Here is a 56,147-nt window from a genome sequence, read left to right as displayed (position 1 = left end):
GGAACGACCCATGCTGCCCCGCCTCTTGCTCTGCACTCTGCTCGGCCTCAGTGCCCCCGCCCTCAGCTTCGCCCAGGACCCGACCTCCCATCTGGACCGGGTGCTCGAACGTGGCCACCTCACGGTCTGCACCACCGGCGACTACAAGCCCTACAGCTACCTGCGCGACGATGGCCACTACGAAGGCATCGACATCGACATGGCCGAATCCCTGGCGAAAAGCCTCGGGGTCCGGGTGAAGTGGATCAATACCACCTGGAAGACCCTGATGGCGGACTTCCAGAGCCAGCAATGCGATATCGCCGTCGGGGGTATTTCCGTTTCTCTGGAGCGGCAGAAAAAAGCCTTCTTCAGCCAGCCCCTGGGGATTGACGGCAAGATTCCCCTGGTTCGCTGCCAGGACCTCAAGCGCTATGCAACCCTGGAGCAGATCAACCAGCCCTCGGTGCGCCTGATCGAACCACCGGGTGGCACCAACGAAGTCTTCGCCCGGGCCCATGTGCCCAAGGCCGAGCTGATCCTGTTCGCCGACAACGTGAAAATCTTCGATCAGTTGCTGACCAAGCAGGCCGACGTGATGATCACCGACGCCTCGGAGGCGCGCTTCCAGCAGAAGCACAAGCCGGGGCTGTGCGCGGTCAACCCCGAGCGCTACCTGCAATACAGCGAGAAGGCCTTTCTCCTGCCTCGGGATGACATGGCCTGGAAAAGCTATGTCGACCAGTGGCTGCACCTGAGCAAGGCCACCGGCGCCTATGAGCAGGTGGTGAATCAGTGGCTGGCGGCGCCGTAGTCCTGGTCCAGCAGCATCTGCCGAAAGGCCTGGCAAGCGGCGCTGCGATAGGCGCCCCGACGTTCCAGCAGCACCACGCTGCGGGGCGCCGGGGGTGATTGCAAGGCCAATGCCCGCAAGCCCGGCTGCTCGCGGGCGATGGCACTCGGAAGCAGGGTCGCCAACGGCCCGCGCCGCACGATCTCGACAATCCCACTCACCGAATTGGCCTCGATGGAGATACGCGGCGCAATGCCCTGTTGCCGGCAATACAGGTCGATATGCTGGCGCGTGGCAAAGTCGGCGCTGAGCAGCACCAGGGAATGACGAGCCAGGGCCGAGGCACTCAAGGGTTGCTGGCCCTGCTGCGGATAGTGCAGGCCGACCATCAGGCTCAGGGTTTCGGTGAACAGCGGCTGGCTGTGGATGTCCGCCAGGTGCTCGCCGGCAAAGGCGATCCCCAGGTCCAGGCGATCCTCGGCCAGGGCTGCTTCCAGGCGATCCTGGGTCATTTCCTCAAGGCTCAGGTCGATCCCCGGGTACTGCTGGTTGAAGCGGCTGAGCAAGGGGCCGGTGAGGTAGGCAGTGAACGTCGGGGTCAGCGCCAGGCGCAATGAACCGCGACTCAGGTCCTGCACATCATGGATCGCCCGCTTGGCCGCCTGCAGGTCCTGCAGGGCGCGGCGCGCATAGACGACATAGGCCTGACCGGCATCGGTGAGACGCACGCTGCGTCCGGAGCGGTCGAACAACGGCGTGCCCAGGGACTCCTCCAACTGTTTGATCTGTTGCGACAAGGTCGGCTGGGAAACATGCAGCGCCTCGGCGGCACGGGTGAAATTGCAATGCTCGGCCACGGCCAGCAGGTAACGGATATGACGCAAGAGCATGACGGCTCCAACTATAGGCAAGACTTATGGAAAGCATAATAAACCGGTCTTGGACGCTATAGCCGAACACTTCCATCCTTGCCCCATCAGCGACGCAAGGAGACTCCCATGCAGAACATCATCGACGGCTTCCTCAAGTTCCAGCGCGAGGCCTTTGTGCAACGCAGCGAGCTGTTCAGGCAGTTGGCCAACAAGCAGAGCCCCGGCACCCTGTTCGTCACCTGCTCCGACAGTCGGGTCGTTCCCGAGCTGCTGACCCAGCAGGAGCCCGGCGACCTGTTCGTGATTCGCAACGCCGGCAACATCGTCCCCAGCTACGGCCCGGAACCCGGCGGTGTGTCGGCCACCGTGGAATACGCGGTAGCAGTGCTGGGGGTGAGTGACATCGTCATCTGCGGCCATTCCGACTGCGGCGCAATGACCGCCATTTCCACCTGCAAATGCCTCGATCACCTGCCCGCCGTGGCCAACTGGCTGCGCCACGCCGAGTCGGCCAAGGTGATCAACGCCGCCCGCCAGCATGCCTCCCCCGCCGAGCACCTGGACGCCCTGGTGCGTGACAACGTGATCGCCCAGTTGGCGAACCTCAAGACTCATCCTTCGGTGGCCCTGGCCCTGGAACAGGGCCGGCTGAACCTGCATGGCTGGGTGTATGACATCGAGCGCGGCGCCATCGCCGCCCTCGACGGCACCAGCCAGCGCTTTGTCTCCCTGACCGAACACCCGCAGACCTGCGCCCTGGCCAACCAAGCTTCAACCGCTGCCTGAACAACCCCTTTCATCCCCCCAAGAGGAACAGACCCATGCTGCAATCTCAATTCGCCCAAGCTCCACGCCTGGCCCTGGCCGACACCATCATCGACGCCAAGGCGCGCAAGAACCTGTCGTGGCAGGACCTTGCCGACGGTACCGGGCTGAGCCTGGCCTTCGTCACCGCCGCTCTGCTGGGCCAGCATGCCCTGCCCGCTGCTGCTGCCGATCAGGTATGCGAAAAACTCGGCCTGGACCAGGACGCCAGCCGCCTGCTGCAGAGCATTCCCCTGCGGGGTAGCATCGCCGGCGGCATCCCCACCGACCCGACCGTCTACCGTTTCTATGAAATGCTCCAGGTCTACGGCTCGACCCTCAAGGCCCTGGTGCACGAGCAGTTCGGCGACGGCATCATCAGCGCCATCAACTTCAAGCTGGACATCAAGAAAGTCGAGGACCCGGAAGGTGGTTCCCGTGCGGTAATCACCCTGGACGGCAAGTACCTGCCAACCAAACCGTTCTGATCCACCCTGCCTAGTCGCCGCCGCTGCAGGCGGCGCCGGGTCGCAACGAGGCACCGGGCCTTACCGATAAACCGCGGCGCCCGGTTTGCCCCGTCCTGTGCACCGAATCGCAGCCTATGGCAGCGGTTACAGGTCCGCAGTGATATTTAGTTTTTAAATAACACTGCGGACTTTCTGATTTGCCCCTACTGTCCCCCTCGCCGCCTAATCAGCCCCTGTTCCTTGAAGGTCTGGTTATGGAAAACGTTCGTGCAAGTTCCCGTCCCGCGCTCTGGCTGATGGTCAGCGTGGTCCTGGTGGCCCTCAACCTGCGGCCGTCGATGGCCGCCGTAGGCCCTCTGCTGTCGGGCATCCGTGGCGATGTCCCCCTGAGTTTCAGCCTGGCGTCGCTGCTGACCATGTTGCCGGTCATGGCCATGGGCCTGGCGATGTTCTTCGGCATGGCCATCAGTCAGCGCCTGGGCGAACACCGCACGGTGGTCCTGTCCTTGCTGATCATCGGGCTGGCCACGGTCTCGCGGTTGTTCATGGACTCGGCGGCGGAGCTGATTCTCAGCGCCGTGCTGGCCGGTGTCGGCATCGCCCTGATCCAGGCGCTGATGCCGGCCCTGATCAAGTCGCGTTTTGCCGATAACGTCTCGCTGTTCATGGGCCTGTATGTCACCTCGATCATGGGCGGCGCGGCCATCGCGGCGTCCTTCGCCCCACTGGTGATGAACCACAGCGGCAGCTGGCGCCTGGCCCTGGCGATCTGGGCCGGCCTGGCCCTGCTGGCCCTGGTGTTCTGGTCCGCCCAGCGCCGTTCACTGCCTAGCCTGCCGGCCGCCGGCGGCAGGCGTGAGTCCTTCAGCGGCAATCGCCGGGCCTGGCTGCTGGCGGTGTTCTTCGGTCTTGGCACCGCGTCCTACACCTGCGTGCTGGCGTGGCTGGCGCCCTACTACGTGGAGAACGGCTGGAGCGAACAGAACGCCGGCCTGCTGCTGGGCTTTCTCACCGCCATGGAAGTGATTTCCGGGCTGGTCACCCCGGCCATCGCCAACCGCAGCCAGGATCGGCGCCGAGTGCTGGTGGCCCTGCTGGTGCTGATCATCGCCGGCTTTTGCGGCCTGATCCTCAGCCCGCAACACCTGAGCCTGCTCTGGCCGTGCCTGCTGGGCCTGGGCATTGGCGGACTGTTTCCCATGAGCCTGATCGTGTCCCTGGACCACTTGCCCGACCCGCGCCGGGCCGGCGGCCTGACCGCGTTCGTGCAGGGTATCGGTTACCTGATCGCCGGCCTGTCACCGCTGCTGGCGGGGATGATCCGCGACCAGTTGGGCAGTTTCGAATGGGCCTGGTGGTCACTGACGGCAGTGATGGGGGTGATGATCCTCATGGTGCTGCGCTTCGACCCTCGGCATTACGCCCGGCACATCCGCTGAGCATCGGCCCGGGAGGCCTGCATGAACCCTGTGAGTTTCACCCAAGCCAACCTCGGCATGCTGCTCTGGGCAGCGCTGATCGCCGCCTCGTTCTTCGCGGCCGCCCAGGTCAGCCAGGCCATCGATCCGGTGCTGCTGACAGCCCTGCGCCTGTTGTTCTCGGCACTGATGTTCGTGCCCCTGCTGTGGTTTAAGGGCGCTGCGGCGCCGACCCGGGCCGGATTGGGAGCCCACGCGGTACTGGGCCTGCTGCTGGCGCTGTACTTTGGCTCGCTGTTCGAAGCCCTGCGCTACACCTCGGCGGTCAACACCGGGACTCTGTTCACCCTGGTGCCACTGCTGACCCTGGCGTTCGAAGGCTGGCTGCTGCCCGGCGGCAGCCAGCAACGCCGCCTGCTGCCGATGCTGGTGGCCGGCGCCGGGGCCTTGCTGTTGGTGCTCAAGGGGGGCGCGCCGGGGCAGTTGCCCTCCCTGTATGCCATGGCGGTCTATGCCCTGGGCTGCCTGGCCATGGCGGCCTATTCGCCCCTCAGCCAGCGCTTCAAGGCCCGCAGCCTGCAAGGCCGCAGCCCGGCCGCCATGACGTTCTGGAACATGCTCTTCGGTGCGCTGTTCCTGTTTGCCGCCAGCCTGGTCAGCGGCGGCTGGCGCAGCGCCGCCCTGCTCGGCAGCCACGACCTGCTGTGGCTGCTGTACCTGGCCCTGTTCGCCACCCTGGCGACCTTCTGGTTGTTGCACCGGGCCATTGGCGTCATCGCCCCGTCCACGGTGATTTCCTACATCTACCTGAGCACCCTGTTCCTCACCCTGTTCCACTGGTTGTGGCTGGGCCAGCGTCCGCTCCTGGGAGAAGGGCTCGGTGCTCTGCTGGTGGCCCTGGGCATGTTCGGTCTGGTGCGCGGCAGCCGTCACGGGGCGGCCATGGCCTGAAATGACCCTGAGACAGGGGACATTATTCTGCGAGAAACTGCGCAGGTCGTGTTATCGGAATTTAATGTCCGGATGCTGTCCGCGAATCCCCACACCGGGCATTTGATTAGGACGATCGTTCCGCTAGCATCGACCCGGTTTGTGCGCCACCGGCGCCAGGTGCTCAGCGGGATGGAACAGATGCTCATCAGCAACGTGCTCAGAAAACTCGACATGCAGGACCTGATGGTCTTTATCGCGGTGTACGAGCAAAGCAGTGTCACCGGGGTATCGGAAACCCTGTGCGTCAGTCAGTCGACTGTCAGCTACTGCCTGAAGAAACTGCGCAACGGCTTCGAGGACGAGCTGTTCATCAATACCCGCACCGGCATGCGCCCGACCTACAAGGCCACCAGCATGTACAGCCACGTGCTGAAGATCCTGGAAAGCATCAACCTGTGCCACAGCGGCGTACCGGCCTTCGATCCGACCCGCCAGGCCGTGACCTTCAACCTCTGCGCCCCGGAATACTTCGAGCTGCTGATCCTGCCGCGCCTGCTCAAGGGGTTCGACTACGCCGACCTGCCGGTGACGGTCAATGTGCAGAAGCTTGAGAGCGACATTCCTGCCGAGGAGCTGCGTGACGGCAGCATTGACCTGGTGATCTGCTTTGGTCCGAACTTCCATCGCAGCCATGCCGACTTCAAGTCGCAGATGCTGCTGGAGGACGACCTGGTGTGCGTCTTCGACAAGCGCGCCACGCCGCCCAGGGAGCCGCGTTTCAGCCTGCAATCGTTCATCGAACGGCGCCACGTTTTTCCTACGCCCTGGACGTCGGACAGCAACATGGTGGATGGCTGGCTGGCCCGCCAGGCGCACAAGCGGCAGATCGTCGCCCGCTCCAACAGCTACAGCGCAGCGCTGAAAATGATCACCGGCACCGACTTCATCCTGACCCTGCCCCGACGCATCCAGGCCTTGCTGGCCAACGAAGCGGTGTTCAACCATTGCGAGGCCCCCAGCGGCCTGCCGGGGTTCACCCTGGACATGCAATGGAACCAGAACACCGATCAGGACAGCGCGCAGACCTGGTTCCGCGAACAAGTGGTCAAGGTCTGCGCCGAACCGGGCCTGCTTTAGGCCCAGCCCCCATCAGAGACCGACAGCCGCCTTGCTGTAGGACGCGCGGTCGATGTCGATGATCTCCACGCACAACTGCACCGCCAGCTCAGCCGGCCAGGGCGCCAGGTCCTGCAGCAGGGCCAGCAGGCTCTCGGACAATTGCTTCTTGATCTCCGGCGAGCGGCCGCTGAGCAGGGCCAACTTGACGTGGACAAAGGCCCGCTCCCCCAGACCGGTACCAACCCGGAACGACTCGACCTTCACTGCCCGGCTCTTGATATCGAACTCATCGGCAAACTGCCCGGAGGCCACCAGCCCGTGATTGAGCCGCAGCAGCGCCTTGTCGACGTCCAGCTGGGGCAGGTTGGCGGTGTATTCCATATGCAGGTGCGGCATGGCAGAACTCCTGGTCTGTCAGGGGGAAAAGGCGCTCCATACTACACAAGCCCCGCCCCCGCGCCTGCATTATCCGCCGGCCTCATTGCCCCGCTGTCGCTGTCCGCTCGCGCAGGGCCAGGGTTTCCCAGGCGGCCACGAGCACCATCACCAAGGTGGTCAGGCTGCCCAGGGCCAGAGCGGAAAACAGCTGATTCCAGGCGGCCGGCAACAACAGCAACAGCACCGCGAGCCCGGCCAGGTGCGACAGCGGCGGTAACGGCCGATCGTTCATCACCCACTTGAACAGGGCGCAGCCCAAGAGGAACAGCCAGGGACCACCGACTATCACCAGCACCCCGGCCTGGCTGGCGTGTTCCGGATGCATCAGCACCAGCTCATCGGCCACGGCACTGACAATGATCCCGGCCACGATCAGCAGATGCAGATAGGTGTAGGCGATGCGCGCCTGACGCCCCGGGTCGTCGGAATGAGCGATACGGTGGTGGGCACGCTCGGCGCCACTGTCGAAATACACCCACCACATGGCGATACTGCCCAGCACCGCCACCACGAACCCCAGCAGACCCTGGGCGCTGGTGGTCAGCTCGGCGAAGGTGGCACCGGTCACCAGCAGCGATTCTCCCAGGGCGATGATCACGAACAGGCCGCAGCGTTCGGCCATGTGATTGCCTTCCACATCCCAGTCGGCCAGGGTCGAACGCCCCAGCCCCGGCACCCAGAAATACAGCGACGGCGACAGCACTTCGATAGCCAGGGCCAGCCCCCACAAGGCCAGCCGCTGCGGGCCCTCCAGCAGGCCGCCGGTGATCCAGAAAACCCCCGAGAACGTCAGCCACAACAGGATGCGCTGGAAGTTGCGGGTCATGTTCACCGGCTCGCCGCGCACTGCCCAAAGGGCATAGGCGGTGCGGCCCACCTGCATGAACACATAGGCACCGGCGAACAGCAGGCCGCGCTCACCGAAGGCCTGGGGAATCGACGACGACAGCAGCAACCCCGCCACCATCAGCACGAACAACCCGAGGCGAATCGGCAGGGTTTCCGGGTCCAGCCAGTTGGTGATCCACGACGTGAAGATCCACACCCACCACACCGCCACCATCAGCAACGCCACCTGCAGCGCCCCGCCCAGCGACAGATGGGCCAGCAGGGAATGGGACAACTGGGTCACAGCGAACACGAACACCAGGTCGAAGAACAGCTCGACCATGCCAACCTTGCCGCTGTCGTGGCTGCCACGCCCACGCAACAGGGAACGGGAACGACTCATGGGCACACTCCACCGATCAATGTTTCACCCGAAGACCTACACAGCAAAGCAGCCGCCCGCGCCAATGCCAAGCGGGCGGCCTCCGTTCACTGCGCCGCTGTAGCCGCTGCCGCAGGCTGCGACCCAGTCCGCAGGACGGGCAAGGCCGCCCCCCGATCCGCCAGGCAGACCGCATGGGCCGGTTTCGGGCCCGCTGCGCGGTCCATCGCAGCCCGCGGCAGCGGCTACAAAACACGATTAGCTCGCGAGGGGCGCCCGCTCGCTCATGAAGGCTTCCAGCCGTGAACGCAGCCAGCGCTCGGCGGGGTCGGTGTCGACATGGCTGAGCCAGACCATGGACAGGTCCAGGGTTGGGGTCTTGAACGGAAACGGCTCGCAGTACAGCTGCCCCGAGGCGGCCATGGCGGCGGCGGCATAGTCCGGCAGGCTGGCAATCAGCTTGGTCCCGGCCAGCAGGGCCGGCAGCGAGCTGTACTGGGGCACCGACAGCACGACCTGGCGGGTACGGCCGATCTCCGCCAGCCACTCATCGGCGAAGCCTGCGACATTGGCGGTGTGTGACACCAGCACATGCGGCCGCGCGCAGTACTCATCGAGGGTCAGCGGCGTGTCGCTGGCGTCGGCCCGCAGCAAGCAGGGCTGAATGTGCCGCAACAGCTTGCGCTTGGCATTGGCCGGCAGGCCCCGGGTCTGGCTGATGCCCACGGTGATATCGCCGGACGCCAGCAGGTCGGGAATCCGCCAGTAGTCCACGTGCTGCACCACGACCACCACCTGCGGTGCTTCCTGGCGCAGGGCTCGCAGCAAGGGCGGCAGCAAGCCGAACTCGACGTCGTCGGACAGGCCGATACGGAAGGTCATGGTGCTGCTGGCGGGATCGAAATCGTGGGTCAGGCTCAGGGCCGAGGACAGCGCGTCAAGGGCCGGCGACAGGTGCTGGATAAGCTGCTCGGCCCGCGCCGTGGGTTCCATGCGATGGCCGACGCGGATGAACAGCGGATCGTTGAACATCGCCCGCAAACGGTTGAGGGCGGAACTGATGGTGGGCTGGCCGAGAAACAGCTTCTCCGCTACCCGGGTGACATTGCGTTCCAGCATCAACGCCTCGAACACCACCATCAGGTTGATGTCGGCCTTGCGCAGTTCATTGCGATTCATCGGTGTGCCCCCGGTCCCCAGACGGCGGTCAGTGTAGAAAGGCCGGGGGGCTGGCGTCCAGGTAAACACCCGTGGCCAGCGCCGGTGTTTCAGTCGAAGGTGAAGTTGAACTGGGCGCTGCTGTTGGCTGCCCCCTCGGTGATGGGACCGGTGCGAATGTACTGGGCGCGAAAGCTGAAGCTGGCGCTATCGCTGCCCAACAGGCGCTCCATGGCATATGGGGTGCCATTGCAATGAATACGCGGAATCTGCTCGTTGAACATGACGATACCAACGCCCTTGGCGACGGACCGCCCCTGATCCTGAGCCGATTGAGTCAGCCCCAGGATCCCTGTCGGGTCGCAGCGCGAGGCGGGTTCGGCGCTGAACGAGACCTTCGGCAGGCTGTTGAACGAGCAGTCGTTGACCTCAAGCCTGGCCACGGCCGAGGGCGGCGAGGTCGAGCCCAGCGTGGGAAAGTCATGGGCCGAGGGACTGCCCAGGCGCAGCGTAACGTTGCGGGTGACCACCTGGCACTGGGCGGTGAACTTGACGCCTTCGGAACCAAGCAGGTCGTGCTCGTTGAGCAGCAGTTGTTTCGAACACCGCTCTCTATTGTCGTGTTGCGGCAGCTCCTGCAAATGTTGCCCGACCGTCACCACCCCCTGGTCCAGATCCAGCGCGTATAGCGCCACCTGGGCACCGCTCAAGCTGTTGACCACCAGCGCACCCTTGGGCAACTCGTCAGCGGGTCGGGTCAGGATCAGCGAATACACGTAGGCCGTGACTACCTTTTTCAACGCGTCGTTTGCGTGCTCCACGCCGTACTTTTCCAGTACCCGGGGATAGAAATTGCCCGTGAGGATATGAGGGCCCGCGCCGGTAGGATAGGCCGTCACCTGGAAGCTGATGCCATCGATATTGGTCGGAATGATGCCGTCGGGAAATCTCACCCCGGGCAAATGCGCGGCGGACACCAACTCATGCTGCTCCTGGGTAGCAGATTCCTCGGTGGTGTATTCGATCACCGGGTTCACGTGACGCTGCTGCAATACCGAACCCACCGGCGTGCTCCGGGTCAATGGCGTGATTTCCAACCAGTCCTGGGCAGTGCTGCCATAACTACTGAACACGCACCCCTTGGCCTTGCCCTCGATAGCCGCGTACACCGGTGCGCCCCCTTGCACGCACAACAGCATCAAGATGATCGCGCGCATCAATAGACCGGGCCGTCGTCCATCGCTGAGGAGCCTGAGCCATGGATCTCTCATCGGTCATTGCCTCCTTTTCCAAGCCGGCCCCGGGTGCACGCTGCGGCGCCCCGGGAGCCGGTCAATCGATAGTGAACAGGTTGCAAGTGCCCGGCGTGCCAGGGACAGTCCCTGGCAGCCGGGCCGAGGTCTTGCCGACGCGCCTTAGTCCATCAGGCCGCTGGACACCCGGGCCGACGAGTAGGAGCCGTGGTTGATGCCGATCTGGTCACCATACGTCTGGAAGTAGGCCCAGACGGTATCGACCTTGCCGGTGGATTTCGAGCCTTGGATCTGCCCCTCGTTCACGCCCACCAGCCCACCCAGGGTGGTACGCCAGCCGCCACTGACGCGGCCACGGGACTCGGAGTTGACGATCCGCGACTGGTTATCGCCGACCAGGCCCCCGACCTTGCTGTGCCAGGTTCCATGGACATTGCCAGTCGCCACGGCACGCTCGATGACGTGGTTGGAGTAGTTGGAGTTGAAGCCCACCAGTCCGCCCACCGAGCTGTAGGTATCGCCAAATACCTTGCCATGGGCCTCGACCGAGACCAGGTCGCCATCGTTGTAGCCCACCAGCCCGCCAATATTACTGCTGGCATAGCCCTCCACCGCGCCCAGCGCCTTGGCATCGTAGATCAGGCCACCAATGTTGCTGCCGACCAGACCGCCGACGTTGGCCTTCGCCCCTCCCTTGACCTGTCCCTTGGCCTCGATGTAGCCGCTGATGGTGCTGTCGTCACTTTTTCCAACCAGCCCGCCCAGATTCATGCCGGCCAGGTCAATGACATTCCCGGTGGCCTGGACGTTGCTGACCACGCTCTGGTTCTGCTGCGAGCCGATCAGCCCCCCAGCGGCCTCGCTGCCCACCCCGTAGACGTTACCGCTGGCACTGGACCCGCGGATGATGCCTGAGCGGTTGAACCCGACCAGGCCGCCAATATGACTACCCAGCGCGCCGTACACGGTCATCGAGGAACGGGAGCCGGTAATGGTGCCGTCCTGGTTATTACCCACCAGCCCGCCCAGGTTCAGTCCCTTGTAGAGCGGATTGTAAGTACCGATGGTGCCCTTGCTCGACGAGTCGGCAATCACGGCGCCCTTGTTGACCCCAACCAGTCCTCCGGCGCCGCCCATGGCCTGTTTGAACATCTTGGTGGTGATATCGACATGACTGGAACTGCCGCTGATGAGACCGGCCCTGACACTGCCGAAGCGGTTTTCCCCGGCCACGCCGCCGATGGCCGTGGTATGGGCGCCGCCGTACAGCGAACCCGCTATCGAAGAGTCCTTGATCGACCCACCGTAGTTGACCCCCACCAAGCCGCCGACCTTGTTGCGCTGGTCGCTATTAGCGGAGACCTGCATATCGCTGGCACTGACCCGTTCGATGCTGCCGCTGTTGCGCCCCACCAGACCGCCAATTTCACTGAAGCCGTTGCGGCTGTTTTGTCCGTTTACGGTGATCGAGGCCAGCTTCAGATCGCTGATGCTGCCGGAGGACTGGCCGAACAATCCGGCATACAGGCCCGAGCTGTTGATGGTGAAGCCACTGATGGTATTGCCCAGACCGTTCAAGGAACCGGTGAACACCTGGTCGCCGCCAATCGAGTTGATGCTCCCCGAGCCCTTGATCTGATTGCCCAGCACATAGTGGTCATCGAGCTTGTTGCCGATGGCCTGCAACTGCTGGCTGTTCTGGATCACTTTGTGCTGCTTGCCATTGGCGTCAAACCCGGCGTCGCCTCCGGACAAGGTCACCAGTCCCTTGTCGCCCACGATCAGTTGCTCGCCATGATTGACCCCCAGACTGTTGCTGGTGCCGGTGAGGCTCACGTGACTGTCGAGCCGGACCGACTTGGCGGCGTTCAGTTCCAGACGCGAGTTGGTCCCCGTGGCGCTGATCCGTTGATTGACCTTGACGTCCTTGGCAGAGGTCAGGGCCAGTTGGTTGCCGCTTTTCCACTCGACCGCAGCGGCCACCGCTACATCGCCATCGCGGCTACGCAGATCAACGTTGGTGTTGTTCAGGTTCTGGGAGAGCGTGCTTTCGACCAGGGTCGGGTTGCCGGGCTCACCCGTGGAACCCACCTTGACCTCATTGGACTCGACGATCCAGGTGCCGGTACGACCGTTCCTGGAGCGGGTATCGACCTCGGCGTTGAGTTCGACCCGGGTGACCGCGCCCGAGGTTTGAACTGTACCGCCGTTGCCGTCGGTGGCTAAGGCGTTGGCCGTCAATTTGCCCCCCACATTGACCACGCCACGCTCGCCGCCATCCAGAACGATGCGTCCATCCTTGTTGGACAGGGTATTGGCCTCGATCACGCCCTGGTTGTTGACCACCGCCTGAGTCAGCGCATTGGAGTTCTTGGCCAGCATCAGCACCTGGCCGCCATCGGCCTTGAGCAACGACGTGTTCTGCGCCAACGCATCCGCGGCGGCACCGTTGATCTGCAAGCTGATCAGATTGTCGTTACCCAGGCTCAGGGTGAAATCGTTGCCGGCCCCCAGGGCCACGGCGCCCTGATTGGCGACGATTTCGCCGTTGTTGCGCACCCGCGCGCCCAGCAGCGCCACGTAGCCGCCATCGGCAGCAGTGATCTTGCCGTCGTTGATCACTTCGACCGCCGACTTTCCGGTGAACTGGTAGCGACCGTTATTGAAGTCATCGTCACTGATGCCACGGGTCGAGGCCACCAGGCCGCCGACGTTGACCTGGGCGCCCTGGCCGATCAACACCCCGTTGGGGTTGATCAGAAACACCTGGCCGTTGGCGTTCAGCGCGCCCTGAATGTTGCTGGCCTTGAAGCCGGTCACCCGGTTCAGGGCGATGGACTCGCGTCCCGGCTGGTTGAAGGTCACCGATTGATTGGCGGCGATGTTGAACTCGTTCCAATTGGTGATCAGCTTGTCGGTCTTTTGATTGATCACCAGGTTGTTGCCATTGACGTCGTAATTGGCACTGCCGGAAACCAGCGTGCCGCCTTCGGGCAGCGCCATTGCCGGCGTCAGTCCTCCCAGGGCCAGCAAGCCGGCTGCCATCACCAGCAACCCCTTGCGCCCACCACTGCGACGCCGGCGCCGCGCGCCCTCGCAGGTTACGCTCCAGCGACCTTGGGCCTGGTTCCATACCAACGCATAAATCTTGTTCACAATGACTCCTTATTGACGTTTAAACGCCCTGCTGTTTTTCGCAGAACGGCACTACTTCCAAAGCACACGCAGGCCTTTAGAAAAACTGTGTCGCGCTCACCCATATCCGCGGGGTGCGCTCGGGACCGTCCCCGGCCTTCTGGTTATCCAGGGGCCAGGCACTGCTCAGGTTGAGTTGCCGCCGCTCGCCGCTCCAGCGCGCCCCCAGGCCCGCCGATTGCAGGCGCTGGGTGTTGATCTCGTTTGTCCAGGGCAGGCGGTTGACCTGCACGTAGCCCTTGTCGGCAAACAGGCTCAATTGCCAGCCGGGTGCCAGGGCGTAGCCCAGCTCCAGGCCGGCCTGCCAGCCCTGGTCGCCAATGCCGGCGCTCAGGGGATAGGCGCGCACCCCATAGGGGCCGCCCAGCCCCATCTTTTCCGAGCTGTCGAGGTTGGCCGAGGTCCACTGGGCATTGACCTGGGCATAGAGCTGGAAGCGGTCGCCCAGGCGCTGCAGGCGCGCAACCTGCAGGTTGGTCTTGGCGAAGCCGCCGCCGGTGGCGGCGGTATAGCGATCCAGGCGCTGCTCAAAGGCGTCATCGAAGGTCAGGCGACCCGAGCCGTAGGACAGGCTGAACTGGTTGTAGCCACCGCCGAGAAACCGGTCCTGGCGGTTGCCGCCCAGGCTCAGGGTCCACAACTCGATGTGCTTGCGCTTGCTCAGCTCGAACAGGTCGATGTCATCGCGCAGCTGCTTGTTCTCGTACTGCAGTTGCGCACTCAGGTCGAAGGTCCGTCCCCGCAGAATCGGCTGGGCGAGGAAGACACTCTGGACACTGGCCTGGCCGTTCATCTCCAGCTTCTTCACGCGTTTTCTGTTGAGCTCGTAGCTCATGTGCGAATAGGCCGCACCGACCCGGGTCGACCAGGGCCCCACGGGCAGTTGATAGGCGCCGCGCCAGTAGCGCTGGTCCCGATCGCTGCCCAGCAGGCGCAAGTTGATCTGGTCCCCCAGGCCCAGGGGGTTGTTGAGGTTGAAGCTGCCCCCCAGGCGGAACTCGCCGGTGTGGTAGCCGCCGAAGTTGTCGGCCTCCAGGCTGCCACTGGCCCAGGGACCGGGCTGTGCCTCCACCAGCAGATCGCTGGTGCCGGGGGCCTGTCCCGCACGCAACGTGCCCTTGACCCGGACCCCGGGCAGATCGTTAAGCAGCAGCAGGCTGCGCTCAAGGTCCGCGCTGTTGACCGCCGCGCCATCGTCCAGTGCGGCCAGCGGCCCACGCAGTACGCCATCCCGGGCACGGGACTGGTTGCTCAGCTCGACCCGGCCATAGCGACCTTCCATGACCTCGATGCGCACCACGCCGCCATCGACTTCCTGGGCCGGCAAGAAGGCCCGGGCCAGCAGATAGCCCTGTTGCTGGTAATGGGCGGTGATGCGCTGCGCTGCGTCACGCAAACCGCCCAGGTCCAGTTCTTGACCGCGCAAATCGTCCAGCAGCGGCTGCAGGTCCTGATCGCTGAACACCTGATTGCCCTCGATGACGAAGGCCTTGACCTGCAAGCGCACACCCGAAGTGTCCGGGGCCGGCGTCGAACGCTCGGCCTTGGGCACATCCAGTTGCACCTCATCGGAGGGCCGCGGCAGCGCTGGCTGGGTGGCTTCGATATCCCGTATGGCCTGTCCGACGCTGGGCACCTGGACCCGCATCTGGGCCTGCGCCAGCACGGGCAGCAACAGCGCCAGCAACATCCCCGGTCGCAGCGCCGACGGCACTCGCAACCGCTCCGCATCTCGCTCTTTGCATCCACCGGCCGGCAGCCCGGCTGCCGTACCACTACAGGTGTATTTGCACACTTCCACTCAGCGTCTCCCCGCTGTCTAAAACCACTTGGTATCGAATTTCCGCCGCGCCGCCGCTCAACACCGGCGCGGCGGACAACGGCAGGCGCGCCGAGCCGAACGGCTCGACGGTGATGCCCTGCACAGTCATGGGTTGGCGCGGGTCGCCCACATCCACCCGAGCCAGGGACACGTAGTACGGCGTCGGATTGCTCACGCTGAGCGCCGCCTGCTCTGCCTTCTGCAGGCTCCAGCGCAGCTGGCGCGCCGCCTCGTCGGCGCGACCCGGCAGGCCCTTGGGGCGATACAGCAGCTTCATGCGCAGGCGGTAACTCAGGCTCAGTTGGTTGCTGCTCAAAGGCCGCAGGGACGGCACTTCCAGAAAGTTGAGCCAGAACACCGACTCGCGATCGACAGGCAGCGGTTCACCGCTGTAACGCAGCGACAGGACGGAGCTCTGCTGCGGATCAAGCCGCGAAAGCGGGGGCGAAAGCACGAATGGCACCGCCAGCCGGCTCGGATCGACCGAGGCATCGCCCTTGTCCAGCCAGGTCTGCAGCAGCAGCGGCGCCGTCCCGAGATTGCCGACCCGGATGCTCAAGGCCGCCAGCCCCTGGGGATAGATAAAGCGCGTGCCGACAATCGACAGATCGGCGCGCACGCCCTGGCTGAACAGCAGCACCGCCGCCAACAGGCACACGCAACGCACCACACAAGCAAGACTGCTACTCAAGATGCAGGCTCCGTGGTGATGGCGCTCTGCTGCGCCCAGCGGTGACACGGCAAGTCGAGCAGAAGCGAATCGTTGCCCGGCTGCGCCGCGGGCGCCGGCAATACATAGTCGATCAGGCACTGCTCGCCAGGTCCTTCGCCCCACTGCACACGGATGCGGCCCCGGTCCTTCTCACTGCGCAGCACCAGGCGACTGCCCTGCCCCACCGCCCCCAGCTCCTCGCCGCTGTCGGCGTCCAGGGCACTGGCGGCAAAGGGCAGCGGCGCACCATCGGCCTGCCGGCTGTCGATCAGAAACGCCCGGGCCTTGCGGGTCGGGTAGGACAGCCTGACCACGGCCCCCGCCCGGGGCGCGACATTGCGCGAACTGACCTGCAGCTCGACATCCTCATCCATGCCGCTGGGGTCCAGGTCCACGGTATTGAGCTGATAGGGCGCCAGGCTCGGCAGCACCGCATAACCTTGTCCGTCCACCTGCGTACCGGCGTAGCCGACACTGGCGCCCCTGGCATGGGGGGCATGCACCAGGGCTGCGGTTTCACTCAGGGTCTGGGACAGGGTCAGGCCCCCGGAATGCAGGAGCATGCCGCCGGAGGCACCCAGCGACTGGGCCCGATAGTCACGCCCCTGGGACAGGCTCGAACTCAGGGTCACCTGCGGCAGGTAGTAGCTCAGGTTGGCGTTGGTCGAGGTTTCCCGCGGCTGGGCATCATGGGACACCGAGACGCCATAGGACGCCGTGTCGTGCTCGCCCAGTGAACCGGAAATGCCGCTGGAGTAACGGGCACCGGAATTCCGGTCGTGACTGGCAAAGGCATTGGCCAGGGTGGAACGCCCGGCGACGCCCCCCAGGGGCAGCGACAGACTGAGGCTCCACAAGGTGTTCTCACTGCGGGTGCGACGCCCCGAGAACTGGCTCGAACCCTGGGTACGCTGGACGCTCAGGGCATAGCTGAGGCCGCGCCACTGATGGTTGTAGCCCATGGCGTAGTTGCGGGCCTGACCGCGGCTGTTCCAGTAGTTGAGGGAGGAGCCGTTGAGGTAAAAGTCACCGCCGAGGCCATCCACCCGCTGGTTGATCGTCACATCCAGCCGATCGCGGACCCGGGCGAAGTCTTCGAAGCGCGCGCCTCGGTTGACGAAGTCCTCAAGGTCGATGGCGTCCCGCAGGCTCAGGTAGCCCCGGGTGGAATAGCGATAGGCCAGCAACGAGAACTGGGTGCCGCTGTCATGCAGGTTCTTGCTGTAGGAAAGACGCAGGCTGGTGCCCTGCAGGTTGCCATTGCGCGGCACCTGGCTGCGGGACTGGGTCAGGTCGAGACCGAAACCTCCGAGCTCGGTGTTCAGCGCTGCGCCGATCAGGCCGGCCATGTAGCTGCCGGTGAGCGAGGCACCGGCATAACCGGTGACCTGGTTGTCCAGCCCGCGTTGCAGGGTGCCCTGGGCCACATACTGGTGCAGGCCACGCCCTCCGGCCCTGATCACTTGACCGCCGGTCAGGCTGTAGCGGGTGACGCCGGGACGCAGATGGCGGGCCATGGTGGCAAAGGGCACGGTAAAACGCTGGGTACGGCCATCGGCCTCGGTGACCGTCACCTCCAGGTCACCGCCAAAGCTGGCGGCCTGCAGGTCGGCAATCTCGAAGGGGCCTGGGGCAACGGTGGTTTCATACACCAGGTAACCACGCTGCTGCACCGTGACCTTGGCGTTGGTATTGGCCGTGCCGCGCACCACCGGGGCGAAATAGCGCTGAGTGGTGGGCAGCATGCGTTCATCGCTGAACAACTTGACCCCGCGAAACGACACCGAATCGAACAGCTCGGAATCGGTCACGCTCTCCCCCACCAGTAATTGCGAACGCCAGTCGGTCAGGTCGGTCTGGCCGTAGATATAGCCCCGCTGATAATCGCTGCCGCTGTCGGGCGACCAGGACAAGGTGCCGCTGTGACGCAGGCGCAGGTTTCCCAGGTTCAGGCCCATGCTCAATCCGGCATAACCGTTGGTACTGCGCTGGCCACGGCTCTGGGTGCTGAACAGGTTGGTGCTGTAGTTCAGCCGGGCAGCGTTGATGCCCGAGTCCCAACTGGCCGGATCGACATAGCTGGAGGCAACTTCAGGCAGCACGAACAGCTGTGGAACCGAGAGTTCAAGCTGCTGTTCGGCCATGTTGACCCTGGTGGTGACGTGGGGGATGTAACTGGCAAGGTCCCCGCAGAACAGGCCATCGCCTTGCAGCGGATGGCTGGCAGGCGCCAACGCGGCGTCGGCTTTGTGCAGGTCGATGCCCAATTGCGTGAGCAACTCGCGGTCGTAGCAGGGCTGGCTGCCCTGGGGGTCAGCGCTTTCGCGCAATTCGATCTCGATCAGCCCGCGCCAGGCGCCACTGACCCGCACATCCAGCAGGTACTTGCCCGGCGCCACGTAACCCGCGCGCTCGAAGCGCTGCGTGTCGATGAGGGTTCCCGGCCCCTTGAACAGCATCTGGGTATCGAAGAACACCGGACTGTTCTGCGACGTGTCGCCGGACACCTCCGATAGCACGGTTTGATCAGCGGTCGTCGGCTGGGCAGCCACAGGAGCCGCCAGCCCCAGCAGCCCGGCCAGCACCGACAGTGCTCGCAAGAGCCGGGCCGGAGCATCGCCAGGACAGACTCGCGCAAGCACAGGAAAACCCAGCCAGAAGGGCTGCACACTGAACATAATCGATACCAATGCACTCAGCGTTCAATAACCAGGGCCAAGAGCGGAGTTGAATTAACAGGGCAACTAGAGAAGGTTCTTTTCAAGCGGCACCCGGCCACCGAAGTCATTGACCACTTCAAAGCGCACAGCCGCATTGCGTGGCGCTCTTTCAGCGCTTGCCGGCCAGGCGAAGGACTCCCGACCAAAAGGCGCGACCATCCCGGTCCCCAGGTCGACGGTGCGTCCTTGCACTTGCACCTCGACCTTGCTGAAAGACAGGTAGTAAGGCGTTGGATTGGATACCTGGATGACCGGACCTGCGGCCTGGTCTTTGGCCACTCCCGCGGGCTCAAACTTCCAACTGAGTTTTTCCACCGCCGAGTTGACATCGACCTTCAAGTCCGCAGGACGAAAGAACAACTTGATCCGATGACGGAAGGTAAAGGCCAATCGGTTTTCATCCTGTTTCTGTTGGGGCGGAACTTCCAGAATGTTCAGCCAGTACAGTGACTCACGATCAGCGGGCAACGGTTCTTTCGAATAACCAATACGCAGTACCGCCGCGGCATTGGGCTCCAGGCGACTGAGTGCCGGTGTAAGTTGAAAGGGCACTTTCATTTCTTCCGGCGCCTTACTGGCATCACCATCATCAATCCAGGCCTGAACCAATATCGGCATGCTGCCTGGGTTATTCATTCTCAGTGTCACATCACGCGCACTCGCCGGATAAACCACACGAGTGCCATGAATGACTATTTCCGCATTGACTACCGAAGAGAACAAACTCAGGAAGAAGGCGCCGATAACGAACGTTTTAAACACATGCGCTTTCGGCGCCATGAGCAACTCCTTATGTAACTGACAGCTGTCAGTTGTACGTCACATCGAAGTTGATATTGGAGTCGGCACGACCTTCAACGATTGTGTCGCTGACCGCCACATAAGAGGCCTTGAACTTCAGCACGGCCTTGTTACCGATAACTTCGGCAACCTGCTGATTGTTGTTTTCCGACAGGTCGATTTTCCCCGGCGTGGCGCCGTTGTTGTGAATCTGGATCTGCACGCCCGAGGCCGAACCAGAACCGCTGTCGATCAGACGCAGGTTGCCGGTGGCGTTATCAATGAAACCATCCTTGTGGAAGCTGACGGCGGCTTTGGAGCCGTCGGTGCAGCCGCCGCCACTGAGGTTGATGTTGAATTCCTTGAATTCGGAAGCCGTGCCGATGCCACCGGCGAAAACCGAAGGCAGGACGTTGCCGAACTTGACCGTGCCGGTGTTCGCTCCGGATTCGTTGGCATCGACCTGAACCTTGCAACTGACACTGGAGATCAGGCCTTCGAACTTCACGTTGCCGGAGTTGACACCGGTTTCTGCGTAGCTCAATGCCGGAGTCAGTGCCGCAAGCAGCAACCCGGAGGTCGCCATGGATGCAAAAGATTTAAGTTTCATCTGATTCCCTATTATTAAAAACCGTCTAAGAGCACAGTATTCAAAACAACTTCGCCCTCCCGAGACGTACAGCCTTGCTGAACTTCGAGCCAACGAGACATGAGTTGAACACCACAACAACCTCGATCAACCGCTCTCGCCCATAATAAAATGCATATTGACAACAGGCTTCTGCATTCCATCCGGAGCGGACATTACGATACCGACTGCCCTCTTCTTTTAGAATAACGACCAATCTTCATGTAACAAGGAGCACTCTCTAAATGAACAAGATTTTTCTCGGAAACTTGTACTACTTAAAAACCACTAAACACACTAAAAACAGCCAATAAATAAGACACTTCTTATATAGAGCCCCATAGACTGCAAACACGCGATATACGACAGAGATTCAGCGCTGTAACCAACTGATCAAGTGACGGTCGGCCGCTTCCGGACCTAAGTGCTGGGCAAGCCCCGAACGTCCGCCCAACGAAAAACGCCCGGTGCATTGCACCGGGCGTTTGGCCAGAGTTCTCGACAACGCAGCCTGTGCTGCAAGCGCTCACAACGCGTTTGAGCGCCCCGAAACAGGGTGCGCAACTGCGGCCATGGGGCGCACCGGACGCGGGTCTTCCTGGCCCTGACGCAAGCGCAAGGCCGCCAGCGCCGCCACCAACAGCACCAGGGCAATGGCCTTGAGGCCGTTCATGGCATCGCCGGTGCTCATTTCGATCGCCCCCATCACCGAGGGGCCGACAAAACCGCCCAACAGTCCGCAGGAGTTCACAAAGCCCAGGCCTCCCGCCAGGGCCGCACCTTTGAGCCGTGACGCCGGGTACAGGAAGATGATCGACTGCACCACAAAGAACATCAGCGCCGCCACACAGAACCCCAGCAGGCTGAACACCGGCCCGGAAAAGGCCGCAATCAGCAGCCCGGCCGCCATCGTCAGCAAGCCGCAGACCAGCAGTCGCCGTGCCCGCTGCGCGCTGGTGGCCAGCCGTGGCAGGCTGATCGCCCCCAGCGCCGCGACGATCCACGGCAAGGAGGTCAGCAGGCCGACGCTCATCAGGCTCAGACTGCCGTACTTGCCGATGATGCTGGGGAGGAAAAAGATCACGGTGTAGATGGTGATCTGGTGGCAGAAGTAGACAAAGATCGCCAGCAGGATCTGCGGCGTAAAGCACTGCCGGAACGAATGCCCGCCCTGCCCTGCCCCCTCATCGGCTTCGTCGGCCAGGCGCTGCTCGATGCCCCGGGCCTCCTCGGCGCTCAACCAGGGTGCGCGGCTTGGACGGTCCGGCAGGCGCCGCCAGACCACCCAGGCGAAGAACACCGCCGGCAGCCCTTCGAGCAGGAACATCCACTGCCAACCATGCCAGCCCAGCAAGCCGTCCATCTTCATCAGCGCGGCGCCCAGCGGACCGCCGATGATATTGGCCAGGCACACCCCCAGCAGGAAATAGCCGGTAGCCCGGGCCCGTTGCCGGCGGTCGAACCAGTAGGTCAGGTACAGCATGACCCCGGGAAACAGGCCGGCTTCGGCGATGCCCAGCAGCAGGCGCAGTACATAGAAGGAGGTCTCGCCCTGGACGAAGGCCATGGCGGCGGAGATCAGCCCCCACGTGACCATGATCCGGGCAATCCAGAAGCGCGCGCCGACCTTGTGCATGATCAGGTTGCTGGGCACCTCGGACAGCGCATAGGTGAGGAAGAACAACCCGGCACCCAGGCCATAGGCGGCAGCGGAAATACCCAGGTCCACATCCAGTTGGTGCTTGGCCAGGGCGATGTTGGTGCGGTCGAGAAAGCTCAGGACATAGGCCGCGATCAACAGCGGCATGAGTTTGAGAAACATCAGGCGGGTCACCTGTTGCGGGTCCCGGGGCGCTGCTGTGGTTGCAGTGTTCATGGGGCATATCCCTTTGTAGTTGTTATGCGGGATCGTCAGCGGGCCTGGAGCCAGGGCCGCTGACACGGACCTTCAAGGGTCAGAACGCGACGTGCTCACGCCCCTTGAGCCCGAGCAGGGCCCGGGCTTCATCCGGGGTCGCCACACGACCGCCCAGGGCTTCGATGACCGTGCGAATGCGCCGCACCTGATCGGCGTTGCTGGCCGCCAGTTTGCCGGGGCCATCCCACAGCGAGTCCTCCAGGCCGACCCGGGCATGGCTGCCCATGGCCAGGCCCATGGTGGCCAGGGGAATCTGATTGCGCCCGGCGCCGAGGATCGACCAGTGATAGGCATCGCCAAACAGCCGGTCGGCGGTACGGCGCATGTGCGCCAGATCCTCGGGATGACCACCGATGCCGCCCCGCAGGCCGAACACCGACTGGATGAACAGCGGCGCCTTGAGCAGGCCGCGCTCAAGGAAATGCGCCGCGGTATACAGGTGGCCGATGTCGTAGCACTCAATCTCGAAGCGGGTGCGATTCTCGGCACAGGCGCTGAGGATATGGGCAATATCGCGGAAGGTATTGCGGAAGATCCGGTCGTCGCTCTCCTCCAGGTACGGCCGCTCCCAGTCGTGCTTGAACTCGGTGAAGCGGTTGAGCATTTCGTACAGACCGAAGTTCATCGAGCCCATGTTCAGCGAGGCCAGCTCCGGCTTGAACTCCAGCACCGGCTGCAGGCGCTCCTCGACGCCCATGGTGGGGGCGCCACCGGTGGTGAGGTTGATCACCACGTCGCAGGCCTCCTTGATCTGCGGCAGGAAGCGCCGGAACAGTTCGGGGTCCTGGCTCGGCCGCCCGTCCTCCGGGTCTCGGGCATGCAGGTGCACGATGGCCGCACCGGCTTGGGCCGCAGCGATGGCCTCGGCGGCGATTTCTGCGGCGGTGATCGGCAGGTGCGGCGACATGGACGGGGTATGAATCGCCCCGGTGACAGCGCAAGTGATGATGACAGGCGTTTTTCCAGACATGACGGTACTCCGACTTTTATTCTTGATGAAAAAAATCCCTGGGTGTCGCTGATGGAATTCACCGCTGACGACCTTCAGCGGTGCGGATCGCGGGCGCGGCTAGAGGTACTCGACGTTACCGTCGACGCTGATCGCCTGGCCGGTGATATTGCGAGCCGCCGGCGAGCAGAGAAACAGCGCCATGGCGGCCACGTCCTCGGCGCTGACCATGCGCTTGAGGGAGATCTTGTTCAGGTACTCCTGGCGCATTTCGGCCACCGGCACCCCGGTCTGTTCGGCCCGGGCCTGAATCACCGCGTCCATGCGCGGGCCCTGGACTATCCCCGGCAACAGCGCATTGACCCGGATATCGCTGGCCCCAAGCTCGGCCGCCAGAGACTTCATCAACCCGACAATGGCCCACTTGGTGGCCGCATACGGCGTACGCCAGGCATATCCCAGGCGCCCGGCCACCGAGGCGATGTGCAGCAGATGGGCATTGGCCGAAGCCTTGAGCAACGGCACTGCGTGGTGGGCAAAACGGTACTGCGCGGTCAGGTTGATATCGATGGTGCGCTGCCAGTCGGCGTCGCTGACGGCATCGATGCCGGCCGTGGGCCCGGCAATACCAGCGTTGTTGACCAGCACATCGAGCCCGCCGAAGCGCTCCACCTGAAGCTCGAACAGCGCTTGGATCTGTGCCGGATCAGCGACATCGGTGCGGGTCGCCAGCGCCTCGGGGTAGCGATCCCGGAACGCCGCCAGGGCCGCCTCACTGACATCGCAGACGTGCACCTGGGCGCCAGCTTCGAGATAGGCCCTGGCCAGCACTTCACCGATGCCCGCCGCGCCGCCGGAAATCATCACCCGCAAGCCTGGGTAAGGCTGTAAACGCTGCAAGATGCTCATGCCCGACCTCCTTTGAGCGCCGCCGCACCAGGCTTCTTGGCCAACAGCCGGCCCAGGGAGTCTGCCGCTTGCATGATGTCGTCGGTGACGGCCGCTCGCACTCCCGGACCATCGCCGGTGGCCAGGGCTTCGACGATGCGATTGTGGGCTTCCATGGAACGTTGCAGGTGGGCCTGGTCCGGCGCCACCAGGGCAAAACACGGCCCCATGTGCAGCCAGAAGTTCTCCACCGCGGCCATGGTCAGCTCGGCTCGGGCCACGGCATAGATACGTCGGTGAAAGGCGAAGTTGGTCCATAGGTAACGGGACACATCCACCTCATCGGCAGCCTTCTGCATCTGCCGGCACAGATCGGTGATCTCCTGCAGATCGCCCTCTTGCAGATGCTGCAGGGCCTTTTCCGCCAGCAGCCCTTCCAGGGCCACCCGTGCATCACGGATCTCCCGCAGACGCTCCAGCGTCATCATTCGCACTCGCAGGCGGGAAGTTTCCGTGACCTCAAAGGCATTTTCCGCGCTCAGGCGCTGCAGCGCTTCGCGCACCGGCATGGGGCTGGAACCCAGGGCTTCGGCCAGGCCACGAATGGTCAACTTCTGGCCGGGCTGAAAACGCCCACTCATCAAGGCTTCGCGAATCTGCCGGTACACCTGCTCCTGCAAGGTATCGCGAGAAACCTGACGCAACGTGGGAAGGGGGATTGGGCCTTGGGATATAGGACCTTCAGACATGGCATCTACCTGTGTTGTGGTTCTTGTGCTCGACAATATGTGATCACAAATCAAATATGTCAAACATCAGGATTTGATCCACAGCCCGTCATGAAGGGCAAATTCATCACTAAAATATTTCATAAATTCCGCACTGCGGAACAATATTCCGTATTGACCACACTATTCATTGATGACAGGATTATTTTCGCCAAGTGATTCAAATAGCGGAATAAAGCTATCCGTGACTGGGATGTTCTGCTGGTCACCCTCAACGCCATACCGCGCCCACCGACCTCTCGCTGCCCTTCACCCCGGAGACTGCTGCAATGAGTTGCGAAACAGCCCTGCCCATCGTCGAAAGCGCATTACACGGAAACATCCTGGTGCTGACCCTCAACAACCCGCCGGTCAACGCCCTGGGGGTGGAGATCCGCCGCGGACTGCTGGCGGCTATCGACAGCGCCAACGACAACCCGGCGGTCGAAGCCATACTGCTGGTCGGTGCAGGACGACACTTCTGTGGCGGCGCCGACATTCGCGAATTCGGCAAGACGCCCCAGGCGCCGGCGCTGCCGGAGGTGACCAAGCGGATCGAGGACAGCAGCAAACCGGTGCTGGCGGCAATCCAGGGAGTGGCCCTGGGAGGAGGCCTGGAAGTCGCCCTCGCCGCCCATTACCGCCTGGCCACCGGCAGCGCCCGGCTCGGCCTGCCAGAGGTGTTGCTGGGCTTGCTTCCCGGGGCCGGCGGCACCCAGCGGCTGCCACGCCTGATCGGTGCCAAAGCGGCTCTGGAACTGATGCTCAGCGGGCGCCATCTGAGCGCCAAGGAGGCCCTGGATCTGGGTTTAGTGGACCGTCTGGGGGACAGCGATGACGCCCTGGCCGAAGGCCTGGCCTACATGCGCCAGTTGCTGGCACAGGGCGCCACTGTCCGACGCACCCGGGATGCTCAGGCCCTGAGCGAGCCAGCCGCCCAGCGCCAAGCGATAGATGCCGCCCGCCAGCAGGCCACGCAGAAATCCCGAGGCCTGCTGTCGCCGCTGCACATCATCCAGGCCGTGGAAGCGGCCCTCGATCAATCCTTCGAAGACGGCCTGCGCGAAGAACGCCGACTGTTTCTGGAGTGCCTCGACAGCCCGCAGCGTGCCGGGCTGGTGCATGCTTTTTTTGCGGAACGGGAAGTGCTCAAGGCCCCCGAGACCCGCGCGGCAGCCCCCCGGGCCATTGCCCGAGTGGGGGTGGTGGGCGGTGGCACCATGGGCGCCGGCATCGCCGTGACGGTCCTCGACGCGGGGCTGGAAGTGACCATGATCGAACGCGACCAGGACGCCCTGAATCGCGGCCGCAGCAATGTCGAGAAGGTCTACGACACCCTGATCGACAAAGGTCGCCTGACCCAGGCCGACAAAGCCGCGACCCTGGCCCGTTTCCGCGCCAGCACCGACTACCGGGATCTGGCCCAGGCCGATCTGGTGATCGAAGCCGTGTTCGAGGACATGGCGGCCAAGCTTGCGGTATTCGCCGAACTGGATCGCGTGTGCAAGGCCGGCGCCGTACTCGCCAGCAACACCTCCTACCTGGACATCAACGCCATCGCCCAGAGCGTCTCGCGACCTGCCGACGTGATCGGCCTGCACTTCTTCTCCCCGGCCAACATCATGAAGTTGCTGGAGATCGTGGTGCCAGCCAAGGTCGCCACGGAGGTCGTCGCCACGGCCTTCGAGCTGGCGAAACAGTTGCGCAAGGTGCCGGTACGCGCCGGCGTCTGTGATGGATTTATCGGCAATCGCATCCTCGCGGTCTATCGCCAGGCCGCTGACTACATGATGGAAGACGGCGCCTCGCCCTATCAGATCGACCAGGTCCTGCGCGATTTCGGCTTCCCCATGGGCCCCTTCCAGGTGGCGGACCTGGCCGGTGGCGACATCGGCTGGGCGACCCGCCAGCGCAAGGCCGCCAGCCGTGATCCCCGGGTTCGCTATGTACAGATCGCCGACCGCCTCTGCGAGCGCGGCTGGTTCGGGCAGAAAACCGGGCGCGGCTACTACCTCTATGCCCAGGGCCCGCGCAGCGCCAGCCAGGACCCGGAAGTCCTGGCGATCATCGACGCCGAGCGGGCCCGGGTCGGCATCACGCCCCGGGCCTTCAGCAACACGGAAATCCTGCGGCGCTACATGGCGGCCATGATCAACGAGGGCGCCAACGTGGTGCATGAAGGCATCGCCCTGCGCCCCCTGGACGTGGACATCACCCTTATCCACGGCTACGGCTTTCCGCGCTATCGCGGGGGCCCGCTCAAGTACGCCGACCAGTACGGCCTGCCCCAGGTCCTGGCGGATATCCGCGAGTTTGCCGAAGAAGATCCGCTGTTCTGGACAGCCTCACCCTTGCTGGTGCAGCTGGTAGAGCGCGGCGAGAACTTTGACAGCCTCAATCACAGCCACTGACCAAGGAGCACGTCCCATGCGCGAAGCCGTCATTGTCTCCACTGCCCGCACGCCCCTGACCAAGGCCCATCGAGGTGAATTCAACATCACCCCCGGCCCCACCCTCGCCGCCTTCGCAGTACGCGCCGCGGTCGAGCGGGCCGCCATCGATCCAGAGCTGATCGAAGATGCCATCCTCGGCTGCGGCTACGGCGAAGGCACCACCGGGCGCAACGTCGCGCGCCTGGCAGTGGTCCGTGCCGGCTTGCCCATCAGCATCGCCGGCACCACGGTCAACCGCTTTTGCGCCTCCGGGCTTCAGGCCATTGCCATGGCGGCGGGACGCATCGTGGTGGACGGTGTCCCAGCGATCATCGCCGGCGGTGTGGAGAGCATTTCCCAGATCCGTGGCCGCGGCGCCAGCGACGACCCGGACCTCGATCCCTGGCTCCTGCAGCACAAGCCGGAACTGTTCCTGCCGATGATCGAAACCGCCGACATCGTCGCCGCGCGCTATGGCATCAGTCGCGAGGCCCAGGACCGCTTCTCGGTGGAGAGCCAGCGCAAGACCGAAGCGGCACAACTGGCCGGCCGCTACCGCGAGGAAATCATCCCCTGCACCACCACCATGGCGCTGACCGATAAACAGAGCGGTGTGGTCAGCCAGCTGCAGGTCACGGTGGAGGCCGACACCTGCAACCGTCGCGGCACCACTTACGAGGCCCTGGCCAAACTGCAGCCGGTGCAAGGCCCTGAGCGTTTCATCAGCGCCGGCAACGCCTCGCAACTGTCCGACGGCGCCTCGGCCTGCGTATTGATGGAGGCCCGGGAAGCGTCCCGCGCCAACCTGACCCCGTTGGGGGTGTTTCGTGGCATGGCAGTGGCTGGCTGCGAGCCCGACGAAATGGGCATCGGCCCGGTGTTCGCGGTGCCCAAGCTGTTGGCCCGGCATGGCCTCAAGGTCGAGGACATCGGCCTCTGGGAACTCAACGAAGCCTTCGCCTCCCAGGCGCTCTACTGTCAGCAGCGGCTGGGCATTGCCGACGAATGCCTGAACGTCAACGGCGGAGCCATCGCCCTGGGTCACCCGTTCGGCATGACCGGCGCGCGCCTGGCCGGCCATGTGCTGCTTGAGGGTCGCCGGCGGGGCGTGAAGTACGCCGTGGTCAGCATGTGCATCGCCGGCGGCATGGGCGCCGCTGCGCTGTTCGAAATCTATTGAGGACCTCGCCATGGACCTGAGTTTCACTCCAGAGGAAGAAGCCTTCCGCGACCAGGTGCGACGCTTTCTCGCCGAACACCTGCCCACTGGCCTGAGTGACAAGGTGGCCGCAGGCGAGCGCCTGTCCAAGGCCGACATGGAGCAATGGCATGCGCTGCTCAATGCCCGGGGCTGGCTGGCCAACCACTGGCCCCAAGCCTTTGGCGGACCGGGCTGGAGCCCCGTGGAAAAGTTCATCTTCGAACTGGAGTGCGGGCTGGCCAATGCGCCGCGCATCGTGCCCTTTGGCGTCAATATGCTGGGGCCAGTGCTGATCAAGTACGGCACCCCACAGCAGCAGGACTATTGGCTACCACGGATTCTCGACGGCCGCCACTGGTGGTGCCAGGGCTATTCGGAACCCGGTGCCGGCTCGGACCTGGCCGCAGTGAAAACCAGCGCCGTGCGCGACGGCGATCACTATGTGGTCAACGGCCAGAAGACCTGGACCACCCTGGGTCAGCACGCCAACATGATTTTCTGCCTGGTACGCACCGACCGTGAAGCCAAGCCCCAGGAAGGCATCAGCTTCCTGCTGATCGACATGGCCAGCCCCGGGGTCGAGGTACGCCCGATCATCACCCTGGAGGGCGATCACGAAATCAACGAAGTCTTCTTCACCGACGTGCGGGTGCCGGTGGCCAATCGGGTAGGCGAGGAACACAAGGGCTGGACCTGCGCCAAGTACCTCTTGACCTACGAGCGCACCAATATCGCTGGGGTCGGCTTGTCCATGGCGGCGCTGCAACGGGTCAAGCAGTTGGCCGCGCAGCGCACCCGCAACGGCCAGCCACTGCTGCATGACCCGCAGTTCGCCGCCCGCCTGGCCCGGGTCGAGATCGACCTGGCCAATATGCAGACCACCAACCTGCGGGTGATCGCCGCCGTGTCCGGGGGTGGGGCTCCCGGTGCGGAAAGTTCGATGCTGAAGATCTGCGGCACGCAAATCCGTCAGGAACTGACCGCACTGCTGCGCCGGGCCATGGGCCCCGAAGCCCGGCTCATGCTGGATGACGCCAACCCCGAAGCGCTGGACGCAGGCCCCGGGTTCGCGGCCAACGCCGCGGCGCAGTACTTCAACAATCGCAAGCTGTCGATTTTTGGCGGCTCCAATGAAATCCAGAAAAACATCATCTCGAAAATGATTCTCGGGCTCTGAGGGCGTGCACATGAACTTCGAACACAGCGCAGAACGGCGCATGCTCGCCGACAGCTTGAATCGTTTCATCACCCAGCAATACAACCTGGAAAAGCGCCAGCAGAGCCTGCAGTCCGAGCTGGGTTTCAACCCCGATATCTGGCGCCAGCTGGCGGACCTGGGAGTCATCGGTGCCCTGTTCAGTGAGGCCAACGGCGGCTTCGGTGGCGGCGGCTTCGACCTGGCCCTGGTCTTCGAGGCAATAGGCCGCGGACTGCTGGTGGAACCTCTGCTGGGCAGTGCGGTACTGGCCGGCGAGGCCATCGCCAGCGCCGGCAACGAAGAACAGAAAATGCACCTGGGGCCAATCATCGACGGCAGCCTGATCGCCGCCCTGGCCCATGAAGAACCCGGCAACCACTATGCAACCCACCGGGTCGCCTGCCGCGCCGAGGCGGACCCTGCCGGCTGGCGTCTGGACGGTATCAAGAGCATGGTCCTCAACGGCCGCCAGGCCGGGTTGCTGGTGGTCGCGGCACGCACGGCCGGAGCCCAGGACGATAGCCAGGGCATCTCGCTGTTCCTGGTACCGGCGGACACCCCGGGCCTGGAGATCCAGGCCTGCCCGACCCTCGATAGCGGCCCCGTCGCGCAAGTGCGCCTGCACCAGGCAAAAGTGCCGGCACAGGCCTTGCTGGGCCCCTTGCATCAGGGCCACGCGATCCTCGAACGGGCCATCGGCCGCGGCCTGTTGGCGCTCTGCGCGGAAGCCCTTGGCGCCATGGAAGTGGCCAAGCTGGCGACCCTGGACTACCTGCGCACCCGGCAACAATTTGGCCGTCCTATCGGTAGCTTCCAGGCGCTGCAACATCGCATGGCAGTGTTGTTGCTGGAGATCGAGCAGGCGCGTTCGGCGGTGATCAACGCCGCTGCCGCCCTCGACGCCGACCGCCTGACCCGCGAACGCAGCCTGTCGGCGGCGAAGGTCAGCATCGGTCGCATCGGCGCCCTGGTGGCGGAGGAATGCATCCAGTTGCATGGCGGTATCGGCATGACCTGGGAACTGCCACTGGCCCATTACGCCAAGCGGCTGGTGATGATCGACCACCAGTTGGGGGACGAGGATCATCACCTGCAGCGCTACATCGCCCTCGGCCAAGCACCGGCCCCATGAGTCTCTCGGGCAGACAACCACAGGCCCAGGCCCAACACGCCGCCCCCCGAGCGATGGCGACGAGCCCTGACTCTATCGTTGAACACCAACGACATGGCGAGCACGCCACCGGGGACCGAGGTCCGCACCGTGAGCTGCACCCGGGGTGGTGGCACGAAGCTCTTTATCGCCAGTGACGACCTGCTGGATGCCGAGGATTGACGACTGGTCAGCGCCAAGGGCGTATTCAGGCGTGGCCGCCTGCGTCACGACAGCCGCTGAGGCGGTACGGCGCAGACGGCAGATCACCGGACCGTGATCGCCTGACGAGACAGGTGCCTGCCTGGTGCAACAGCGTTCCGAGAGGCAATCGTCGATTTCAATTCAAGCGGTTCCGGGATAACATTTTTCTCTTGTTTCCAAGAACCCGCTGCGTGGTCAACTGGCATTGCGCCCGGCACCAGCCCCTACCGGAAGACCCCATGCACGACCCGAACGATGCCCCGGAACCAGCGCCCAAAGACCGCAAGTTCGTCGAAGCCCTGGCCCGTGGCCTGGAAGTCCTGCGGGCCTTTACCCACGGTCACGCGGTACGCGGCAACCAGGACATCGCCCGCATCACCGGCCTGCCCAAACCCACGGTGTCGCGCCTGACCTACACCCTGACGCAGTTGGGCTACCTCAAGTACAACCAGGACCTGGAGAAGTACCAGCTGGATTCGGCGGTACTGGCCCTGGGTTACGCCTACTCCGCCAGCCTGCGAGTTCGCCAGTTGGGCAAACCCTTCATGGACGAGTTCTCCCGGCGCACCAACACCACAGTCAGCCTGACCTGCCGCGATCGCCTGTCGATGATTCACGTGGACAGCAGCCGCCCGCCGGAGGTCGCCAGTCTGCGCATGGAACCCGGACTGCGCCTGCCCCTGGCCACCAGCGCCGCGGGGCGGGCCTACCTGGCGGCCACGCCGAAAATCGAGCGTGACCATCTGCTGCGGGAAGTGGCGAAAAAAGTCGGAGATGAATGGCCGGCCCTGGAAAAGTCCCTGGAGGACTCCTTCCGTGAATACGAAGCCTTTGGCTTCTGCCTGTCACTGGGAGAATGGGACCGCAACGTCAATGGCGCCGGCGTGCCGCTGCGCCTGGCCGACGGCAGTATCATGGCCCTGACCTGCGGCGCCCCGAGCTTTCAGCTGTCCAGCGAAAAACTCGAAAGCTCCCTGGCCCACCAGTTGGTGATGCTGGCCCGGGACCTGGAAAGCCTCGGCGTCTGAAGCACACGCCAGGGCAGATTTTCGGCTTCTGCAACGAGCCGGGGTACATCGGGTACTCCATGAATGACCATGAAGCACCCGAGACCGGCCCCGTTATCAGCGGGGCCGTCCCATCCGTTACTCGTCACCCCACTTATCGTGACCGGCAATCACCTGGCTATTGCCGAAGGCTGCAGATTGACGAATGTCACCCAAGCCCAGGCCCGCCAGGCCACCCAGCCGAGCATCCCGGTTGCCGGTGAGTTCGCCGCTGGCGAATGTTGGGTTATCGAAGGCGACTGGCGCCGCGGTGCCAACCAATGCCTCCATACGTTCGCGAGCCTGATGCTGTGGAGTTAGGTTCCTGCCGAGTGGCTGGCGCGCCAGCTGGACCATGCGGACTAGAGTGCCCCTGCATGCCGCATCTTTTGCCCTAAAAATGCCCTGACAACTGCCACAGAAACGAAAAAGCCCCCGTAATCTTCAATGATTACGGGGGCTTAGTCTTGTTCAATAATGGCGGAGAGATAGGGATTCGAACCCTAGGTACCGGTGAAGGTACAACGGATTTCGAATCCGTCCCATTCGGCCACTCTGGCATCTCTCCAACGGCGCGCATCATAACAGCACCTTTGCCGGATGCGAAGCCCCCGAGCAAATTTTTTCCGTGCTATCAGATGCTTGCGTCGATTACAGCGGCACGCCCAGGCGCTGGGCGACTTCTTCGTAGGCTTCGATGACATCACCGAGGCCCTGGCGGAAGCGGTCCTTGTCCATCTTCTTCTTGGTGTCCTTGTCCCACAGACGGCAGCCGTCCGGGCTGAACTCGTCGCCCAGGACGATGGAGCCGTCGCTGAACACGCCGAACTCCAGCTTGAAGTCCACCAGCAGCAGGCCAGCGTCATCAAACAGCTTGCTCAGGACTTCGTTGACCTTGAGCGACAGCTCTTTCATGCGCGCCAGTTGCTCGGCGGTACCCCAGCCGAACGCCACAACGTGAGATTCGTTGATGAACGGGTCGCCCTTGGCGTCGTCCTTCAGGAACAGCTCGAACGTGTAAGGATTGAGCTTCATGCCCTCTTCCACACCCAGGCGCTTGACCAGGCTGCCGGCCGCGTAGTTACGCACCACGCACTCCACCGGGATCATGTCGAGCTTCTTCACCAGGCACTCGTTGTCGCCCAGCAGCTTGTCGAACTGGGTCGGCACGCCGGCAGCTTCGAGTTTCTGCATGATGAAGGCGTTGAACTTGTTGTTCACCATACCCTTGCGGTCCAACTGCTCGATGCGCTTGCCGTCGAACGCCGAGGTGTCGTTGCGAAACAGCAGGATCAAGCGGTCAGCGTCGTCGGTCTTGTAAACCGATTTGGCTTTGCCGCGGTAGAGTTCTTCACGTTTTTCCATGATGGGCTCCGCTTGCTAAGTAGGTGGGCTAGGCGATGTGGCGCCAGTCGAGCCCTGAATCTTGATCGGCCAATTGCAGCCAGTCCGGATCGCACCCGAGGGTGTCGACAAAACATTGCCGGGCCAGCTGCGGCAGGTTGTTCTTGCTGCTCAGATGAGCAAGGACCAGATGCTGCAGGTCCTGCCATCCCAATTCGGCCACCAGGCTTGCGGCCTGATGGTTGTTCAAATGCCCTTGGTCACCGCCGACCCGCTGCTTGAGAAAGTACGGGTAATAACCGCGCGCCAACAGGTCCCGGCAATGGTTGGCCTCGATCATCAAGGCATCCAGGCCACGATAGCCTTCCAGTACGCCGGTACAGTAGGAACCCAGGTCGGTCAGCAGGCCAAAACGCCGCTGACCGTCGCTGAAGACAAACTGTGTAGGTTCCTGGGCGTCGTGGGCGACGGCAATCACGTCAATGCACAAGGTACCAATCTGCAGTTGCTCGCCACCGCGGACAAAACCTGCAGCCTCCACCGGTTTGCGCATCCCGCGCAAAGTGCCCTGGCTGAGGTAGACCGGTAAATTGTAGCGCCGAGACAGCAAACCCACGCCATGCACGTGGTCGGCATGTTCGTGGGTCACCAGGATGGCGCTCAACTGCGAAGGATGAACTCCCAGGCGCTGCAGGCGCCGCTCGGTTTCCCGCAAGGAGAAACCACAATCCACCAGGATGTAAGTGTCAGCACTGGCGATCAGCGTGCCATTCCCTTGGCTACCACTGCCGAGAACGGCGAAACGCATCTGATCAGCCCAGGTTGTCCTGAATCGCGCCCAACACCTTGCGCGCCACATCGGCCGGCGCCACGGTGTTGATGTTCTTCTCGACAGTCACCTGGACGTTGTCACCCACCTTGCTCAGGCGCACCTGGTAGCGCTCGGCGCGGGCTTCGATCTCTTCCTTGGCCGGCTTGCTGCCGAACAACTTGCCGAAGAAGCCCGGCTCGTCGTTCTTCTTCTCGGCTTTTTCCGCCAGGTTGATGTAGTACAGGCCCAGGCTGCGGTTGATGTCCTCTACCCGCCATTCGCCCTGCTCCAGGGCGCGGCCCACGCTGGACCAGGCGCGATCGAGGTCGGCGCCCAGGTTCAGCACCGGGTTGCCGCTGCCGTCTTCGCTGAGGCTGACCCGGCTCGGGGTATCGAAATCGCGAGCAGCCAGCAGGGACACCGAACCGCCCTTCTCGGAGGTACGGCTCATGCTGGCCAGCATGTCATCCACCAGCGCGGCGTCCAGGCCGGTGTTGACCGAACGGTTGGTGAACTCCACATCGGCGGTGCTGCCGGCGGGACGCTCGGCACTGACCACGTAGACTTCACTGGTATTGCGCTGCACACCCGGTTCGATGCGCACCCGCACGCGAGTTTCGCTGTCGGCGGCGACGCCGGCGCTGCTCAGGCGCTTGGCCACGGCAGCGGAAAGCTCGTCGGAACGCTGCCAGCGGGTGCTGAACTCGCCAGTTTGCGGGCGTTGCTGATCCAGGCGAAAACCGTTGTCCTGGAAGAACTGCACTGCCACTGGCCAGACTTCGGCCGGCGGATGCTGAGCCATGACCCAACGGGAGTCGCCGCTTTTCTGCAGGGTGTAGTCGCTGGCATCGGCAATGGCCGACAGCGGCTGCGGACGAGGCACCTGGTACTCGCCCTTGACGTTGTCGTCGGCCACGTTGCGCGGGATTGGCAGCAGCGGATCCAGACGCTTGGCGGTCTGGACGTCCGGCGGCAGTTGCATTGGTGCTGTTTGTTGCGCTTGCAGGTAATCACTACCCCGGTCACGGAAGTAGCCTTCCGGGCCCCAGATCCAACCGCAGCCACTGGTGCTGGAGATAATCAAGGCAAGTGCGGAAAGTCCGGCCATTCGCTTCATGCGTTGTACTTCCTCAATTAAACCAAGACGCCGGACTGGCGCATGGCCTGCCGCAGCGGTTCGTGACAGGCGGCACTGAGCCAGGTGAGCGGCAGACGGATACCGTCCGGCATCAAGCCCATTTCGTGCAGGGCCCATTTCACGGGAATAGGGTTGGATTCGATGAACAGTGTCTTGTTCAGCGGCATCAGGGTTTCGTGGATCTCGCGGGCCTTGGCGGCGTCGCCGGCCATGGCCGCGGCGCACATCTGGCTCATGGCCCGAGGCGCGACGTTGGCGGTCACCGAGATATTGCCCTTGCCGCCCAGCAGGATCAGTTCAACGGCAGTGGCGTCATCGCCGGAGTACACCAGGAAATCGTCGGGCACGCCGGCCAGGATGGCCTTGGCACGCTGCAGGTCGCCGGTGGCTTCCTTGATGCCGATGATGTTTTTCACGGAGGACAGACGGATCACGGTCTCGGCCTGCATGTCGCATGCGGTACGGCCTGGAACGTTGTAGAGGATCTGCGGGATGTCCACGGCCTCGGCAATGGCGCGGAAATGCTGGTACAGGCCTTCCTGGGTCGGCTTGTTGTAGTACGGAGTCACCAGCAGGCAGGCATCGGCGCCGGCGATCTTCGCATTGGTGGTCAGTTCGATCGCTTCACGCGTCGAGTTGGCGCCGGTACCGGCAATCACCGGGATACGCCCTGCAACCTGGGCCACCACCCGACGAATCACTTCGATGTGCTCGTTGACATCCAGTGTGGCCGATTCACCTGTGGTGCCGACCGCCACGATGGCGTTGGTGCCCTCTTGCAGGTGGAAGTCCACCAGTTTGCTCAGGCTGTCCCAGTCGAGATTTCCCTGTGCATCCATGGGTGTGACCAGTGCCACCATACTGCCCGCAATCATGCAACCGCTCCTGCCGGAAAAAGAGAGCGGTAATGGTACTGGCGCCAAGTTCCTTGCACAAGCGAAGTCCCTTGCCGTGAGCATTCCCCTGAGCGATGGTTTTCGCTACCCTTCAGGCTTTGATCGCTACTGATAAGCATGTAAACCGGGTTATCGCCTGCCTGTTGGATCTGCAAAGCCCCATTCCCGCGTTGCCAGACTGTGTTCCGAGCGTTTCGGGGCCCGTCGCCGGCTTGTGGTTCAAGGCCCTGAAGTTCAGCTTGCAACGCTTGCCTGCTACTGGCTTGTCAAAAAGTACCGACCGCTCATCGCTTTAGGAATGCTGCATGTCCACCCCCACAGTTCGCGAACAATTCCTTGTCATCAGTGCCCTCGGCGCCAACCCCATGGAGCTGACCAACGTCCTGTGCCGCGCCAGCCATGAAAACCGTTGTGCCGTGGTGACTTCGCGTCTGACCCGACACGGCGAGTGCAGCGCCCTGGTGCTGGAGATTTCCGGCAGTTGGGACGCCCTGGCGCGCCTGGAAAGCAGCCTGCCATCCCTGGCCAAGAAGCACGCCTTCACGGTCAACGTGGTGCGCAGCGCCGCTCTGGAAAGCCGTCCCCAGGCCTTGCCTTATGTCGCCTACGTCAGCGCGGCCTACCGCTCTGACATCGTCAATGAGCTGTGCCAGTTCTTCATCGACCATCATGTCGAACTGGAAAACCTCACCTGCGATACCTACCAGGCTCCGCAGACCGGGGGCACCATGCTCAACGCCACCTTCACCGTGACCCTGCCCGCCGGCACCCAGATCAGCTGGTTGCGCGACCAGTTCCTGGATTTTGCCGATGCCATGAACCTCGATGCGCTGATCGAACCCTGGCGCCCACAGAACCCCATGTAAGGAAGCTCCCATGGCTGTTGCTATCGACCAACCCGTCGCTGATTTCCAGGCCCCTGCCACCAGCGGCCAGACCGTCAGCCTGTCCGGCCTCAAGGGCAAGCAAGTGGTGATCTACTTCTACCCCAAGGACAGCACCCCTGGCTGCACCACCGAGGGCCAGGGCTTTCGTGATCAATACGCCGCCTTCCAGGCCGCCAACACCGAGGTCTTCGGCATCTCCCGCGACAGCCTGAAGTCCCACGAGAACTTCAAGTGCAAGCAGGAGTTCCCCTTCGAGCTGATCAGCGACAAGGACGAAGCCGTCTGCCAGCTGTTCGACGTGATCAAGTTGAAGAAGCTCTATGGCAAGGAATACCTGGGCGTGGACCGCAGCACTTTCCTGATCGACAAGGACGGCGTCCTGCGCCAGGAATGGCGCGGGGTCAAGGTTCCGGGCCATGTCGACGCCGTACTGGCAGCAGCCCAGGCTCTGAACAAGGCCTGAAACCAACGGGGCGGCTGAATCAGCCGCCCCGCGTTATCTAGAGTAAAGGCGCCACCACCGGGTCCTTTCTCGGCCAGGCATCCAGCACAGCCTTGAACAGCGTGGCCAGGGGAATCGCAAAGAAAATCCCCCAGAAGCCCCACAGCCCGCCAAACAGCAGCACCGCACAGATGATTGCTACCGGGTGCAGGTTCACCGCACCGGAGAACAGCAGCGGCACCAGCACGTTGCCATCCAGGGCCTGGATGATCCCGTAGACCGCCATCAGGTAGATGAACTGGTCGCTCCAGCCCCACTGGAACAGGGCGATCAGCGCCACCGGCACGGTGACCACAACCGCGCCGACATAGGGCACCACCACCGAAATCCCCACCAGCAGGGCCAGCAGGGCCGCGTAGTTCAGGCCCAGGGCGACGAAGGCGATATAAGTCACACCACCGCAAATAACGATCTCGATGACCTTGCCGCGGATGTAGTTGGCGATCTGCCGGTTCATTTCGTGGGCAACCCGAGTGATCAAGGTCCGCTCCTGAGGCAGGTAGCCGATAACCCAACGGCTGATCATCGCCCGGTCCTTGAGGAAGAAGAACACCAGGATCGGCACCAGCACCAGGTAGATCATGATGTTCACCAGCAAGGGTAGGCTGGACAGGGAGAACGTCAGCGCCCATTGACCGAACTTGCCGATCTCGCCCCGAGCCACTTCGATGGCCTGCAGCACCTGCTCGTCCGACACCAGGTGCGGATAGCGCTCGGGCAACAGCAGCAACAGTGACTGCCACTTGGCGAGCATCCCCGGCAACTCGTTGAACAGGGTGACGAACTGGTGCCAGAGCAAAGGCACCACCACCAGGATGAACACCAGCAGCAGGCCCATGAACAGAGCGAACACCAACCCCACCGCCGCCCCACCGGGCAGGCGCAGGCGCTCCAGGCTCACCACCAGCCCCTGCATCAGGTAGGCCAGGACCATGCCCGCCAGTACTGGCGCCAGCATCCCACCCAAGGTCAGCACAGCGGTAAAGGCCAGGAACAGCAGCACAGCGAGCACCACCGCTTCTTCATCCGAGAAGTAGCGCTGTATCCAGTCACGTAGCACTTTGAACATCAATGATCCTTAGATGAAAGCGGTGAACGGCCGTCAGGCCTTTTTCAGCCAGTAACGATAGACCCCGGCATCGTCCTCTTCGCGCAACAGGGTATGACCGGCCAGGCGAGCGAAGGTGCGGAAGTCACGCTGGGACCCGGCATCGGTGGCAATGACCTTGAGCACCGCGCCACTGGCCAGGCGATTGAGTTCCATCTTGGCCTTGAGCAGTGGCAGTGGGCAGTTCAGTCCACTGGCATCGAGCTCGGCGTCATGGGCGACAACATCGGTCATTGGCTTACTCCGATCATCAATTCAAGGCGCCTAGAATACCCTGCAAGGCAAAGCCGTCGGCAATAAAGAAGCCTGAAACCAGAGCGCTGTAGCGCCGTGATAGAGGCTCGATGAGGTAGACGTCGGAATTTACCCGAAAGCACTTTTTTATCCGCAGAGTTTTCACTGGCTTTATCTGGTCCCCGGACCAGCGGGCAGCTACAGTAGAGCCTTTGTCGAATAAGGCTTTGTGCATGAATTTATTGCGCCCTACCCTGCTGACGCTCGCTTGCCTGCTCGCCTCACCGGGCTTCGCCGACGACCTGCCGTCACTTGGTGACGCCAGTTCATCCATTGTCTCTCCACAACAGGAACACCAGCTGGGCCGTGCCTGGCTGGCGTTGCTACGCAGCCAGGTCTCGCAACTCAACGACCCGCAACTCAAGGACTATGTCGAAACCAGCGTCTACAAACTGGTGGAAACCAGCCAGGTCAACGACCGCCGCCTGGAGTTCATCCTGATCAACAGCCCGCAGCTCAACGCCTTCGCCGCCCCCGGCGGGATTGTCGGGGTCAACGGTGGCCTGTTTCTCAATGCCCAGACCGAGGGAGAGTACGCCTCGGTGATGGCTCACGAACTGGCGCACCTTTCCCAACGCCACTTTGCCCGCGGGGTTGAAGCTCAGCAGCGCATGCAGGTGCCAATGATGGCCGCCTTGCTGGCCGGGATCGTGATCGCTGCCGCCGGCGCCGGGGATGCGGGGATCGCCACCATCGCCGGCACCCAGGCCGCGGCCATCCAGGAACAGCGGCGCTTTTCCCGGCAAAACGAACAGGAAGCCGACCGCATCGGCATTCTCAATCTGGAGAAAGCCGGCTACGACCCACGCTCGATGCCTACCATGTTCGAACGTTTGATGCGCCAATACCGCTTCGATGCCAAGCCTCCGGAATTCCTCCTGACGCACCCGGTCACCGAATCGCGAATCGCCGACACTCGTAACCGCGCAGAACAGGCCAAACTCGGAGGCACCGAGGACAGCCTGCGCTATCAACTGATCCGTGCGCGGGTGCAGTTGAATTACGAAGAATCTCCAGGCCTGGCCGCCAAGCGCTTTCGCGCCCAGCTCGATGAAAACCCGAAGAACGACATTGCCCGTTACGGTCTGGCCATCGCCCAGATCAAGGGCAGCCAGTGGAACGAGGCTCGGGAAAACCTCAAGCCGCTGCTGGCCAAATCCCCCAATGATGTCACCTACAACCTGGCTCAGATCGAATTGGACATGGCCAACAACCGCCTGCCGGATGCGCAAGCTCGTGTGGAGCGGATGCTCAACCTGTACCCGGGCAACTACCCGCTGAATCAGATCCGAGTGGACCTGCTGCTCAAGCAGAACCGCCCCGCGGATGCGGAAAAGGCCCTGGAAGGCTTGCTGAAAAGCCGTCCGGACGATCCGGATGTCTGGTATCTGGTGGCGGAAACCCGCGGTCTGTCGGGCAATATCATTGGCCTGCACCAGGCCCGGGCCGAGTACTTCGCCCTGGTCGGCGACTACCGCCAAGCCATTCAGCAACTGGACTTCGCCAAACGGCGGGCCGGCAGCAACTTCCCACTGTCGTCGAGAATCGACGCTCGTCAGCGGGAGATGATGGACCAGGAGCAGATGGTCAAAGACATGATGCGCTGATGTTTCCAGGCGCCATAAAAAAGCCCGCCTCTTACGAGGCGGGCTTTTTACTGCGCGAGCACGGCGTCAGACGTATTACTCGGCCAGTTTGAAGGTAATGAAACTGGCTCGCCCCTGACGCAGTACACGCATGGACACCGAACGGTTCTTCGGCAGCGCCTTGGCGATTTCGGTGAACTCCTTGGCGGTGGTAATCGCCTGGTTGTTCAGGTGGGTGATCACGTCGCCCGGCTGCAGGCCGATCAACGCCGCTGGGCCATCCTGGACTTCCTTGATGACTACGCCACCCTTGAGGTCAAAAGCCTTTCTCTGCTCATCATTGAGCTCTACAACGGCTACGCCGAGACGGTTACTGCTGCGCTCGACGCCGGACTTGGGCAGCATGCTCAGATCCTTGTCTTCTTCAGGAATGGCGCCCACGGTGAGCTCGACATTCTTGCGCTTGCCTTCACGAATCACTTCCAGGTTGGCCTTGGCTCCGGCCTTCAGTGCCCCGACCAGATGCGGCAGGTCCGCCGACATGACAATAGGTTGACCATTGAGGCTGAGAATCACGTCCCCCACTTGCAGGCCGCCCTTGGCCGCTGGGCCTCCGTCCTGAACCTGCGCGACCAGTGCACCGGCAGGTTTTTCCAGACCAAAGGATTCTGCCAGGTCTTTATTGACCTCCTGAATCACTACGCCCAGCCAGCCACGACTGACCTTGCCACCGGTTTTCAGCTGATTGGAAACGTCCATGGCCACGTCGATAGGGATCGCGAAGGACACCCCCATGAAGCCACCGGAACGGGTGTAGATCTGCGAGTTGATGCCCACCACTTCACCCGCCAGGTTGAACAGCGGGCCACCGGAGTTACCCGGGTTGATCGGCACGTCGGTCTGAATGAAGGGAACGTAGTTTTCATTTGGAAGACTGCGACCAATGGCACTGACGATGCCCTGGGTCACGGTGTGGTCGAAACCAAATGGCGAACCGATGGCCACGACCCATTGCCCGGCTTTCAGGTCCTGGGATTTACCCAGCTTCAGCACAGGCAGGTCCTTGCCATCGATCTTCAACAGTGCCACGTCGGAACGCGGATCGGTGCCTATCAGCTTGGCTTTCAATTCACTGCGGTCGGCCAGACGCACGAGAATCTCGTCCGCATCGGCGATCACGTGATTGTTGGTGAGGATGTAGCCATCCGGGGAAATGATGAAACCCGAGCCCAGGGACTGGGCTTCACGCTGGCGGTCCCCTCGCGGAGAGCGCTGCTGAGGCATGCCACGCTCGAAGAACTCCCGCAACATTGGCGGCAGGCCTTCCAGTTCGGGCATCTGTGCCGAGTTGGAAAAACGCCGATCAGGCAGCTTCTGCGTTGTACTGATATTCACCACAGCAGGCGAGGCCTGCTCGACCAGTTGGGTGAAATCAGGCAACTCGGCTGCCTGGGCAGACACGGCCTGCCCCAGCACCAGCACGGTGGCAAGAATGGTGAAGTAAGACTTCAAGCGTGGTATCGACATACGGCTCCCGTTACGACGAGCGTGGTTAAGCGATATGGAGCAAGTCGCACCGAAAATGCAGGGGCGGTACTTTTGCTCCAGGAACGACAAATAAGGTCAGAACCGAGGGGTTCTGACCTATAAAAAAACTTTGGGGATTTTGCAAATGAAATTGCTCACCAAACATTTCATCTTCTCAATTGTGGAGTAGGCATTACCGACCTCTTACACAACCAACAAAGGATCATTGCTTGGCGGTGGCATCGGAACGCATCGACAGCGCAATACGTTCAGCAGTGCCAATGGGGATTTCCCCGACCACGGTGACCATCATTTCGCCTTCAGGCGTGGTCAAGCGACGTGATACGGCAACAGTCGGACCAAGCTGGGTGCGGGTATCGGTAACCGTCGCCCCGTTGAGTGGTTCGAGGAACACCGAGAACCGCGCCAAACCGTCGTCATACAGTAAGCTGTTGACCAGGGTCTTGGTTTGCGGATCCTTGCGGGCGGAGCTACTGGTCAGCTCGAAACCTGGAGGTAGCCAGTCGGAATGCCAGGTTTGCGCAGTCTTGATGGCCGAAGCCTTGTCGCTATCCAGGCTCACGGGTTTGCAGTCAGCCCCAGCTTGCAACTCGGCATCTTCAGGAACATCTGCAGTATCCAGACGAGTGAACTGGAAGCGCTCCAATAGTTGTCCCTTGTCGTTCAACAACAGGGATTTGAGCGGCAGGCCGGTTTCCCGATCCAGATGCAACTCAAAGCCATAACGATGTTGATCTCTGGGCGTAACCGAAACGATGACTGCCTGACGCCCAGCCACGCGTGACTTGCCGATAACGGCAAGGTCATACCAATTCTTGAGCTTTTGCGGATCCAGCGCACGGGTCGCAGAGTCCGGAGCATCGCCCAACCCTGCCATCAACGTACCGCTGACGCACTGGGTGCGACCATCGACACGCACCACCTCTTGAGCAGATCCATCGAGCTGAACCAAACGCTCACGGACCTCTCCACCCTGGACGCGATGCCAGATGTTATGGGTAGAAAAACTACCGTTACGCTCGTAAACGAAAGTGCCCTGAAAGCTTTGCTGCTGTTCCGCTTGCCCAAGACGCTGCAACCAGCCCTGGGCTTCATCGGCGTGGGCTGGAACCACAAACCAGCCACTAAGCAGAAGCGAGAGTAGAGGTATGGCGCGCATGATCCTCCTTAGCGGTTTTCCAAGCTTGCCGCACGGGCATAAGGCAGTGCGCTTTCAGTGCCTTTGAGTGCAGCTTGTTGAGCATGCTGACGCAGGTAGCTTGGCAGACGCTGATCGTGCCAGCCTGGCTGCCCTTGCAATACGCCATTAGCCATGGGGCCAGTGGCTTCCGAGCTTTCATTGTAGCCGGCCAGTACAGCAGGGCCCTTAATTTGTGGAGTCGCCAGGGTAGGTTGAGCGGCTTGCTGAGCCAGTTCAACGCCTGCGATCTCATCTTGGTTGTACAGCCGCACACCGGCCAGTACCGCCACAGTCACCGATGCAGCTACCGCCAGACGGCCCAGACTGCGCCAAGGTCCACGGGACGCTTTGGCTGGTACGGCCTCATCAGCCAGAGCTGCCGAAACAGCAGCGGCGATGTCCAGACGTGGAAGCAGCAACTCCTTGTGCATAGCTGCCCGGGCGATTTGATAACGAGCCCAAGTCTCACGGGTTTCTACTTCGTCGACGGCATTCAACACCCGACGCAATTCCAGTTCGTCCGCTTCGTTATCCATCACCGCGGACAGCGATTCCTGCAGGGCTTCACGACTCATGGCGGTTCCTCTCTTGGCTGTCGCCGCTGTCTCAGGTTTCCTGCAACAACGGCTGCAGGGCTTTATCGATGGCTTCCCGAGCGCGGAAAATCCGGGAGCGCACGGTACCCACCGGACACTGCATGACGCTGGCAATGTCCTCGTAACTCAGACCATCGAATTCACGTAAAGTTAAGGCTGTACGCAAATCTTCAGGTAGTTGCTGAATGGTTCGATGGACGGTGCCTTCGATCTCATCCCGCAGCAATGCACGTTCCGGCGATTCGAGATCCTTCAGGCCATGATCGCCGTCATAGAACTCCGCATCCTCAGAACTGACATCGCTATCCGGCGGCCGGCGGCCGCGTGAAACCAGATAGTTTTTCGCCGTGTTGATGGCGATACGGTACAGCCACGTATAGAACGCGCTGTCCCCCCGAAAATTACCTAGTGCACGGTAAGCCTTGATAAAGGCTTCTTGTGCGACATCCTGGGCTTCATGGGTGTCGTGCACGAAACGCACGATCAACCCGAGAATTTTGTGCTGGTATTTCAGCACGAGCAGATCGAACGCTCGCTTGTCGCCACGCTGAACGCGCTCGACCAGCTGCTGATCCTCTTCCTGGGTTAGCATGAACACTCCTCGATAAACTCGGAGGAGGCTTGCATCACTAATCGATCAGGCTTGCAAACATAGACTCGGGCTTTTCGCAAAAGTTCTCCCCCTCCAAGCAAGTTTCCTGCGGGCTCTGATCCGGCACGCACGAAAAACGCAGCGCGGGCAAGGCCGGCTGCGCGAATAATCCTGTCGTCGATTTCTGTCACCAAGGGACAGATTGCAAACCCTGGCCAGAACCGACGCTGTCCCTTCTTTCAGGCAACCTTCTATTGAGTTTGGGGCCTTGGCAAAAGTTCCCAATCTTTATAGCTGCGCCGAACGAAGATTGTGTAACGGTGAAGAGAAAAACAGCCCTACTTCTTCGATCAACCCGCGCGGAAGCTTGAACGCCGCGAGTAGAGGCTGGTCGAGAGCAACGCTTTTGCTCAGCGAAGTCGCACAACGCCATGAAGGCGCGACTATTGTGCCGATCCCCCCCTCTATATACTAGTGGGCTGTGTGGCTGCTTTGACTCGCCGATTCAGGCGTCTGGCGCCAACCCCATATTGGGTCGCTTTGAGCGGAATCCTTCAAATGAGCCAACAGTTTCAACACGATGTTCTGGTGATTGGCAGCGGCGCTGCAGGCTTGAGTCTGGCCCTGACACTGCCCCGCCACTTGCGTATCGCCGTCCTGAGCAAAGGCGATCTGGCCAACGGTTCGACCTACTGGGCCCAAGGCGGCGTCGCTGCCGTTCTGGACGATACCGATACCGTCGAATCCCATGTCGATGACACCCTCAACGCCGGTGGCGGCCTGTGCCACGAAGATGCCGTGCGATTTACCGTGGAACACAGCCGCGAGGCCATCCAGTGGTTGATCGACCAGGGGGTTCCCTTTACCCGCGATGAAGACGCCAGCAGCGATGACAATGGCTTCGAGTTCCACCTGACCCGTGAAGGCGGTCACAGCCACCGACGGATCATCCATGCCGCAGACGCCACTGGCGCAGCCATTTTCAAGACACTGCTGGCCCAGGCCCGACAGCACCCCAATATCGAACTGCTGGAGCAGCGGGTTGCCGTTGACCTGATCACCGAAAAACGCCTGGGCCTGGAAGGTGATCGCTGCCTGGGCGCCTACGTACTCAACCGCGGCACGGGTGAAGTGGACACCTTCGGCGCCCGCTTCGTGATCCTCGCCTCCGGCGGTGCAGCCAAGGTCTACCTCTATACCAGCAACCCCGACAGTGCCTGTGGCGATGGCATCGCCATGGCGTGGCGCTCGGGTTGCCGGGTGGCCAACCTGGAGTTCAACCAGTTCCACCCCACCTGCCTGTATCACCCACTGGCCAAGAGCTTCCTGATCACCGAGGCCCTACGCGGTGAAGGTGCCCACCTCAAGCTGCCCAACGGCGAACGCTTCATGCAGCGCTTCGACCCTCGGGCCGAACTGGCTCCCCGGGACATCGTCGCCCGGGCCATTGACCATGAAATGAAGCGCCTGGGGATCGACTGCGTCTACCTGGATATCAGCCACAAACCGGAAGCCTTCATCAAGACCCACTTCCCCACCGTGTATGAGCGCTGCCTGGAATTTTCCATCGATATCACCCGGCAGCCGATCCCAGTGGTGCCGGCCGCCCACTACACCTGCGGCGGCGTAATGGTCGATCAACAGGGGCGCACCGATGTGCCAGGCCTGTATGCCATTGGCGAAACCAGTTTCACTGGCCTCCACGGAGCCAACCGCATGGCCAGCAACTCGTTGCTAGAGTGTTTCGTCTACGCCCGCTCGGCAGCGGCCGACATTCTTCAGCAGTTGCCTCAGATCTCGATTCCCATCGCCCTGCCGGCCTGGGATGCCAGCCAGGTCACCGACTCTGACGAAGACGTGATCATTGCGCACAACTGGGACGAACTGCGGCGATTCATGTGGGACTACGTCGGTATCGTGCGGACCAACAAACGCCTGCAACGGGCTCAACACCGGGTTCGCCTGCTACTGGACGAAATCGACGAGTTCTACAGCAACTACAAGGTCAGCCGTGACTTGATCGAGTTGCGCAACCTGGCCCAGGTGGCCGAATTGATGATTCTCTCGGCCATGGAGCGCAAGGAAAGCCGCGGCCTGCACTACACCCTCGACTATCCGCAGCTGCTGCCTGAAGCTCGCGACACTATTCTGCTGCCGCCCACCTACGCCGGCCGAACTTGAGCCGCACCCGCAGACGCCGATGCTCATCGGCGGTCTGCGCATCCCTCGGCACACAAAGGGAGCGCACCCAGCGCTCGCCCTGCAGACGGAAGCGCAATACCACGATCAGCGGCAATGCCAGGCTGTCAGGCCGCAACTGCACCACCTGCCAACCCGTGGCCGGACTCCACAGCTGCCAGCCCTCTGATGAATGCCGCAAGCGGCTGAATGCTCGGGAATGGGTCAACAAAATCTGTCGAGGCAGCACCCAGCCGCCGTGCAACTGGCACAGCAGGATGCCCAGCACCTTGGCCAAAGACGGGATATTCAGTAGGAAAATGGCAACCAGAGCGAATGCCTGGGCCAGCAGGTAAGCCGCCAGCAGTTGCCGTGAAGCACGCCAGCGGCACTCGAACAGCCTACTTGGGCTGGACACGGTCCAGAATCATGCGAACCATGCGCTGCAGCTCAGGATCCTCGGACTCGCTGCGTTCCATGAACCAGCCGAACATGTCCTGATCCTCACACTCCAGCAACTTGCGGTAGCACTCGCGATCGGTCTCATTGAGATGCGGGTACACCTCCCTGACGAACGGCACCAGCAATACGTCCAGCTCAAGCATGCCGCGACGGCTGTGCCAGTAGAGGCGATTCAGTTCAACATCTTCAACCATGGAGCGCTCCTCAAATAGAGCGCAAGTATACAGCCCGGGGAACACGAGAACAGTCGGCTTTGGTCGGTCACCACCTGTCCTTTGTGAACTATCCATTTCAGGGGCGCCCCCTTATGATGTGCCCCAGACTTTTTACCCTGCGATGAACCATGGCTGACTCCGCTTTTTTCTGCCCCCTGTCCCACGAAGGCGTCCTCGCCGTCCGCGGCCCTGATGCCAGCAAATTCCTTCAGGGTCAGTTGACCTGCAACCTCAATTACCTCAGCGACAGCCAGTCCAGCCTGGGCGCCCGTTGCAACCAGAAAGGCCGCATGCAGTCCAGTTTCCGTATCCTCCTGGAAGGTGACGGCTGCCTGCTGGCCATGGCCAGCGAACTGCTTGAGCCGCAACTGGCGGACCTGAAGAAATACGCAGTCTTCTCCAAGGCCAAGCTCACCGATGAAAGCGCCAACTGGGCGCGCTTCGGCCTCAGCCATGCCGACTCCAGCCTGAGCGGCCTGGGCCTTGAACTGCCCCAGGAAGACGGCGCCGTAGTCCGCGCCGACGGTCTGATTGCGGTGCGCGCCTCAAGCCACCGCGTCGAACTCTGGGTCCCGGCAGAACGCGCCGAGAGCCTGGGTCAGCAACTGGCTGCGCAACTGCCCCAGGGCGAGCTCAATCAGTGGCTGCTGGGCCAGATCCGCGCGGGCCTCGGCCAGGTCATGGCGCAGACCCGTGAACTGTTCATTCCGCAGATGCTCAACCTCCAGGCCGTGGGCGGCGTCAGCTTCAAGAAAGGCTGCTACACCGGTCAGGAAATCGTCGCCCGCATGCAATACCTGGGCAAGCTCAAGCGTCGCCTCTACCGACTTGCATTGCCCAGCGGCGAACTCCCCATTCCAGGCACCCCGCTGTTCTCCCCGACCCACAACAGCTCCATCGGTGAAGTGGTCCTGGCCGCCCAGGCACAAGACCAGGTGGAACTGCTGGCCGTGTTGCAGGCCGAAGCGGCAGAAGATGGCAACCTGCACCTGGGCGCACTCGAAGGGCCCGGTCTGCAATTGCTGGACCTGCCGTACCAGCTGGACCGCGATCGCGAAATCCAGCGCTGACCGACTCCCCCTTTCCTGCAACACCCTAGAGAACTGAAATGACTGAGCTGGCGCAAAAGGTCCAACAGGATTTGGTGGAGGCCATCGACAACGATGACCTGGTTCTGCCAACCCTACCGGAGGTGGCCATGCAGATTCGCCGGGCCGCCGAAGACCCGGAAATCAGCGTCAGCACCCTGAGCAAAGTGATAGGCCGCGACACCGCGTTGTCGGCGCGACTGATCAAGGTGGTCAACAGCCCACTGTTGCGGGCGGCCCAGGAAGTCACCGACCTGCATACCGCCATCACCCGCCTGGGAGTCAACTACAGCAGCAACCTGGCCATCGGCCTGGTGATGGAGCAGATCTTCAATGCCCGCTCCGAGGTGGTTGCACAGAAAATGCACGATGTGTGGCGCCGCAGCCTGGAAGTGGCCGGAGTCAGCTATGCCCTGTGCCGCCGCTACACCCAGCTCAAGCCCGACCAGGCAGCGCTCGGCGGACTGGTACACCAGATCGGCGTGCTGCCGATCCTGACCTACGCCGAAGACCACTACGAACTGCTTTCCGACCCGGTCAGCCTCAATCACGTGATCGAACGCATTCACCCGTTGCTGGGGGACAAGCTGCTACGGGTCTGGGAGTTCCCCGAGCAACTGGTGGAGATCCCCGGGCACTACCTGGAATTCAACCGCCAGACCAGCGGGATCGACTACGTCGACCTGGTCCAGGTGGCGACCCTGTACTGCCACAAAGACACAGATCACTCCCTCTCGCGCATTGACGCCTTCAGCGTGCCGGCGTTCAAGAAGCTGGGGATCGACCCGGAAAACCAGGCCATGTGCAGCGAGCTGCAAGAATCCCGCTCAATGCTCTACTGATCCTGACCCCGCGATAAAACTCACCCGCACTTTGAGCCCCGAAGGCAGGCCATCGTGCAGGCTAATCTGTGCCAGATGGGCGCGACAGATTTCCCCCACGATCGCCAGCCCCAACCCCGAACCGGCCACCTGCTGATTACGCCGGTAAAAACGTTCGAAGACCCGGTCGCGATCCTCCAGGGGAATACCCGGCCCGTCGTCCTCCACCTCCAGCACCCCCGGCGCCGATACCCGCAGCACCACATTGCCGCCCGACGGCGTGTGGGCCAGGGCGTTGTCCACCAGGTTGCTCAGCAGTTCATTGAGCAGGGTTGGCTCGCCCTTGAGCCACACCGGCTCGTCGGCTTCCAGGGCCAGGGCCACCCCCCTGGCATGGGCCAGAGGCGCCATGGCCATGCCCAGTTCCCGGGCCAACTGGCTGAGATCGAGCAACTGTGCGCCGCCCTCGGCGATCGCCCGGGCGCCATTTTCCACCCGGGCCAGGGACAGCAACTGATTGGCCAGGTGGGTCAAGCGATCGGTGCCCTGGGCCGCGCTTTCCAAGGTCGTACGCCAAGTGTCCGGCTCGCTGGAACGCAGCCCCAGCTCCAGACGGGCCTTGAGTGCCGCCAGCGGTGTTCGCAACTCATGGGCGGCCTCGGCAATAAACTGTGCCTGGCGCTCGAACTGCCCCCGCAGGCGTTCGGTGAAATGGTTCAAGGCCCGCACCAGGGGCCACAACTCACGCTGTACCGAAACCAGCGGCAGCGGCCGCAAGTCATCGGGCTGGCGCTCCTCCACCGCACCGCGCAAACGTTCCAGCGGACGCAAGGCGGCACTCACCGCAAACCACACCAGCAGCAACGCCCCCATGGCCAGCATTCCCAGGCGCAGCAAGGTGTCGGCCATCAAGCTGCGGGCCATGGCGACACGCGCCTCGTCGGTCTCCGCCACGCGAATTTCCGCCATGCCGTTCATGTTCGGCTCGCTGACCGCCTTGAGCAGGCTCACCACCCGCACGTTCTGGCCCTGATAGGTGGCATCGTAGAAGCGCGCCAGGGCCGGATAGTCATCGGTACGCGGAGTACCCGGCGGCGGACCAGGCAGGTTTTCGTAACCGGAGATCAGTTGCTGGTGAATATCGTTGACCTGGTAATAGATGCGCCCGGCACTGTCGTAGGCAAAGGTGTCCAGGGCCACATAGGGCACATTGGCGCTAAGGCTGCCGTCACGCTGGGACAACCCGGCGGCAATGGTCCGCGCCGAGGCCAGCAGGGTGCGGTCATAGGCGGTGTCGGCGGCCTCACGGCCGTTCCAGTAGGCACTCAAGCCGCTGGCCAGCATCAGCACCACCAGCAGCAGCGCCAGGTTCCACAGCAACCGCCAGCGCAGGCTGCTGGGCCTATGCATCGCGGCTTTCCAACAGATAACCCAAGCCACGGAACGTCACGATGGCCACTGCATGGCCATCGAGCTTCTTGCGCAGACGGTGGACATAAATCTCGATGGCATCCGGGCTGGCCTCCTCATCCAGGCCGAACACCTGGGAGGCCAGTTGCTCCTTGCTCATCACCCGGCCGGGACGGGCAATCAATGCCTCGAGCACGGCCTGCTCGCGGGACGTCAGGGTCAGCAGTTCTTCGCCCAGGGTGAAGCGTCGGGTATCCAGGTCATAGGCCAGCACTCCGCAACGCTGCTGGCGCTCGCCCCCCAGCACGCTACGGCGCAACAGCGCCTTGACCCGGGCTTCGAGCTCGGTCAGTTCGAACGGCTTGGCCAGGTAATCGTCGGCCCCCAGGTTCAGACCGTGGACCCGATCCTTGACGTCACTGCGGGCAGTGAGCATCAGCACCGGCAGGTTCTTGCCCCGGGCCCGCAGGCGCGCCAGCACCTCGAAACCGTCCAGGCGCGGCAGGCCGACATCGAGGATCGCCATGGCGTATTCCTCACTGCCCAGAGCCAGGTCGGCGGCCACGCCATCGTGCAGCACATCCACGGTCAGGCCGGTGCTCTTGAGCGCCTGGGCGACACTTTCGGCCAGTTGCAGATGGTCTTCGACGAGCAGGACTCGCATGTTTTCTTACCTCGTTCCGGGGGGATCGACGCCGCTCTTTGGCGCGGAGTGTACCGCTGCATTCGCCGCTGTGAAGCCCGAAAACCGTGAAAGTACGTTGAAAGGTTAGCGAAAGGTTGGCCCTTTAGAGTCCGGCTACGGACAGTCTCGACTGCCCTGGCCCTGATGGCCGCTGATACGCAAAACGCCTCGAAGCGTTTTCGTCAAAATAAGAACAATAACGGAGTACCCCTGGATGCCGTCCACGCGCCCTCACGCCGTCACACCTGTATTTTTTTCCCGTCTGACCCCGACTGCCCTGGCCAGCGCCGCGGCCCTCGCCGGTGTCGCGCCCTTAAGCCAGGCCGCCTTCTTCGAAGACAGCAGCGCCACCTTCGAAACCCGCAATATGTATTTCAATCGCGACTTTCGCGACGGCACCAGCGCCCAGCAATCCAAGCGCGATGAATGGGCCCAGGGTTTCATGCTCAACCTGCAGTCGGGCTACACCGAAGGCACCGTGGGTTTCGGCCTGGACGCCCTGGGCATGCTCGGGGTCAAGCTCGATTCCAGCCCCGACCGCACCGGCACCGGCCTGCTGCCGACCCACGATGACGGACGCGCCGCCGACCAGTACTCCAAGCTCGGCCTGACCGGCAAAGTGAAGATCTCCGCCACCGAACTGAAAATCGGCAGCCTGATCCCCGAGCTACCGATCCTCAAGCCCAACGACGGGCGCATCCTGCCGCAGACCTTCGAAGGCGGCCTGCTGACCTCCAAGGAAATCAAGAACCTGACCTTCACCGGCGGGCGCCTGGACAAGGCCAAGGACCGCGACGACAGCAACTACGAGGACATCCGCCTCAACAACAAGAACAGCCGCTTCGCCGGCACCGTGGCCGGCAAGCACTTCAATTTCGGCGGCCTGGACTACAAGTTCACCGACAAGATCACCGGCAGCTACCACTTCGCCCAACTGGACGATGTCTACAACCAGCACTTCCTCGGCCTGGTAGCGTCCCAGCCCATGGGACCGGGCACCTTCGGCACCGACCTGCGCCTGGCCATCAGCGACGACCAGGGCCAGGCCCGGGGCGGCAAGATCGACAACAAATCCCTCAACGGCCTGGTGAGCTATGCCCTGAACGGACATAAACTCAGCGCCGGCTACCAGCACATGTCCGGCGACAGCGCCTTCCCCTATGTCGATGGCAGCGACCCGTACCTGGTGAACTTCGTGCAGATCAACGACTTCGCCGGCGCCGAGGAACGCTCCTGGCAGGCCCGCTATGACTACGACTTCGCCAAGCTGGGGATTCCCGGCCTGAGCTTCATGACCCGCTACCTCAGCGGCGACAACATCGCCCTGAAAAACGGCGACACCGGCAAAGAGTGGGAACGCAACACCGAGGTCAAATACGTGGTGCAAAGCGGCACCTTCAAGGACGTCGCCGTGCGCCTGCGCAACGCCACCTACCGTTCCAACTATTCGGCACGCGATGCCGATGAAGTGCGCCTGCTGGTGAGCTACAGCGTGGCCCTGTGGTAAGCCACCCGTATCACGCTGCGTCGTAGGAGCTGGCTTGCCAGCTCCTGCGGAAAAAGGGTCGGGGATGACCCGGACATACCGATAACAACAACTCCTGTGGAGACGTTCATGGACCTTTCACTGCGCAAACTAGCCCTCGCCGCCGGCTGCATGCTGTTCGCCGGCCAACTGCTGGCCGCGACCGCCGAGCCCAAACGCCCGGAATGCATCGCCCCGGCCTCCCCCGGCGGCGGTTTCGACCTGACCTGCAAGCTGGCGCAAAGCGCCCTGGTCAACGAAAAACTCCTCACCAAGCCGATGCGCGTCACCTACATGCCTGGCGGTGTCGGTGCCGTGGCCTACAACGCCGTGGTGGCCCAGCGTCCCGCCGACGCCGGAACCCTGGTGGCCTGGTCCAGCGGCTCGCTGCTGAACCTGGCCCAGGGCAAGTTCGGCCGTTTCGATGAAAGCGCGGTGCGCTGGCTGGCAGCGGTCGGCACCAGCTACGGCGCTATCGCGGTGAAAAGCGACTCGCCCTACAAGACCCTCGACGATCTGGTCCAAGCCCTGAAGAAAGATCCAAGCAAAGTGGTGATAGGTTCCGGCGGCACCGTAGGCAGCCAGGACTGGATGCAGACCGCACTGATCGCCAAGGCCGCCGGGATCAACCCCCGGGACCTGCGCTACGTCGCCCTGGAAGGCGGCGGTGAAATCGCCACCGCCCTGCTGGGCGGACACATCCAGGTGGGCAGCACCGACATCTCCGACTCCATGCCCCATATCCAGGCCGGCGACATGCGCCTGCTGGCGGTGTTCTCCGAACAGCGTCTGGACGAGCCGGAAATGAAAGACATCCCCACCGCCAAGGAGCAGGGCTACGACATCGTCTGGCCGGTGGTACGCGGTTTCTACCTCGGGCCGAAAGTCACCGACGAGGAATACGCCTGGTGGAAAAATGCCTTCGACCAGCTCCTGGCCTCCGAAGAGTTCGCCAAGCTGCGTGACCAGCGCGAGCTGTTCCCCTTCGCCCTGACCGGCCCCGAGTTGGACACCTATGTGAAGAAACAGGTGGCCGACTACAAGACCCTGGCCAAAGAGTTCGGCCTGATCCAGTGACCGTCCCTTGCTAAAGGCGCGGCCCTCGCGCATCGAGGGCCGCGCCCAGGAGTTAGCCATGCTCGTTCAACGTCTCTTCGCTGCGGTGTTGCTGCTGGCCTGTGCCGGCCTGGCACTGATGGCCTGGCCGTATCAGGCGGCCTTTTCCTATGAACCCGTGGGCCCGCGGGCCTTCCCTTTGCTGATGCTCGGCCTGATGGGGCTGGCCCTGCTGTACATGCTGTTTCGCCCGACACCCATCAAGCACAGCGAAGATGAACCGCCCCTGGACCGGGAAACCCTGACCAAGATCACGATCTGCGTGACCTTGCTGCTGGTGTTCGCCGGAACCTTCGAACCCCTGGGTTTCATCGTCGCCAGTGTCCTCATCGGCGTACCCATGGCACGGCTCTACGGCGGCCGCTGGCTGCCTAGCCTGGTGATCATCAGCCTGCTCAGTGTCGGCCTCTACTGGTTGTTCGACCGGGTCATGGACGTACCACTGCCCCTCGGCCTGCTCGACGTTCTGGAGAATTGATATGGATACCCTCAGTTATCTGGGCCAGGGCTTCGGCGTTGCACTGACCCCCTACAACCTGGTCACCGCCCTGTCCGGCACCCTGATCGGCACCGTGGTCGGCCTGCTCCCGGGCCTGGGCCCGATCAATGGCGTGGCCCTGTTGATCCCCATTGCCTTCGCCCTAGGCCTGCCGCCGGAGTCGGCGCTGATCCTGTTGGCGGCGGTGTACCTGGGTTGCGAATACGGCGGCCGCATCAGTTCGATCCTGCTGAACATTCCGGGCGAAGCCTCCACCGTGATGACCACCCTGGACGGTTACCCCATGGCCCGCAAAGGCCTGGCGGGCGTAGCCCTGTCACTCTCGGCCTGGAGCTCGTTCATCGGCGCCTTCATCGCCACCTGCGGCATGGTGCTGTTCGCCCCGCTGCTGGCCAAATGGGCGATCGCCTTCGGCCCGGCGGAATACTTCGTGCTGATGGTGTTCGCCATCGTCTGCCTGGGCGGCATGGCCGGCGATCGGCCGCTTAAGACCTTCATTGCGGCGCTGATCGGCCTGTTCCTGTCGGCGGTGGGCATCGACGCCAACAGCGGCGTGTACCGCTTCACCGGGGACAACATCCACCTCACCGACGGCATCCAGTTCGTGGTGCTGGTGCTGGGCCTGTTCTCTATCAGCGAGATTCTGTTGCTGCTGGAGAAGACCCATCGCGGCCAGGAAGCGGTGAAAGCCACCGGACGCATGATGTTCAACTTCAAGGAAGCGGCCTCGGTGTTCGTGGTGAACATCCGCTGCGGCCTGCTGGGCTTCATCATGGGCGTACTGCCCGGTGCCGGCGCGACCCTGGCCAGCGCCGTGGCCTACATGACCGAGAAACGCATCGCCGGCGCCAGCGGCACCTTCGGCGAAGGCGACAAGCGCGGCCTGGCCGCCCCGGAAACCGCCATCGGCGCCTCGGCCTGCGGTGCCCTGGTGCCGATGCTGACCCTCGGCGTTCCCGGCTCCGGCACCACGGCGGTGATGATCGGCGCCCTGTCGCTGTACAACATCACGCCCGGCCCACTGCTGTTTCAGCAGCAGCCGGACATTGTCTGGGGCCTGATCGCCTCGCTGTTCGTCGCCAACATCATGCTGGTGATCCTCAACATCCCGATGATCCGCCTCTTCACCCGCATCCTCGCCGTGCCGAATTGGGCCCTGGTGCCGGTGATCGCGATCATTACCGGGATTGGCGTCTACGCGGTGCACGCCACCACCTTCGACCTGTTCCTGATGGTGGGTATCGGCATCTTCGGCTACATCCTGCGCAAGCTGGACTTCCCGCTGTCGCCAGTGCTGCTGGGCTTCATCCTCGGCGGCTTGATGGAGCAGAACCTGCGCCGGGCGCTGTCGATCTCCAATGGCGCGATGGAGATCCTCTGGTCGAGCCCGATCACGGTCGGGGTCTGGGTGTTGACCCTCCTCATGCTGTTCATGCCGCTGCTGCGCATCTGGCGCAAGCGTTCGGCCCAGCAACGTGCCGTGGCCGATGTCTGAAGCCCGCTTCAGACAATGGTGGGGCACGCCCCTGGTGGGACTGGCTGGCGGTTATCTCGCCAGCCAGATCGGCTGGCCATTGCCCTGGATGGTCGGCTCGTTGCTGGCGATCAT

Annotated in this window: 52 protein-coding genes and 1 tRNA gene (1 of these 53 cut by a window edge); 22 read left to right on the top strand and 31 right to left on the bottom strand. The window is 62.8% G+C overall.

The window, feature by feature from the left end:
• Positions 1-10 precede the first annotated feature (10 nt).
• Complete coding sequence (locus tag ACMGF8_RS12765; protein WP_102861630.1) at positions 11-793, top strand: transporter substrate-binding domain-containing protein; 783 nt, start codon at positions 11-13, stop codon at positions 791-793.
• Here the strand turns inward: ACMGF8_RS12765 and cynR are convergent.
• Positions 772-1,662, bottom strand: a complete 891-nt coding sequence (gene cynR / locus ACMGF8_RS12760; protein WP_102861629.1) for a transcriptional regulator CynR — start codon at positions 1,660-1,662, stop codon at positions 772-774. The genes ACMGF8_RS12765 and cynR overlap by 22 nt on opposite strands.
• Before the next feature lie 108 nt (positions 1,663-1,770).
• Between cynR and ACMGF8_RS12755 the strand changes: the two genes are divergently transcribed.
• The 5 genes from ACMGF8_RS12755 (at position 1,771) to ACMGF8_RS12735 (ending at position 6,406) form a co-directional block, all read left to right on the top strand.
• Positions 1,771-2,430: a carbonic anhydrase gene (locus ACMGF8_RS12755; protein WP_416759829.1), complete on the top strand. Its 660-nt coding sequence runs from the start codon at positions 1,771-1,773 to the stop codon at positions 2,428-2,430.
• A 35-nt stretch (positions 2,431-2,465) separates the two neighbouring features.
• Positions 2,466-2,936 carry a cyanase gene (gene cynS / locus ACMGF8_RS12750; protein WP_102861627.1) on the top strand — a complete coding sequence of 157 codons (471 nt, stop codon included), beginning with the start codon at positions 2,466-2,468 and terminating at the stop codon, positions 2,934-2,936.
• Positions 2,937-3,172: 236 nt separating this feature from the next.
• On the top strand, positions 3,173-4,357 hold the full coding sequence (locus ACMGF8_RS12745) for a cyanate transporter (protein WP_102861626.1): 1,185 nt from the start codon (positions 3,173-3,175) through the stop codon (positions 4,355-4,357).
• 21 nt (positions 4,358-4,378) lie between these two features.
• A complete protein-coding gene (locus ACMGF8_RS12740) occupies positions 4,379-5,287 on the top strand; it encodes a DMT family transporter (protein ID WP_102861625.1) in 909 nt (302 codons plus the stop codon).
• A gap of 180 nt (positions 5,288-5,467) precedes the next feature.
• Complete coding sequence (locus ACMGF8_RS12735) at positions 5,468-6,406, top strand: LysR family transcriptional regulator (RefSeq protein WP_102861732.1); 939 nt, start codon at positions 5,468-5,470, stop codon at positions 6,404-6,406.
• 12 nt (positions 6,407-6,418) lie between these two features.
• Here ACMGF8_RS12735 and ACMGF8_RS12730 read toward each other — a convergent pair whose 3' ends face one another.
• The 14 genes from ACMGF8_RS12730 to ACMGF8_RS12665 form a co-directional block, all read right to left on the bottom strand.
• The gene (locus tag ACMGF8_RS12730; RefSeq protein ID WP_102861624.1) at positions 6,419-6,784 is read right to left on the bottom strand and encodes a 5-carboxymethyl-2-hydroxymuconate Delta-isomerase; all 366 of its coding nucleotides are present in this window, start codon (positions 6,782-6,784) and stop codon (positions 6,419-6,421) included.
• An 82-nt stretch (positions 6,785-6,866) separates the two neighbouring features.
• On the bottom strand, positions 6,867-8,057 hold the full coding sequence (locus tag ACMGF8_RS12725) for a low temperature requirement protein A (RefSeq protein ID WP_207167229.1): 1,191 nt from the start codon (positions 8,055-8,057) through the stop codon (positions 6,867-6,869).
• A 237-nt stretch (positions 8,058-8,294) separates the two neighbouring features.
• Entirely contained in the window at positions 8,295-9,215 is a 921-nt protein-coding gene (locus ACMGF8_RS12720; RefSeq protein WP_102861622.1) for a LysR substrate-binding domain-containing protein, read from the bottom strand.
• An 89-nt stretch (positions 9,216-9,304) separates the two neighbouring features.
• A complete protein-coding gene (locus tag ACMGF8_RS12715; RefSeq protein ID WP_416759825.1) occupies positions 9,305-10,411 on the bottom strand; it encodes a fimbrial protein in 1,107 nt (368 codons plus the stop codon).
• Between the two features lie 198 nt (positions 10,412-10,609).
• Positions 10,610-13,603 carry a GLUG motif-containing protein gene (locus tag ACMGF8_RS12710; protein ID WP_416759823.1) on the bottom strand — a complete coding sequence of 998 codons (2,994 nt, stop codon included), beginning with the start codon at positions 13,601-13,603 and terminating at the stop codon, positions 10,610-10,612.
• Positions 13,604-13,679: 76 nt separating this feature from the next.
• Positions 13,680-15,332: a ShlB/FhaC/HecB family hemolysin secretion/activation protein gene (locus ACMGF8_RS12705; protein ID WP_416760303.1), complete on the bottom strand. Its 1,653-nt coding sequence runs from the start codon at positions 15,330-15,332 to the stop codon at positions 13,680-13,682.
• 85 nt (positions 15,333-15,417) lie between these two features.
• Complete coding sequence (locus tag ACMGF8_RS12700; protein ID WP_242553912.1) at positions 15,418-16,155, bottom strand: fimbria/pilus periplasmic chaperone; 738 nt, start codon at positions 16,153-16,155, stop codon at positions 15,418-15,420.
• On the bottom strand, positions 16,152-18,854 hold the full coding sequence (locus ACMGF8_RS12695; protein WP_347402719.1) for a fimbria/pilus outer membrane usher protein: 2,703 nt from the start codon (positions 18,852-18,854) through the stop codon (positions 16,152-16,154). Before ACMGF8_RS12695 ends, ACMGF8_RS12700 begins: the two co-directional genes overlap by 4 nt.
• A 66-nt stretch (positions 18,855-18,920) precedes the next feature.
• Positions 18,921-19,676, bottom strand: a complete 756-nt coding sequence (locus ACMGF8_RS12690; protein ID WP_416759820.1) for a molecular chaperone — start codon at positions 19,674-19,676, stop codon at positions 18,921-18,923.
• A 28-nt stretch (positions 19,677-19,704) separates the two neighbouring features.
• Positions 19,705-20,286, bottom strand: coding sequence for a fimbrial protein (locus ACMGF8_RS12685; RefSeq protein ID WP_102861617.1), 582 nt, complete (start codon positions 20,284-20,286; stop codon positions 19,705-19,707).
• Positions 20,287-20,830: 544 nt separating this feature from the next.
• The gene (locus tag ACMGF8_RS12680) at positions 20,831-22,180 is read right to left on the bottom strand and encodes an MFS transporter (RefSeq protein ID WP_416759818.1); all 1,350 of its coding nucleotides are present in this window, start codon (positions 22,178-22,180) and stop codon (positions 20,831-20,833) included.
• A gap of 79 nt (positions 22,181-22,259) precedes the next feature.
• On the bottom strand, positions 22,260-23,192 hold the full coding sequence (locus ACMGF8_RS12675; RefSeq protein ID WP_102861616.1) for a 3-keto-5-aminohexanoate cleavage protein: 933 nt from the start codon (positions 23,190-23,192) through the stop codon (positions 22,260-22,262).
• 99 nt (positions 23,193-23,291) lie between these two features.
• The gene (locus ACMGF8_RS12670; RefSeq protein ID WP_207167224.1) at positions 23,292-24,080 is read right to left on the bottom strand and encodes an SDR family oxidoreductase; all 789 of its coding nucleotides are present in this window, start codon (positions 24,078-24,080) and stop codon (positions 23,292-23,294) included.
• Positions 24,077-24,793, bottom strand: coding sequence for a GntR family transcriptional regulator (locus tag ACMGF8_RS12665; protein WP_102861729.1), 717 nt, complete (start codon positions 24,791-24,793; stop codon positions 24,077-24,079). Before ACMGF8_RS12665 ends, ACMGF8_RS12670 begins: the two co-directional genes overlap by 4 nt.
• A gap of 323 nt (positions 24,794-25,116) precedes the next feature.
• Here ACMGF8_RS12665 and ACMGF8_RS12660 point away from each other — a divergent pair, with 323 nt between their 5' ends.
• From ACMGF8_RS12660 to ACMGF8_RS12640, 5 genes are all read left to right on the top strand, one after another.
• Complete coding sequence (locus tag ACMGF8_RS12660) at positions 25,117-27,237, top strand: 3-hydroxyacyl-CoA dehydrogenase NAD-binding domain-containing protein (protein WP_250329262.1); 2,121 nt, start codon at positions 25,117-25,119, stop codon at positions 27,235-27,237.
• 16 nt (positions 27,238-27,253) lie between these two features.
• Positions 27,254-28,438, top strand: coding sequence for an acetyl-CoA C-acyltransferase (locus ACMGF8_RS12655; protein WP_207167222.1), 1,185 nt, complete (start codon positions 27,254-27,256; stop codon positions 28,436-28,438).
• 10 nt (positions 28,439-28,448) lie between these two features.
• Positions 28,449-29,636, top strand: a complete 1,188-nt coding sequence (locus ACMGF8_RS12650) for an acyl-CoA dehydrogenase family protein (RefSeq protein WP_250329261.1) — start codon at positions 28,449-28,451, stop codon at positions 29,634-29,636.
• Positions 29,637-29,646: 10 nt separating this feature from the next.
• Entirely contained in the window at positions 29,647-30,789 is a 1,143-nt protein-coding gene (locus tag ACMGF8_RS12645; protein WP_416759814.1) for an acyl-CoA dehydrogenase family protein, read from the top strand.
• Positions 30,790-31,250: 461 nt separating this feature from the next.
• Entirely contained in the window at positions 31,251-32,039 is a 789-nt protein-coding gene (locus ACMGF8_RS12640) for an IclR family transcriptional regulator (protein WP_102861610.1), read from the top strand.
• Positions 32,040-32,156: 117 nt separating this feature from the next.
• Here ACMGF8_RS12640 and ACMGF8_RS12635 read toward each other — a convergent pair whose 3' ends face one another.
• The 6 genes from ACMGF8_RS12635 to dapA all read right to left on the bottom strand — a co-directional run bounded on the left by ACMGF8_RS12635 (position 32,157) and on the right by dapA (position 36,225).
• A complete protein-coding gene (locus ACMGF8_RS12635; RefSeq protein ID WP_207167218.1) occupies positions 32,157-32,348 on the bottom strand; it encodes a hypothetical protein in 192 nt (63 codons plus the stop codon).
• A 187-nt stretch (positions 32,349-32,535) separates the two neighbouring features.
• Positions 32,536-32,625: transfer RNA gene (locus ACMGF8_RS12630), tRNA-Ser, on the bottom strand.
• A gap of 83 nt (positions 32,626-32,708) precedes the next feature.
• Entirely contained in the window at positions 32,709-33,422 is a 714-nt protein-coding gene (gene purC / locus ACMGF8_RS12625; RefSeq protein ID WP_011059799.1) for a phosphoribosylaminoimidazolesuccinocarboxamide synthase, read from the bottom strand.
• A 28-nt stretch (positions 33,423-33,450) separates the two neighbouring features.
• Positions 33,451-34,209: an MBL fold metallo-hydrolase gene (locus ACMGF8_RS12620; protein WP_416759811.1), complete on the bottom strand. Its 759-nt coding sequence runs from the start codon at positions 34,207-34,209 to the stop codon at positions 33,451-33,453.
• A 4-nt stretch (positions 34,210-34,213) separates the two neighbouring features.
• The gene (gene bamC / locus ACMGF8_RS12615) at positions 34,214-35,329 is read right to left on the bottom strand and encodes an outer membrane protein assembly factor BamC (protein ID WP_102861607.1); all 1,116 of its coding nucleotides are present in this window, start codon (positions 35,327-35,329) and stop codon (positions 34,214-34,216) included.
• 17 nt (positions 35,330-35,346) lie between these two features.
• Positions 35,347-36,225, bottom strand: a complete 879-nt coding sequence (gene dapA, locus ACMGF8_RS12610; RefSeq protein WP_102878721.1) for a 4-hydroxy-tetrahydrodipicolinate synthase — start codon at positions 36,223-36,225, stop codon at positions 35,347-35,349.
• 326 nt (positions 36,226-36,551) lie between these two features.
• Between dapA and ACMGF8_RS12605 the strand changes: the two genes are divergently transcribed.
• Positions 36,552-37,112, top strand: coding sequence for a glycine cleavage system protein R (locus ACMGF8_RS12605; protein ID WP_102861605.1), 561 nt, complete (start codon positions 36,552-36,554; stop codon positions 37,110-37,112).
• Positions 37,113-37,122: 10 nt separating this feature from the next.
• The gene (locus ACMGF8_RS12600; protein WP_102861604.1) at positions 37,123-37,596 is read left to right on the top strand and encodes a peroxiredoxin; all 474 of its coding nucleotides are present in this window, start codon (positions 37,123-37,125) and stop codon (positions 37,594-37,596) included.
• Positions 37,597-37,633: 37 nt separating this feature from the next.
• Here ACMGF8_RS12600 and ACMGF8_RS12595 read toward each other — a convergent pair whose 3' ends face one another.
• Both ACMGF8_RS12595 and ACMGF8_RS12590 read right to left on the bottom strand, forming a co-directional pair.
• Positions 37,634-38,704 carry an AI-2E family transporter gene (locus ACMGF8_RS12595; RefSeq protein WP_102861603.1) on the bottom strand — a complete coding sequence of 357 codons (1,071 nt, stop codon included), beginning with the start codon at positions 38,702-38,704 and terminating at the stop codon, positions 37,634-37,636.
• A 33-nt stretch (positions 38,705-38,737) separates the two neighbouring features.
• Entirely contained in the window at positions 38,738-38,977 is a 240-nt protein-coding gene (locus ACMGF8_RS12590) for a sulfurtransferase TusA family protein (protein ID WP_092320345.1), read from the bottom strand.
• Between the two features lie 233 nt (positions 38,978-39,210).
• On the opposite strand from ACMGF8_RS12590, the gene ACMGF8_RS12585 reads away from it, so the two are divergent.
• The gene (locus tag ACMGF8_RS12585; protein WP_102861602.1) at positions 39,211-40,644 is read left to right on the top strand and encodes a M48 family metalloprotease; all 1,434 of its coding nucleotides are present in this window, start codon (positions 39,211-39,213) and stop codon (positions 40,642-40,644) included.
• Positions 40,645-40,719: 75 nt separating this feature from the next.
• Here ACMGF8_RS12585 and ACMGF8_RS12580 read toward each other — a convergent pair whose 3' ends face one another.
• The 4 genes from ACMGF8_RS12580 to rpoE form a co-directional block, all read right to left on the bottom strand.
• Positions 40,720-42,150, bottom strand: coding sequence for a DegQ family serine endoprotease (locus ACMGF8_RS12580; protein ID WP_102861601.1), 1,431 nt, complete (start codon positions 42,148-42,150; stop codon positions 40,720-40,722).
• Between the two features lie 223 nt (positions 42,151-42,373).
• Positions 42,374-43,330: a MucB/RseB C-terminal domain-containing protein gene (locus ACMGF8_RS12575; RefSeq protein ID WP_102861600.1), complete on the bottom strand. Its 957-nt coding sequence runs from the start codon at positions 43,328-43,330 to the stop codon at positions 42,374-42,376.
• Positions 43,331-43,338: 8 nt separating this feature from the next.
• Positions 43,339-43,926, bottom strand: a complete 588-nt coding sequence (locus ACMGF8_RS12570; RefSeq protein WP_102861599.1) for a sigma-E factor negative regulatory protein — start codon at positions 43,924-43,926, stop codon at positions 43,339-43,341.
• A 31-nt stretch (positions 43,927-43,957) separates the two neighbouring features.
• Positions 43,958-44,539, bottom strand: coding sequence for an RNA polymerase sigma factor RpoE (gene rpoE / locus ACMGF8_RS12565; RefSeq protein WP_007930230.1), 582 nt, complete (start codon positions 44,537-44,539; stop codon positions 43,958-43,960).
• 558 nt (positions 44,540-45,097) lie between these two features.
• On the opposite strand from rpoE, the gene nadB reads away from it, so the two are divergent.
• Positions 45,098-46,720: an L-aspartate oxidase gene (nadB, locus tag ACMGF8_RS12560; RefSeq protein ID WP_102861598.1), complete on the top strand. Its 1,623-nt coding sequence runs from the start codon at positions 45,098-45,100 to the stop codon at positions 46,718-46,720.
• Here nadB and ACMGF8_RS12555 read toward each other — a convergent pair.
• Both ACMGF8_RS12555 and ACMGF8_RS12550 read right to left on the bottom strand, forming a co-directional pair.
• On the bottom strand, positions 46,683-47,135 hold the full coding sequence (locus tag ACMGF8_RS12555) for a protein YgfX (RefSeq protein ID WP_102861597.1): 453 nt from the start codon (positions 47,133-47,135) through the stop codon (positions 46,683-46,685). The genes nadB and ACMGF8_RS12555 overlap by 38 nt on opposite strands.
• A complete protein-coding gene (locus tag ACMGF8_RS12550) occupies positions 47,119-47,373 on the bottom strand; it encodes a succinate dehydrogenase assembly factor 2 (RefSeq protein ID WP_011059785.1) in 255 nt (84 codons plus the stop codon). Before ACMGF8_RS12550 ends, ACMGF8_RS12555 begins: the two co-directional genes overlap by 17 nt.
• Before the next feature lie 149 nt (positions 47,374-47,522).
• Here ACMGF8_RS12550 and ACMGF8_RS12545 point away from each other — a divergent pair, with 149 nt between their 5' ends.
• Together ACMGF8_RS12545 and ACMGF8_RS12540 are read left to right on the top strand one after the other, a co-directional pair.
• Complete coding sequence (locus ACMGF8_RS12545; protein ID WP_102861596.1) at positions 47,523-48,464, top strand: YgfZ/GcvT domain-containing protein; 942 nt, start codon at positions 47,523-47,525, stop codon at positions 48,462-48,464.
• Positions 48,465-48,502: 38 nt separating this feature from the next.
• On the top strand, positions 48,503-49,324 hold the full coding sequence (locus ACMGF8_RS12540) for an HDOD domain-containing protein (protein ID WP_102861595.1): 822 nt from the start codon (positions 48,503-48,505) through the stop codon (positions 49,322-49,324).
• Here ACMGF8_RS12540 and ACMGF8_RS12535 read toward each other — a convergent pair.
• Entirely contained in the window at positions 49,310-50,713 is a 1,404-nt protein-coding gene (locus ACMGF8_RS12535) for a sensor histidine kinase (protein ID WP_102861594.1), read from the bottom strand. The two genes, ACMGF8_RS12540 and ACMGF8_RS12535, sit on opposite strands and share 15 nt — an antisense overlap.
• On the bottom strand, positions 50,706-51,377 hold the full coding sequence (locus tag ACMGF8_RS12530) for a response regulator (RefSeq protein ID WP_102861593.1): 672 nt from the start codon (positions 51,375-51,377) through the stop codon (positions 50,706-50,708). The genes ACMGF8_RS12535 and ACMGF8_RS12530 overlap by 8 nt, the downstream gene beginning before the upstream one ends.
• 235 nt (positions 51,378-51,612) lie before the next feature.
• On the opposite strand from ACMGF8_RS12530, the gene ACMGF8_RS12525 reads away from it, so the two are divergent.
• From ACMGF8_RS12525 to ACMGF8_RS12505, 5 genes are all read left to right on the top strand, one after another.
• Entirely contained in the window at positions 51,613-52,905 is a 1,293-nt protein-coding gene (locus tag ACMGF8_RS12525) for an OprD family porin (RefSeq protein WP_102861592.1), read from the top strand.
• Positions 52,906-53,013: 108 nt separating this feature from the next.
• Positions 53,014-54,000 carry a Bug family tripartite tricarboxylate transporter substrate binding protein gene (locus ACMGF8_RS12520; protein ID WP_102861591.1) on the top strand — a complete coding sequence of 329 codons (987 nt, stop codon included), beginning with the start codon at positions 53,014-53,016 and terminating at the stop codon, positions 53,998-54,000.
• 58 nt (positions 54,001-54,058) lie between these two features.
• The gene (locus ACMGF8_RS12515; protein ID WP_102861590.1) at positions 54,059-54,517 is read left to right on the top strand and encodes a tripartite tricarboxylate transporter TctB family protein; all 459 of its coding nucleotides are present in this window, start codon (positions 54,059-54,061) and stop codon (positions 54,515-54,517) included.
• Between the two features lies 1 nt (position 54,518).
• A complete protein-coding gene (locus ACMGF8_RS12510; RefSeq protein WP_102861589.1) occupies positions 54,519-56,033 on the top strand; it encodes a tripartite tricarboxylate transporter permease in 1,515 nt (504 codons plus the stop codon).
• On the top strand, positions 56,026-56,147 hold the start of the coding sequence (locus tag ACMGF8_RS12505; RefSeq protein WP_416759800.1) for an AbrB family transcriptional regulator. It continues 910 nt past the right edge of the window; 122 of the gene's 1,032 nt are visible here — the first part of the coding sequence; it begins with the start codon at positions 56,026-56,028; its stop codon lies beyond the right edge, outside the window. The genes ACMGF8_RS12510 and ACMGF8_RS12505 overlap by 8 nt, the downstream gene beginning before the upstream one ends.

Source organism: Pseudomonas sp. BNK-7, assembly GCF_048072025.1.
GTDB classification, from domain to species: Bacteria; Pseudomonadota; Gammaproteobacteria; order Pseudomonadales; family Pseudomonadaceae; genus Aquipseudomonas; species Aquipseudomonas danubii.
This window is presented reverse-complemented; position numbering and strand designations above follow the sequence as displayed.

Excerpts from the sequence above, each read along its gene's own strand:
- ACMGF8_RS12765 (WP_102861630.1), top strand. The coding sequence starts at position 11 with ATGCTGCCCCGCCTCTTGCTCTGCACTCTGCTCGGCCTCAGTGCCCCC.
- cynR (WP_102861629.1), bottom strand. The coding sequence starts at position 1,662 with ATGCTCTTGCGTCATATCCGTTACCTGCTGGCCGTGGCCGAGCATTGC.
- ACMGF8_RS12755 (WP_416759829.1), top strand. The coding sequence starts at position 1,771 with ATGCAGAACATCATCGACGGCTTCCTCAAGTTCCAGCGCGAGGCCTTT.
- cynS (WP_102861627.1), top strand. The coding sequence starts at position 2,466 with ATGCTGCAATCTCAATTCGCCCAAGCTCCACGCCTGGCCCTGGCCGAC.
- ACMGF8_RS12745 (WP_102861626.1), top strand. The coding sequence starts at position 3,173 with ATGGAAAACGTTCGTGCAAGTTCCCGTCCCGCGCTCTGGCTGATGGTC.
- ACMGF8_RS12740 (WP_102861625.1), top strand. The coding sequence starts at position 4,379 with ATGAACCCTGTGAGTTTCACCCAAGCCAACCTCGGCATGCTGCTCTGG.
- ACMGF8_RS12735 (WP_102861732.1), top strand. The coding sequence starts at position 5,468 with ATGCTCATCAGCAACGTGCTCAGAAAACTCGACATGCAGGACCTGATG.
- ACMGF8_RS12730 (WP_102861624.1), bottom strand. The coding sequence starts at position 6,784 with ATGCCGCACCTGCATATGGAATACACCGCCAACCTGCCCCAGCTGGAC.
- ACMGF8_RS12725 (WP_207167229.1), bottom strand. The coding sequence starts at position 8,057 with ATGAGTCGTTCCCGTTCCCTGTTGCGTGGGCGTGGCAGCCACGACAGC.
- ACMGF8_RS12720 (WP_102861622.1), bottom strand. The coding sequence starts at position 9,215 with ATGAATCGCAATGAACTGCGCAAGGCCGACATCAACCTGATGGTGGTG.
- ACMGF8_RS12715 (WP_416759825.1), bottom strand. The coding sequence starts at position 10,411 with ATGCGCGCGATCATCTTGATGCTGTTGTGCGTGCAAGGGGGCGCACCG.
- ACMGF8_RS12705 (WP_416760303.1), bottom strand. The coding sequence starts at position 15,332 with ATGTTGCTGGCGCTGTTGCTGCCCGTGCTGGCGCAGGCCCAGATGCGG.
- ACMGF8_RS12695 (WP_347402719.1), bottom strand. The coding sequence starts at position 18,854 with ATGTTCAGTGTGCAGCCCTTCTGGCTGGGTTTTCCTGTGCTTGCGCGA.
- ACMGF8_RS12690 (WP_416759820.1), bottom strand. The coding sequence starts at position 19,676 with ATGGCGCCGAAAGCGCATGTGTTTAAAACGTTCGTTATCGGCGCCTTC.
- ACMGF8_RS12685 (WP_102861617.1), bottom strand. The coding sequence starts at position 20,286 with ATGAAACTTAAATCTTTTGCATCCATGGCGACCTCCGGGTTGCTGCTT.
- ACMGF8_RS12680 (WP_416759818.1), bottom strand. The coding sequence starts at position 22,180 with ATGAACACTGCAACCACAGCAGCGCCCCGGGACCCGCAACAGGTGACC.
- ACMGF8_RS12675 (WP_102861616.1), bottom strand. The coding sequence starts at position 23,192 with ATGTCTGGAAAAACGCCTGTCATCATCACTTGCGCTGTCACCGGGGCG.
- ACMGF8_RS12670 (WP_207167224.1), bottom strand. The coding sequence starts at position 24,080 with ATGAGCATCTTGCAGCGTTTACAGCCTTACCCAGGCTTGCGGGTGATG.
- ACMGF8_RS12660 (WP_250329262.1), top strand. The coding sequence starts at position 25,117 with ATGAGTTGCGAAACAGCCCTGCCCATCGTCGAAAGCGCATTACACGGA.
- ACMGF8_RS12655 (WP_207167222.1), top strand. The coding sequence starts at position 27,254 with ATGCGCGAAGCCGTCATTGTCTCCACTGCCCGCACGCCCCTGACCAAG.
- ACMGF8_RS12650 (WP_250329261.1), top strand. The coding sequence starts at position 28,449 with ATGGACCTGAGTTTCACTCCAGAGGAAGAAGCCTTCCGCGACCAGGTG.
- ACMGF8_RS12645 (WP_416759814.1), top strand. The coding sequence starts at position 29,647 with ATGAACTTCGAACACAGCGCAGAACGGCGCATGCTCGCCGACAGCTTG.
- ACMGF8_RS12640 (WP_102861610.1), top strand. The coding sequence starts at position 31,251 with ATGCACGACCCGAACGATGCCCCGGAACCAGCGCCCAAAGACCGCAAG.
- ACMGF8_RS12635 (WP_207167218.1), bottom strand. The coding sequence starts at position 32,348 with ATGGAGGCATTGGTTGGCACCGCGGCGCCAGTCGCCTTCGATAACCCA.
- purC (WP_011059799.1), bottom strand. The coding sequence starts at position 33,422 with ATGGAAAAACGTGAAGAACTCTACCGCGGCAAAGCCAAATCGGTTTAC.
- ACMGF8_RS12620 (WP_416759811.1), bottom strand. The coding sequence starts at position 34,209 with ATGCGTTTCGCCGTTCTCGGCAGTGGTAGCCAAGGGAATGGCACGCTG.
- bamC (WP_102861607.1), bottom strand. The coding sequence starts at position 35,329 with ATGAAGCGAATGGCCGGACTTTCCGCACTTGCCTTGATTATCTCCAGC.
- dapA (WP_102878721.1), bottom strand. The coding sequence starts at position 36,225 with ATGATTGCGGGCAGTATGGTGGCACTGGTCACACCCATGGATGCACAG.
- ACMGF8_RS12605 (WP_102861605.1), top strand. The coding sequence starts at position 36,552 with ATGTCCACCCCCACAGTTCGCGAACAATTCCTTGTCATCAGTGCCCTC.
- ACMGF8_RS12600 (WP_102861604.1), top strand. The coding sequence starts at position 37,123 with ATGGCTGTTGCTATCGACCAACCCGTCGCTGATTTCCAGGCCCCTGCC.
- ACMGF8_RS12595 (WP_102861603.1), bottom strand. The coding sequence starts at position 38,704 with ATGTTCAAAGTGCTACGTGACTGGATACAGCGCTACTTCTCGGATGAA.
- ACMGF8_RS12590 (WP_092320345.1), bottom strand. The coding sequence starts at position 38,977 with ATGACCGATGTTGTCGCCCATGACGCCGAGCTCGATGCCAGTGGACTG.
- ACMGF8_RS12585 (WP_102861602.1), top strand. The coding sequence starts at position 39,211 with ATGAATTTATTGCGCCCTACCCTGCTGACGCTCGCTTGCCTGCTCGCC.
- ACMGF8_RS12580 (WP_102861601.1), bottom strand. The coding sequence starts at position 42,150 with ATGTCGATACCACGCTTGAAGTCTTACTTCACCATTCTTGCCACCGTG.
- ACMGF8_RS12575 (WP_102861600.1), bottom strand. The coding sequence starts at position 43,330 with ATGCGCGCCATACCTCTACTCTCGCTTCTGCTTAGTGGCTGGTTTGTG.
- ACMGF8_RS12570 (WP_102861599.1), bottom strand. The coding sequence starts at position 43,926 with ATGAGTCGTGAAGCCCTGCAGGAATCGCTGTCCGCGGTGATGGATAAC.
- rpoE (WP_007930230.1), bottom strand. The coding sequence starts at position 44,539 with ATGCTAACCCAGGAAGAGGATCAGCAGCTGGTCGAGCGCGTTCAGCGT.
- nadB (WP_102861598.1), top strand. The coding sequence starts at position 45,098 with ATGAGCCAACAGTTTCAACACGATGTTCTGGTGATTGGCAGCGGCGCT.
- ACMGF8_RS12550 (WP_011059785.1), bottom strand. The coding sequence starts at position 47,373 with ATGGTTGAAGATGTTGAACTGAATCGCCTCTACTGGCACAGCCGTCGC.
- ACMGF8_RS12545 (WP_102861596.1), top strand. The coding sequence starts at position 47,523 with ATGGCTGACTCCGCTTTTTTCTGCCCCCTGTCCCACGAAGGCGTCCTC.
- ACMGF8_RS12540 (WP_102861595.1), top strand. The coding sequence starts at position 48,503 with ATGACTGAGCTGGCGCAAAAGGTCCAACAGGATTTGGTGGAGGCCATC.
- ACMGF8_RS12535 (WP_102861594.1), bottom strand. The coding sequence starts at position 50,713 with ATGCATAGGCCCAGCAGCCTGCGCTGGCGGTTGCTGTGGAACCTGGCG.
- ACMGF8_RS12530 (WP_102861593.1), bottom strand. The coding sequence starts at position 51,377 with ATGCGAGTCCTGCTCGTCGAAGACCATCTGCAACTGGCCGAAAGTGTC.
- ACMGF8_RS12525 (WP_102861592.1), top strand. The coding sequence starts at position 51,613 with ATGCCGTCCACGCGCCCTCACGCCGTCACACCTGTATTTTTTTCCCGT.
- ACMGF8_RS12520 (WP_102861591.1), top strand. The coding sequence starts at position 53,014 with ATGGACCTTTCACTGCGCAAACTAGCCCTCGCCGCCGGCTGCATGCTG.
- ACMGF8_RS12515 (WP_102861590.1), top strand. The coding sequence starts at position 54,059 with ATGCTCGTTCAACGTCTCTTCGCTGCGGTGTTGCTGCTGGCCTGTGCC.
- ACMGF8_RS12510 (WP_102861589.1), top strand. The coding sequence starts at position 54,519 with ATGGATACCCTCAGTTATCTGGGCCAGGGCTTCGGCGTTGCACTGACC.